This is a genomic window from Sphingobium sp. KKT206 (assembly GCF_055640555.1).
On the sequence record NZ_CM145764.1, the window covers coordinates 2,263,751 to 2,319,670 of the forward strand.

50 protein-coding genes, 1 tRNA gene and 1 other annotated feature (2 of these 52 only partly in view) are annotated in these 55,920 nt (G+C 64.0%); of the genes, 22 read left to right on the top strand and 29 right to left on the bottom strand.

Annotation, left to right across the window (positions count from 1 at the left end):
• Both ACZ2HM_RS10835 and ACZ2HM_RS10840 read left to right on the top strand, forming a co-directional pair.
• A protein-coding gene (locus ACZ2HM_RS10835; protein WP_470425210.1) for a TonB-dependent receptor crosses the window boundary here: on the top strand, nucleotides 1-243 show its 3' portion. 2,220 nt of this gene lie to the left of the window's left edge; 243 of the gene's 2,463 nt are visible here — the last part of the coding sequence; its start codon lies beyond the left edge, outside the window; it ends in the stop codon at nucleotides 241-243.
• A 415-nt stretch (nucleotides 244-658) separates the two neighbouring features.
• On the top strand, nucleotides 659-1,594 hold the full coding sequence (locus ACZ2HM_RS10840) for an IS110 family RNA-guided transposase (RefSeq protein ID WP_470425211.1): 936 nt from the start codon (nucleotides 659-661) through the stop codon (nucleotides 1,592-1,594).
• A gap of 96 nt (nucleotides 1,595-1,690) precedes the next feature.
• Here ACZ2HM_RS10840 and ACZ2HM_RS10845 read toward each other — a convergent pair whose 3' ends face one another.
• The 7 genes from ACZ2HM_RS10845 to ACZ2HM_RS10875 form a co-directional block, all read right to left on the bottom strand.
• Nucleotides 1,691-2,302, bottom strand: a complete 612-nt coding sequence (locus ACZ2HM_RS10845; protein WP_470425212.1) for a hypothetical protein — start codon at nucleotides 2,300-2,302, stop codon at nucleotides 1,691-1,693.
• Entirely contained in the window at nucleotides 2,299-3,033 is a 735-nt protein-coding gene (locus ACZ2HM_RS10850; protein WP_037476657.1) for a HupE/UreJ family protein, read from the bottom strand. Before ACZ2HM_RS10850 ends, ACZ2HM_RS10845 begins: the two co-directional genes overlap by 4 nt.
• A 9-nt stretch (nucleotides 3,034-3,042) precedes the next feature.
• Nucleotides 3,043-3,423 (bottom strand): hypothetical protein, encoded by a 381-nt coding sequence (locus tag ACZ2HM_RS10855; protein WP_037476658.1) that lies wholly within the window; start codon nucleotides 3,421-3,423, stop codon nucleotides 3,043-3,045.
• Nucleotides 3,424-3,467: 44 nt separating this feature from the next.
• Nucleotides 3,468-4,211: a DUF4198 domain-containing protein gene (locus ACZ2HM_RS10860; RefSeq protein ID WP_037476659.1), complete on the bottom strand. Its 744-nt coding sequence runs from the start codon at nucleotides 4,209-4,211 to the stop codon at nucleotides 3,468-3,470.
• 185 nt (nucleotides 4,212-4,396) lie between these two features.
• Nucleotides 4,397-4,660 carry a hypothetical protein gene (locus ACZ2HM_RS10865; protein WP_037476660.1) on the bottom strand — a complete coding sequence of 88 codons (264 nt, stop codon included), beginning with the start codon at nucleotides 4,658-4,660 and terminating at the stop codon, nucleotides 4,397-4,399.
• A 5-nt stretch (nucleotides 4,661-4,665) separates the two neighbouring features.
• On the bottom strand, nucleotides 4,666-4,941 hold the full coding sequence (locus ACZ2HM_RS10870) for an HU family DNA-binding protein (RefSeq protein WP_037476661.1): 276 nt from the start codon (nucleotides 4,939-4,941) through the stop codon (nucleotides 4,666-4,668).
• A 169-nt stretch (nucleotides 4,942-5,110) separates the two neighbouring features.
• Nucleotides 5,111-5,704, bottom strand: a complete 594-nt coding sequence (locus ACZ2HM_RS10875) for a nitroreductase family protein (RefSeq protein WP_037476662.1) — start codon at nucleotides 5,702-5,704, stop codon at nucleotides 5,111-5,113.
• Between the two features lie 134 nt (nucleotides 5,705-5,838).
• On the opposite strand from ACZ2HM_RS10875, the gene ACZ2HM_RS10880 reads away from it, so the two are divergent.
• Nucleotides 5,839-7,023: a cation:proton antiporter gene (locus ACZ2HM_RS10880; RefSeq protein WP_470425213.1), complete on the top strand. Its 1,185-nt coding sequence runs from the start codon at nucleotides 5,839-5,841 to the stop codon at nucleotides 7,021-7,023.
• 175 nt (nucleotides 7,024-7,198) lie between these two features.
• Here ACZ2HM_RS10880 and ACZ2HM_RS10885 read toward each other — a convergent pair whose 3' ends face one another.
• The 3 genes from ACZ2HM_RS10885 to ACZ2HM_RS10895 all read right to left on the bottom strand — a co-directional run bounded on the left by ACZ2HM_RS10885 (nucleotide 7,199) and on the right by ACZ2HM_RS10895 (nucleotide 10,523).
• Nucleotides 7,199-8,140 (bottom strand): IS110 family RNA-guided transposase, encoded by a 942-nt coding sequence (locus ACZ2HM_RS10885; RefSeq protein ID WP_006966739.1) that lies wholly within the window; start codon nucleotides 8,138-8,140, stop codon nucleotides 7,199-7,201.
• 380 nt (nucleotides 8,141-8,520) lie between these two features.
• The gene (locus ACZ2HM_RS10890; RefSeq protein ID WP_470425214.1) at nucleotides 8,521-9,378 is read right to left on the bottom strand and encodes an SMP-30/gluconolactonase/LRE family protein; all 858 of its coding nucleotides are present in this window, start codon (nucleotides 9,376-9,378) and stop codon (nucleotides 8,521-8,523) included.
• Complete coding sequence (locus ACZ2HM_RS10895; RefSeq protein ID WP_470425215.1) at nucleotides 9,378-10,523, bottom strand: aldose epimerase family protein; 1,146 nt, start codon at nucleotides 10,521-10,523, stop codon at nucleotides 9,378-9,380. The genes ACZ2HM_RS10890 and ACZ2HM_RS10895 overlap by 1 nt, the downstream gene beginning before the upstream one ends.
• A gap of 123 nt (nucleotides 10,524-10,646) precedes the next feature.
• Between ACZ2HM_RS10895 and ACZ2HM_RS10900 the strand changes: the two genes are divergently transcribed.
• Nucleotides 10,647-11,957, top strand: coding sequence for a sugar MFS transporter (locus ACZ2HM_RS10900; RefSeq protein WP_470425216.1), 1,311 nt, complete (start codon nucleotides 10,647-10,649; stop codon nucleotides 11,955-11,957).
• A gap of 153 nt (nucleotides 11,958-12,110) precedes the next feature.
• On the opposite strand, the gene ACZ2HM_RS10905 is transcribed toward ACZ2HM_RS10900, so the two are convergent.
• On the bottom strand, nucleotides 12,111-12,875 hold the full coding sequence (locus ACZ2HM_RS10905) for a FadR/GntR family transcriptional regulator (protein WP_470425217.1): 765 nt from the start codon (nucleotides 12,873-12,875) through the stop codon (nucleotides 12,111-12,113).
• A 192-nt stretch (nucleotides 12,876-13,067) separates the two neighbouring features.
• Here ACZ2HM_RS10905 and araD1 point away from each other — a divergent pair, with 192 nt between their 5' ends.
• From araD1 to rpoN, 8 genes are all read left to right on the top strand, one after another.
• A complete protein-coding gene (gene araD1, locus ACZ2HM_RS10910; RefSeq protein WP_470425218.1) occupies nucleotides 13,068-14,060 on the top strand; it encodes an AraD1 family protein in 993 nt (330 codons plus the stop codon).
• A gap of 4 nt (nucleotides 14,061-14,064) precedes the next feature.
• The gene (locus ACZ2HM_RS10915; RefSeq protein ID WP_470425219.1) at nucleotides 14,065-14,991 is read left to right on the top strand and encodes a Gfo/Idh/MocA family protein; all 927 of its coding nucleotides are present in this window, start codon (nucleotides 14,065-14,067) and stop codon (nucleotides 14,989-14,991) included.
• A gap of 22 nt (nucleotides 14,992-15,013) precedes the next feature.
• Nucleotides 15,014-16,579, top strand: coding sequence for an alpha-N-arabinofuranosidase (locus ACZ2HM_RS10920; protein ID WP_470425220.1), 1,566 nt, complete (start codon nucleotides 15,014-15,016; stop codon nucleotides 16,577-16,579).
• A gap of 90 nt (nucleotides 16,580-16,669) precedes the next feature.
• A complete protein-coding gene (locus tag ACZ2HM_RS10925) occupies nucleotides 16,670-17,710 on the top strand; it encodes an arabinan endo-1,5-alpha-L-arabinosidase (RefSeq protein WP_470425221.1) in 1,041 nt (346 codons plus the stop codon).
• A gap of 12 nt (nucleotides 17,711-17,722) precedes the next feature.
• Nucleotides 17,723-19,150, top strand: coding sequence for a family 43 glycosylhydrolase (locus tag ACZ2HM_RS10930; protein WP_470425222.1), 1,428 nt, complete (start codon nucleotides 17,723-17,725; stop codon nucleotides 19,148-19,150).
• A gap of 247 nt (nucleotides 19,151-19,397) precedes the next feature.
• Nucleotides 19,398-22,202: a TonB-dependent receptor gene (locus ACZ2HM_RS10935; RefSeq protein ID WP_470425223.1), complete on the top strand. Its 2,805-nt coding sequence runs from the start codon at nucleotides 19,398-19,400 to the stop codon at nucleotides 22,200-22,202.
• A 214-nt stretch (nucleotides 22,203-22,416) separates the two neighbouring features.
• Complete coding sequence (lptB, locus tag ACZ2HM_RS10940; protein ID WP_043154571.1) at nucleotides 22,417-23,202, top strand: LPS export ABC transporter ATP-binding protein; 786 nt, start codon at nucleotides 22,417-22,419, stop codon at nucleotides 23,200-23,202.
• A gap of 137 nt (nucleotides 23,203-23,339) precedes the next feature.
• Nucleotides 23,340-24,860 (top strand): RNA polymerase factor sigma-54, encoded by a 1,521-nt coding sequence (rpoN, locus tag ACZ2HM_RS10945; RefSeq protein WP_470426843.1) that lies wholly within the window; start codon nucleotides 23,340-23,342, stop codon nucleotides 24,858-24,860.
• Nucleotides 24,861-24,893: 33 nt separating this feature from the next.
• On the opposite strand, the gene ACZ2HM_RS10950 is transcribed toward rpoN, so the two are convergent.
• The 7 genes from ACZ2HM_RS10950 to ACZ2HM_RS10980 form a co-directional block, all read right to left on the bottom strand.
• Nucleotides 24,894-25,745, bottom strand: a complete 852-nt coding sequence (locus ACZ2HM_RS10950) for a universal stress protein (RefSeq protein WP_470425224.1) — start codon at nucleotides 25,743-25,745, stop codon at nucleotides 24,894-24,896.
• 11 nt (nucleotides 25,746-25,756) lie between these two features.
• The gene (locus ACZ2HM_RS10955) at nucleotides 25,757-27,241 is read right to left on the bottom strand and encodes a SulP family inorganic anion transporter (RefSeq protein ID WP_470425225.1); all 1,485 of its coding nucleotides are present in this window, start codon (nucleotides 27,239-27,241) and stop codon (nucleotides 25,757-25,759) included.
• A gap of 88 nt (nucleotides 27,242-27,329) precedes the next feature.
• Nucleotides 27,330-27,383: a sequence feature (sul1 is cis-regulatory element that is thought to sense ions involved in sulfur or methionine metabolism; They are found in Alphaproteobacteria), on the bottom strand.
• Nucleotides 27,384-27,446: 63 nt separating this feature from the next.
• Nucleotides 27,447-28,208, bottom strand: coding sequence for an arsenical resistance protein ArsH (arsH, locus tag ACZ2HM_RS10960; protein ID WP_470425226.1), 762 nt, complete (start codon nucleotides 28,206-28,208; stop codon nucleotides 27,447-27,449).
• Nucleotides 28,205-29,287 carry an ACR3 family arsenite efflux transporter gene (gene arsB, locus ACZ2HM_RS10965; protein ID WP_037477436.1) on the bottom strand — a complete coding sequence of 361 codons (1,083 nt, stop codon included), beginning with the start codon at nucleotides 29,285-29,287 and terminating at the stop codon, nucleotides 28,205-28,207. Before arsB ends, arsH begins: the two co-directional genes overlap by 4 nt.
• The gene (gene arsC, locus ACZ2HM_RS10970) at nucleotides 29,284-29,709 is read right to left on the bottom strand and encodes an arsenate reductase (glutaredoxin) (RefSeq protein WP_470425227.1); all 426 of its coding nucleotides are present in this window, start codon (nucleotides 29,707-29,709) and stop codon (nucleotides 29,284-29,286) included. The genes arsB and arsC overlap by 4 nt, the downstream gene beginning before the upstream one ends.
• Complete coding sequence (locus tag ACZ2HM_RS10975; RefSeq protein WP_470425228.1) at nucleotides 29,706-30,227, bottom strand: arsenate reductase ArsC; 522 nt, start codon at nucleotides 30,225-30,227, stop codon at nucleotides 29,706-29,708. The genes arsC and ACZ2HM_RS10975 overlap by 4 nt, the downstream gene beginning before the upstream one ends.
• Entirely contained in the window at nucleotides 30,224-30,577 is a 354-nt protein-coding gene (locus tag ACZ2HM_RS10980; RefSeq protein WP_037477442.1) for an ArsR/SmtB family transcription factor, read from the bottom strand. Before ACZ2HM_RS10980 ends, ACZ2HM_RS10975 begins: the two co-directional genes overlap by 4 nt.
• Before the next feature lie 143 nt (nucleotides 30,578-30,720).
• Between ACZ2HM_RS10980 and ACZ2HM_RS10985 the strand changes: the two genes are divergently transcribed.
• The 3 genes from ACZ2HM_RS10985 (at nucleotide 30,721) to ACZ2HM_RS10995 (ending at nucleotide 34,879) form a co-directional block, all read left to right on the top strand.
• A complete protein-coding gene (locus ACZ2HM_RS10985) occupies nucleotides 30,721-32,217 on the top strand; it encodes an alkaline phosphatase (protein WP_037477444.1) in 1,497 nt (498 codons plus the stop codon).
• Between the two features lie 62 nt (nucleotides 32,218-32,279).
• Entirely contained in the window at nucleotides 32,280-33,350 is a 1,071-nt protein-coding gene (locus tag ACZ2HM_RS10990; protein ID WP_052027744.1) for an AI-2E family transporter, read from the top strand.
• Between the two features lie 164 nt (nucleotides 33,351-33,514).
• Nucleotides 33,515-34,879 (top strand): glycoside hydrolase family 27 protein, encoded by a 1,365-nt coding sequence (locus ACZ2HM_RS10995; RefSeq protein WP_470425229.1) that lies wholly within the window; start codon nucleotides 33,515-33,517, stop codon nucleotides 34,877-34,879.
• Nucleotides 34,880-35,073: 194 nt separating this feature from the next.
• On the opposite strand, the gene ACZ2HM_RS11000 is transcribed toward ACZ2HM_RS10995, so the two are convergent.
• Both ACZ2HM_RS11000 and recJ read right to left on the bottom strand, forming a co-directional pair.
• Nucleotides 35,074-35,148, bottom strand: a tRNA-Glu gene (locus ACZ2HM_RS11000).
• Between the two features lie 101 nt (nucleotides 35,149-35,249).
• Complete coding sequence (gene recJ, locus ACZ2HM_RS11005) at nucleotides 35,250-37,016, bottom strand: single-stranded-DNA-specific exonuclease RecJ (protein WP_037477447.1); 1,767 nt, start codon at nucleotides 37,014-37,016, stop codon at nucleotides 35,250-35,252.
• A gap of 147 nt (nucleotides 37,017-37,163) precedes the next feature.
• Between recJ and ACZ2HM_RS11010 the strand changes: the two genes are divergently transcribed.
• Entirely contained in the window at nucleotides 37,164-39,281 is a 2,118-nt protein-coding gene (locus tag ACZ2HM_RS11010; RefSeq protein ID WP_037479204.1) for an autotransporter assembly complex protein TamA, read from the top strand.
• Nucleotides 39,281-43,489, top strand: coding sequence for a translocation/assembly module TamB domain-containing protein (locus tag ACZ2HM_RS11015; protein WP_470425230.1), 4,209 nt, complete (start codon nucleotides 39,281-39,283; stop codon nucleotides 43,487-43,489). Before ACZ2HM_RS11010 ends, ACZ2HM_RS11015 begins: the two co-directional genes overlap by 1 nt.
• Before the next feature lie 7 nt (nucleotides 43,490-43,496).
• Here the strand turns inward: ACZ2HM_RS11015 and ACZ2HM_RS11020 are convergent, their stop codons facing one another.
• The 7 genes from ACZ2HM_RS11020 to ygfZ all read right to left on the bottom strand — a co-directional run bounded on the left by ACZ2HM_RS11020 (nucleotide 43,497) and on the right by ygfZ (nucleotide 50,121).
• A complete protein-coding gene (locus ACZ2HM_RS11020) occupies nucleotides 43,497-45,665 on the bottom strand; it encodes a prolyl oligopeptidase family serine peptidase (RefSeq protein WP_037477451.1) in 2,169 nt (722 codons plus the stop codon).
• A 122-nt stretch (nucleotides 45,666-45,787) separates the two neighbouring features.
• The gene (gene rplQ / locus ACZ2HM_RS11025) at nucleotides 45,788-46,213 is read right to left on the bottom strand and encodes a 50S ribosomal protein L17 (protein WP_037477453.1); all 426 of its coding nucleotides are present in this window, start codon (nucleotides 46,211-46,213) and stop codon (nucleotides 45,788-45,790) included.
• 177 nt (nucleotides 46,214-46,390) lie between these two features.
• Nucleotides 46,391-47,455, bottom strand: a complete 1,065-nt coding sequence (locus ACZ2HM_RS11030) for a DNA-directed RNA polymerase subunit alpha (RefSeq protein WP_037477455.1) — start codon at nucleotides 47,453-47,455, stop codon at nucleotides 46,391-46,393.
• Between the two features lie 119 nt (nucleotides 47,456-47,574).
• Nucleotides 47,575-47,964, bottom strand: a complete 390-nt coding sequence (gene rpsK / locus ACZ2HM_RS11035) for a 30S ribosomal protein S11 (RefSeq protein WP_004208752.1) — start codon at nucleotides 47,962-47,964, stop codon at nucleotides 47,575-47,577.
• A gap of 78 nt (nucleotides 47,965-48,042) precedes the next feature.
• Nucleotides 48,043-48,411, bottom strand: a complete 369-nt coding sequence (rpsM, locus tag ACZ2HM_RS11040; RefSeq protein WP_037477457.1) for a 30S ribosomal protein S13 — start codon at nucleotides 48,409-48,411, stop codon at nucleotides 48,043-48,045.
• A gap of 208 nt (nucleotides 48,412-48,619) precedes the next feature.
• Nucleotides 48,620-49,372 carry a glutaminyl-peptide cyclotransferase gene (locus tag ACZ2HM_RS11045; protein WP_037479207.1) on the bottom strand — a complete coding sequence of 251 codons (753 nt, stop codon included), beginning with the start codon at nucleotides 49,370-49,372 and terminating at the stop codon, nucleotides 48,620-48,622.
• A gap of 11 nt (nucleotides 49,373-49,383) precedes the next feature.
• Nucleotides 49,384-50,121, bottom strand: coding sequence for a CAF17-like 4Fe-4S cluster assembly/insertion protein YgfZ (gene ygfZ / locus ACZ2HM_RS11050; protein ID WP_470426844.1), 738 nt, complete (start codon nucleotides 50,119-50,121; stop codon nucleotides 49,384-49,386).
• A 76-nt stretch (nucleotides 50,122-50,197) separates the two neighbouring features.
• Here ygfZ and ACZ2HM_RS11055 point away from each other — a divergent pair, with 76 nt between their 5' ends.
• Nucleotides 50,198-51,529: a dihydroorotase gene (locus ACZ2HM_RS11055; protein ID WP_037480197.1), complete on the top strand. Its 1,332-nt coding sequence runs from the start codon at nucleotides 50,198-50,200 to the stop codon at nucleotides 51,527-51,529.
• Here the strand turns inward: ACZ2HM_RS11055 and rarD are convergent.
• Both rarD and ACZ2HM_RS11065 read right to left on the bottom strand, forming a co-directional pair.
• Nucleotides 51,526-52,383 (bottom strand): EamA family transporter RarD, encoded by an 858-nt coding sequence (gene rarD / locus ACZ2HM_RS11060; protein WP_037480713.1) that lies wholly within the window; start codon nucleotides 52,381-52,383, stop codon nucleotides 51,526-51,528. The two genes, ACZ2HM_RS11055 and rarD, sit on opposite strands and share 4 nt — an antisense overlap.
• Before the next feature lie 41 nt (nucleotides 52,384-52,424).
• Nucleotides 52,425-52,646, bottom strand: a complete 222-nt coding sequence (locus ACZ2HM_RS11065; protein WP_037480199.1) for a hypothetical protein — start codon at nucleotides 52,644-52,646, stop codon at nucleotides 52,425-52,427.
• Nucleotides 52,647-52,805: 159 nt separating this feature from the next.
• Here ACZ2HM_RS11065 and ACZ2HM_RS11070 point away from each other — a divergent pair, with 159 nt between their 5' ends.
• From ACZ2HM_RS11070 to ACZ2HM_RS11085, 4 genes are all read left to right on the top strand, one after another.
• Entirely contained in the window at nucleotides 52,806-53,549 is a 744-nt protein-coding gene (locus ACZ2HM_RS11070) for a hypothetical protein (RefSeq protein WP_037480200.1), read from the top strand.
• 89 nt (nucleotides 53,550-53,638) lie between these two features.
• Nucleotides 53,639-54,025 (top strand): fluoride efflux transporter CrcB, encoded by a 387-nt coding sequence (gene crcB / locus ACZ2HM_RS11075; protein ID WP_037480202.1) that lies wholly within the window; start codon nucleotides 53,639-53,641, stop codon nucleotides 54,023-54,025.
• On the top strand, nucleotides 54,022-55,476 hold the full coding sequence (locus tag ACZ2HM_RS11080) for an RluA family pseudouridine synthase (RefSeq protein ID WP_470425231.1): 1,455 nt from the start codon (nucleotides 54,022-54,024) through the stop codon (nucleotides 55,474-55,476). Before crcB ends, ACZ2HM_RS11080 begins: the two co-directional genes overlap by 4 nt.
• A protein-coding gene (locus ACZ2HM_RS11085; RefSeq protein WP_037474392.1) for an FMN-binding negative transcriptional regulator crosses the window boundary here: on the top strand, nucleotides 55,473-55,920 show its 5' portion. The gene runs 155 nt beyond the window's last position; 448 of the gene's 603 nt are visible here — the first part of the coding sequence; it begins with the start codon at nucleotides 55,473-55,475; its stop codon lies off the right edge, out of view. The genes ACZ2HM_RS11080 and ACZ2HM_RS11085 overlap by 4 nt, the downstream gene beginning before the upstream one ends.

Genomic DNA, 55,920 nt, shown 5'->3' on the forward strand with positions numbered 1-55,920 from the left:
CGCAGCAACATCTATTTCACCGAGTTCAAGCGGCTGGTGGAAGGCACGCGCGCTTACACGATGTTCGATGCGTCGCTGCGCTGGGTGGACAAGACCGATACGGTGACGGCGTCTTTGTGGGTCAAGAATATCGGCGATACGCTGCGCGAAAGCAGCACCTTCGCCATCTCCACCGGGCGGATCATCGGTGTGACCTACCTGCCGCCGCGCACCTATGGCGCGACGGTCGGCTATCGCTTCTAAGCTGAAAGGCCTGCGCCGGGGCGGGATGCTCCGGCGCAGGTTGCGTTTTTAGAGCATGATGACTTTGAGTCGCATCACTCCGTTCGCCCTGAGTAGGGGCTGAGCTTGTCGAAGACCCGTATCGAAGGGTCGGCTGCGCTGTATATCCTTCGATACGCCATTTGCCCTTCGGTCGTCTGCGACTCCGACTTCGCTCAATGCCTGTCCTTGCATATTGGGGTTGGCATTTATTTCAGCCTTGGTTGAATTGGTGCCGACCTGTCTGGGGTCATGACCCCGGACAGGTCGGAGCGGATAGGCTGTGCCTGTCCTTGGGCATAAAGCTCGCGATCCTCAGCAAAGCCGTCCGCTCCATCCATGATCGTCTCGAACGGTTGCCTGAGCCTTGAGCTCGTATGCAAGGTGGAGAAACATGATGTCGAACCAATATGTTGCCGTCGATGTATCTAAGGCGGCACTCGATATTGCCTTACCGGGGGCTAACGGGGTTTGGCGCCGTACCAATTCGGTGGCGGGGATCGCGGCTTTAAGAAGGCGGCTCGCGACCCTTGAACATCCCCATATCGTCTGCGAGGCAACGGGCCGCTATGGCCGGTTGCTCGCTCGCCAGATGGGAGCGGCGGGGATCGCCATGAGCATCGTCAATCCCAGGCAAGTGCGGGATTTTGCTAGAGCGAGCGGTCAACTCGCCAAAACCGATGCGCTTGACGCTGGCATCATCCTACGCTTCGCTGACGCCATGCAGCCCGCCAGAACACCGCCAACACCTGAAAATCAGGCTCGCCTTGCCGAGCAAGTGCGCAGAAGGCGGCAACTGGTCGGTATGCTGGCTACCGAAAAGCAGCGTCTGTCCGGCCTCGATGACGCCGAAACGCTGGCTTCGATCCGCGAGCATATTGCCTTCCTGCAAGGACAAATCGGCCAGTGCGATGCGCGCATAACGGCTGAAATCGAGGCTGATGCCACGCTCGCGCGCAAAGCTATGCTGCTGGAGTCTATTCCAGGCATCGGCGCCACGACAGCGGCAGTGCTGATCGCCGAACTCCCCGAACTTGGTATCGCTGACAAAAAGCAGATCGCAGCCCTTGCCGGCATCGCTCCCATGAACCGTGACAGCGGCCAGTGGCGCGGTCAGGCGCATATTACCGGCGGCCGACTCTCGGTCAGATGCGCGCTCTACATGGCAACATTACCCGCCATCCGCTTCAATCCAACCATCCGCGACTTCTACCAGCACCTCCGCGCGGGAGGCAAAGCGCCCAAAGTCGCCATCACCGCCGCCATGCGAAAACTCCTCATTATCGCAAACGCCATCGTCCAGCAGGATAAACCATGGGCCAATCTCGCTTGACACCCAATACGGTTGCTGAGCGCCTGCCGCAGGCGGGCAGTCGAAGGGGCTACTCAGGACGAACGGTTCTGAGTAAAGTCATCACGCTCTAGGGGATTATGCGCCCGCGGGCTGGAACAGATCCTTGTAGAATCCGGTCGTCTTGACCGTGACGGTGACGGGCGTGTCGCCCTTGTTGCGCCAATACCAGCCATGGGTGCCGGCATAGGGCGCGGTGAAGCTGCCCCTGGCGCTGGTCTGTTCGCGCTCTTCCCAATAGCTGGTGAATGCGCCGTCGGTCGCATCGGGGGCTTCGCCATGCATGTCGACCTTGACCGGGCCGCCGGTCGATTGCCATTCGAAGACGAAACTGTCGCCCTGCTGCATATGCGCCTTCACTTCCTGCCCGCTGTGCGGCGCGAGGGTAATGGTCATGCTGTCCTGCCGCCAGGGGGCGGTGCGGGCGATATTGTCCTTGGTCGGCAGGGTCGGTGCCGTGCTGGCTACGGGCGGGGCGGCTGCTGGCGCAGACGCACTTGGTTCGGCCACCATGGCGGTGAGGCCGAGCGCGCTGCCTACCCCGGTCGGATCGATGCCATATTCGGCAGGCAGGACGAACAGAGTCAGGATGGCGACCGCGCCGATCGCGGCGGCGCCGGTGGCCTTGGCGAGCGTGGCGGGCGGGGTTGTGATGCGCGTGGGTGGCGCGGGTTGGTGGCTGCTGGTCATGTCAGGCCCCTTTCGATCAGATAGCCGGTCAACTGAAAGCCGACGAGGACGAAGCCCGCGGTCATCAGCGCCGCATTGGCGAGGACCGCGCTGCGGCGGAAAGTGTCGGTCCTGCGCCAGAAGGTCATGGCGAGCAGGATGAAGGTGAGCGCGATGAACTGGCCGATTTCGACGCCGATGTTGAAGGCGAGGAGGTTGGGGATCATCCCGTCGCTCGACAGGGTGAGATCCTGCAGCTTGGTCGCCAGGCCAAAGCCGTGGAAGAAGCCGAAGATCAGCACCGCCGCCTTGGGATTGGGCGATATGCCGAACCAGGTGCGGAAACCGTCGAGATTGTCGATCGCCTTATAGACCACAGACAGGCCGATGATCGCGTCGATCAGGAAAGGATTGGCGCGCAGGTCGAGGATGACGCCCAGCAACAAGGTGGTGCTGTGGCCGATCGCGAACAGGGTGACGTAGGTGCCGACCTGCTTCAACCGATAGAGGAAGAAGATGACCCCGGCGAGGAAGAGCAGATGATCATAGCCGGTCACCATATGTTTGGCGCCCAGATACATATAGGGGATGATGTTGACCCCCGATGCGCCTTCGATGAAGGCGCGGTCATTCTCGTTTACGCCATGGGCCAAGAGCGCCTGACCGATGCAGGCCAGCATGAGCCCCAGCAGCAGCAGCGCGACCCGCCGCATACCGAGGGGGATGGGCAAGTGGCGGATCGCGCTGCGCATGATCGCCGCTTACTTGGTCTGGAAGGTGGTGAAGACCTTGGCACCGCTCTTGTCGACCAGCGCGACGACGATCTTGGCGCCCTTGGCGGCCTTGAAGCCGGGGGCGGATAATTTATTGCCACCGGCGGGCTTGAGCGCGGCCTGGCTTTTCTGGCCCGACGCGGTCTGCGTCAGCGTGGCGGTGTAGGCCGATGCGGGCAGCGGCTCATCCTCTTCGCTGATATAGACATCGACGCCCTTGGGACTGGCGACCAGTTCCACCATGGTTTCGCCCGACATCTGAACGAGGCCGCCATGCTGGGGCTTCATGCTGCCATGGGCGAAGGCGGCGGTTGGGGTCAGGGCGAGGGCAGCGACCGCGAGGCCGAGCTTCATCAGGTCGAGTTTCATGGGTGTCTCCTTACAGGGTAGCGACAAAAGGTGGCGGTGCGGCCTTATTCGGGCAGATGCGGCAGCACGAAGGACAGCGACGAGCGATATTCGACATGGTCGACCTTCGCCTTGTCATCGGCTGGACCGACATAGATGCCCATCAGCACGTTCAGCCCCTGGTTGCGCAGCGTGATGGTGGCGGTGCCGTCCGCGCCGGTCTTGACCGCGACTTCGTCGGGATCGTTGACATAGTCGGACATGATGGTCGCGCCCGCGATCGGCTTGCCTTCATAATAAGCCCGCACTTTCATCGGTTCGCCCATCTTCTGCGGGATGGCGGGATCGACGGGGACGATCTGGAGCTTATGCCCTTCGAACAGGGGCACGGGGCTGGTCGGCACCTTGGTCAGATGGACGGCATATTTCCAATTATGTTCGGCAAGGCTGGCGGTGGGCACTTCGTCGCGGCCCTTATTATGCCATTTGCCGTCGGGGGTCTTGCTCCACAGGCCATAGTCCATGATCGCCGCGACCGCCGCGATCGGCTCTTCGCTGTCCACGACGGGGATCGGCCCGGCGGTGCGCAGGCTGGTGGTGACGGGTGCCCAGTCAGCATCATAGCCGGTGACGGTCTTTATGAGCGGCAGGCGCTTGACCGCGTCGAGATCGTCAGCGCCGACGCCATAGATGAGGGCGATCTGCGTCGCGCGCTGGGCGAACCAGATGCCGTGCGCGCTCAAGGGGGCGGCCAGGGCCAGAAGCGCTGATCCGGCAACGGTGACAGTAAGGATGCGTGGCAGTTTCATCGATCATCTCCCGTGGCCCCGATGGCCCTGGCACACAGGCTATGTCAGCGACGGCCCGCCGGATGCCGTTTTTCAGGCGTGCGCAGGCAGCATGTGCCGGAAAAAGGCACGCGCACAGTGGATGATCGCCCGATGGCGGAAAAGGGGGATGTGGATCGTTGGAGACTTGAATGGCCCGAAGGGGCCTAATCGAGCGGTGGATCGCCCTGAGCGAGATCCATGAAATTGCGGGCGGCGTCGCGATCGGCCGCGTCCTTGAAGGCGATGTCGAGATCGGGGGCGTCGCCCATCAGGAAGAGCAGGCACCACAACGCAAAACGTCGACCCCGGTCCTTTTCCAGACCAAGGTCGACGCGCATGCGCTCGACGCCCGCTGCGATCGCTTCGGCGGGCACGGCGTCAATGTCCGTGCGGCCGAAATAGCGACGCAACTGGTCGTCAAATTGCATTTGGATCAGCCGTTCAGCTTGTCCTTGACCGCCTTGGCAGCGGTGAAGCCCAGCTTCTTGGACGCGGCGATCTGGATCGTCTCGCCGGTGGCGGGGTTGCGGCCCTCGCGCGCGGCGCTTTCCTTGACCTTGAACTTGCCGAAACCGTTGAGCGAGATTTCTTCGCCCTTGGCCGCCGCGTCGACGATCGCCGAGATCACGCCGTCGATGATCTTCTTGGCGTCCGCCTTCGAAAGGTCGTGGGCGGTGGCGACGGTGTCGATCAGGTCACTGTTATTCATAGGACGTCCTCTTCAAGTGTGATGGCACCCGCCCTAGCCCGTTCGCATCCGCCGGTCCATCGCCTAAGGGCGAATTTCGGCGCATTTCCGGTGACATATTGCCGAAAACACGCGGTTTCGGCGTGGTCGATCGGTTTGGTGGCTTGGGGCAGGTGGTTGGAGTGAAGTTTCAGGCGACGAAATTGCCGGCAAAGGCGAAGCTGTCGATCGGATTGCGGCCGCTGGGGGCTTCGCGCGCCTGCAGGGCTTCAGGCAATATCGCCTTGTCGCCCATGCGCCCGATGGCGACGGCAGCTTCGATGCGGAAACGGTCCGGCACCGCGAGTTCGTGGCGGGCGGCGTCGAAATCGACGCCCGTCATGGCGTGGGTGTGATAGCCCATCCGCGTTGCCTGCAGCGCGAGCAGCGCCCAAGCGGCGCCTGCGTCGAAACTGTGGCTGTGCGAGGGCTTGGTTTCCTGCGAGCCGGGGGCCGACGAGAGGCTGTCGGACAGGATGAAGGTCAGGACCGAGGCATGTTGCACCCAGCTTTGGTTGAACGGCAGCAGCAGACCAAGGAAGCGCGCCCAGTCGGCGCTGTCGCGATGGGCATAGAGGAAGCGCCAGGGCTGATAGTTGAAAGCCGACGGTGCCCAGCGGGCTGCGTCGAGCAGGGTATCGATATCCGCCTGCGGCAAAGCCGATCCATCGAAGGCGCGGGGCGACCAGCGGTCGAGGAACAGGGGGTCGATGGGCCGGGTGACGGCGCGAGGGTCAGTGTCCATAAAATCTCCCTAAAAGGCTTGGGCCCATATAGGATGTTTTTTGCGGCTGCGAAGGGCCAGGGATTTTGGGGCAAGGCGCTGGCGCAGGCCGCGCCGCGCCGCTAATCCTGCCTGCCGACAAGGGGGAGCGGGGCATGACGATCACGGAGACTTTTCTGCTCGCGCTGGCGCTTGTCATGGGGCTGCCCTGGCTGGTGTGGCGATTGCTACGCACCGACAATTGGATGCCGCTGGTGGTGGTGCAGATCGTTGCGGGGGTGCTGCTTGGCCCCGGCGTGCTGGGCGTCGCGCTGCCGCAAGTGCATGATTTCCTGTTTCCGCCCGGCGTCATCGCCGCGCTCAACGGCATCGCCTGGTGGGCGGTGATGATCTTCGTCTGGCTGGCGGGCATCGAACTGGACCTGCACCAGGCCTGGGTCGCGCGGCGCGAGACATGGACGACGGCGGGGCTGGCGTTGGTGACGCCGCTGGCGCTGGGGGCGCTGGCCGCCGCGCTGATCCTGACGCAGCCGGGCTGGATCGGCACGAAGGGGCAGCATTGGCAGGCGTTGCTGGGGATGGGGATGGCGTGCGCGGTGACCGCCCTGCCCATATTGGTTTTGCTGATGGATCGGCTCACCATCCTGCGCCAGCCGCTGGGCCAACGGGTGCTGCGCTATGCCAGCCTGGACGATATCGCCATCTGGGGCGTGCTGGCGTTGATCCTGCTCGATTGGGCGCGGGTCGAGCGGCAGGCGGGATTCCTGCTGCTGTTCCCGTTCGTCGCCTGGGGGTTGCGCGCGGTGATGCGGCGAATCGGCGGGCGCGACCGGCTCTATCTGGGGATGCTGTCGCTCGCGCTATTGGGCTTTGCGGCGGATTGGGCGGGGCTGCATTTCATGGTCGGCGCCTTCCTGGCGGGCGCGATTTTGGACAAGCAATGGTTCGACGAAGCGCAGATGGATATGCTGCGCGATCATATGCTGTTGACGGTGATGCCGGTCTTTTTCCTGAGCACAGGGTTGCGCACCCAATGGGATATGGGCGGGTTCGAGGTGATCGGCGGGGCATTGCTGCTGCTGGCCGCCGCCGTCGTCGGCAAGCTGGCCGGGGTGGCGCTGGCCGGGCGAATCCTGGGCTGGCCCAAGGGCGAGGCCGGGGTGATCGGCTGGCTGCTACAGACCAAGGCACTGATCATGATCATCTTCGCCAACATCCTGCTCGATCGGCAAATTATCACCGGGACCAGCTTTACCGCGCTGTTGCTGATGGCGATCGGCAGCACGATGCTGACCATGCCCATGGCGCGCCGGGGCCTGGCGAAATTGACGCAGCGATAAGGGAAAAGTCGTCCCGGACGACCCATGGCGCGTGCAGTTCGCCGTAGCGGGCCGTCCGGGATTGCAGCGCTGCCTCACTTTGGAGAGGTATGACAACGCTGTCTCGCGCCATAAAACAGATTCTTCGGCGCGCCGCAAGCCCCTTTGCGCGCGCTCTTTAGAGTATCCGTGATGGTCAAGCGCATGCTGTGGTCCAGAGACGATCTGCCCTGAGTAGCGCATTTGCGGTGACGATGAGCTTTCGCATGATGGCTGTGATGGCGATTTTGGCGGGTTTTCCGGCAGCGATGAGCTGCTGGTATTTGGCCTTGAGGTTTGGATTGAATCGGGCGGCGACCAGAGCAGGCATGTAGAGAGCCTGTCGGACATTGGCCCTACCGCCGCGGATGAAGCTTTTGCCTTTCCATTGGCCGGACTGGCGCGCGACCGGGGCAAGTCCGGCGAGCGAGGCAGCCTGCTTGTTATCGAGCGATCCGAGTTCGGGCATGGTGGCGATGATCTGGTTGGCGGTGAGTGTGCCGAGGCCAGCGATGCTGGTGAGAATGTGGTGGCGCCGGACGAGCTTTTCATCTGCGGCAATGACGGCCGCGATTTCAGCGTCGAGCGCAGCGATGTGGCGAGCGATCTGTTCGAGCCGTTGGCTGCACTGGCGCTTAAGCAGCGTGACGGTGAGGTTCTTTTCGCGGTTTTTGAGCGCGGTGCGATCACGCACCAGACCATCGCGGGCGTTGACGAGTTCGGCCAGTTGGTTCTGCTGCGGGCTTCGGGCGGGCCTGACCGGGGGTTTCAGCGTCACCGCCATCCGTGCGAGCAGCCTGGCGTCGATGCGATCGGTCTTGGCGAGCGTGCCTGTCGCCTGAGCGAAGCGCCTTGCCCGTTCCGGGTTGAGCTTGACGCAGGGCATATGGCCGAGCGCGACCTCCAGCGCGCGGTGGTAGATGCCGGTAGCCTCATAGGCGATCCGCTCGACCTCCCATTGCCCGGCCCATGCGATCAGGGTCTTGTGGCCCTTGGTGGTGTTGGGGAACTGGCGCTCGATCCCGATGGGATGGACATAGCAGTCCAACGTCGCTTTGGAGATGTCGATGCCGATGGTTTGTGGTAGAGAGTTGCTCATCTTTTTCGCTGTCCCATGCTTGTCATCCGGGCCTTAAAAGCCCCGGTATCCGTTCGGGCCTGATGAAAAAGAAAGGGGCGATCCTACTCTAACCCGGTCCCTTCACGACCAGCGGTTTTGCGATCCGTCCCCTTCCGTCCGGTCCGGGGTGGCCACCCCGGACCGGACATCGCATCCTGACCCGAACGGACCACAAAGTCATAAGACAAGCGTGATAACTTTACTCAGAACCGTTCGTCCTGAGTAGCCATTGAGCGAAGTCGAAATGGCGTATCGAAGGATATAAGCGCAGCCGACCCTTCGATACGGGTCTTCGACAAGCTCAGCCCCTACTCAGGGCGAACGGAGTGATGCGACTTAAAATCATCATGCTCTAGGCGTCAGCCTGCATATTGGTGGGTCGGCAGGCCGCGCACGCCGCAATCGACTTCGAAGAAGCCGCCGTCGTGCGGCGTGGCATTGTCCAGCCCGATGGTCGCCGAACTGACGAACATGCGGTCGAGATCGGCCCCGCCAAAGCAGATATTGGTCACCTGCCGCGCGGGCAGCGCGATTGATCGGTCCAGCACGCCGTCGGGGGTGAAACGGCTCACCCGCCCGCCACCCCAATGGGCAACCCAGATATGGCCGTCGGCATCTACGGTCATGCCGTCGGGATAGCCATATTCCTCGGCAAAACGGATAAAGGGCTGGCGATCGGTCGCGCCCTCCGCCGTTCGGGCGAAGCGATACATTTGCCGCTTGGCGGTGTCGCTATGATAGAGCCAGCGGCCGCAGGGCGAGAAGGCGGGACCATTGGGGACGCGATAGTCGGCGTCGATCACGCTCCAGCTGCGGTCGGGTGCGAGCCGGTAGAGCGAACCGCGATCATGCTCCTCGACCATGTCCATCGTGCCGCACCAGATATGCCCCTGCGCATCCGCCTTGCCATCGTTCATGCGATTGCCAGGAAAATGCGGTTCGGGGTCGCCGAAGGGCGTGATCGTCAGCGGATCGAGGCGGATGTCGGCAAAGCCGCTCTGGAAGCCGCCGACAAAGCCGCCCCTTTCGCGTTCCACCACCCAGCCGAGCGGTTCGGGCATGGCCCAGCGCTCGACCGTGCCGTCCGCAAGGGACAGCCGGTTGAGCGCCGGGGCCAATATGTCGACCCAATAGACCGCATTATCGCGCGCCGACCAGAGCGTGCCTTCGCCCAGCGTGTCGGCAACGTCGCGTTCGATCAGACGCCAGGCCGTCATCAGCGCTTGACCGACAGCCGATAGACCATCGCATGACGATAGGGCTTGCCGGGATCGACCTGCGCCGACAGGAAAGCGGGCTTGTTGGGCGCATCGGGGAATTTTTGCGGCTCCAGCGCGATGCCATCGCCCATGCGGTAGAGATGACCGCCCTTGCCGACCAATGTGCCGTCGAGGAAATTGCCGGCATAGAATTGCACGCCGGGTTCGGTGGTCAGCACTTCGAGCACCCGACCCGACACCGGATCTTCCAGCCGCGCGGCCAGTTCGGGTGCCTTGGTCGCGCCCTTGTCGAGCGCCCAATTATGGTCATAGCCGCGGCCATAGACGATTTGCTGGTCACGCCCGTCGCGAATACCATCGGCGACGCGGCGGGGCGCGCGGAAATCGAACACGCCGCCGTCCACCGGCTTCAATTCGCCGGTCGGGATCAGCTTTTCATCCACCGGCGTATAGGCCTTGGCCGGAATCGTCAGCATATGGCCGAGCGCGCCATCGGGCGATCCTTCACCGGCGAGGTTGAAGATCGCGTGGTTGGTCATGTTGACGATGGTGGGCTTGTCGGTCTTGGCGGCGAAGACGATGCCCAGATTGCCCGCTTCGTCGAGCGTGTAAGTGACGGTCGTGTCGAGCTTGCCGGGATAGCCCGAATCGCCATCGGCGCTGACGAGGGACAGGACCACGGTGGCGGTCGGGCCGCTCTTTACCGACACGACCTTCCAGGGCAGCTTGTCGAAGCCCTTGTCGCCGCCGTGCAGCGAATTGGTCTTGTCGTTGAGCGGGAGTTGATAGCTGGTGTCGCCCAGCTTGAAGGTGCCGCCCGCGATGCGATTGGCATAGCGGCCCACGGTCACACCGAAATAATTGGGATGGTCGACATAGCCCTTGAGGTCATCATAGCCGAGCAGCACGTCGGCGATCTTGCCATCCTTGTCCGGCCCCGACAGCGACTGGAGCGTCGCGCCATAGGTCAGGATCTTGGCCGATACGCCCGCACCGTTGGTCAGCGTGATCGTTTCCACCGCCGTACCGTCCGCCAGCGTGCCTGCGGGCGCGCGGCTGGCGTCGGCGGCCAGCGCCGCCGTGCTTGTCAGCGCCATGGCCAATGCGTATGACAGCGCTGTTTTGATGATGACCTTTTGCATGGACTTCCTCCCGATACCGACCGCCCATTGACGCGCGGTTTCGGGGAATATACTCCGACAAAATAAGCGGGCGCAACCCCTATCCGGGTCGCCCGTCCCCGGAAATGCAGTGGAGAAGGATGGATGGCAGGACCCGTAACATCAGGCGCGGGCGTCACCGCGACGCATAATCCCGCAACGCGCTATGGCCCGGCGCTGGGCCTGCTCGCCAGCCTCTTCTTCATGTGGGGCTTCATTACTGTCATCAACAACACGCTGCTGCCGCATCTGCGCAGCGTGTTTGATTTGAGCTACACCCAGACGACGTTGATCGAATCGGTGTGGTTCATCGCCTATTTCGTCGCGTCGATCCCGTCGGCCAAGCTGATCGAGCGGGTCGGTTATCAGAAATCGCTGGTGGTGGGTCTGCTCGTCATGGCGGCCGGTGCGCTGGGCATGACGCTGGCGGCATCGATCCCCTCCTACGGCGTCACGCTGCTGATGCTGTTCGTGATCGCGAGCGGCATCACCCTGCTGCAGGTTGCAGCCAACCCCTATGTCGCAGTCGTCGGCAAGCCCGAAACCGCCTCCTCGCGCCTTAATCTGGTGCAGGCGATGAACTCGGCGGGCACGATGCTCGCGCCGCTGTTCGGGGCCTATCTGATCCTGGGCCGGTCCAAGGGTGGCACGGCCGAAACCGGCACGGTGCTGACGCAGGCCGAACGGCTGGCCGATGCGCAGTCGGTGATCCTGCCCTATATCATCGTCGCCGTCATATTGGTGGTGCTGGCGGTGATCATCGCCCGCTTCCCCCTGCCCGCCATGGGCAATGCGACGTCACGCCACAGCAAGGAAGAGCGCAAGAAACATTCGCTCTGGAACCACCGCAATCTGGTGTGGGGCGTGCCCGCGATCTTCATCTATCTGATCGCGGAAATCGGTGTCGCCAACCTGTTCATCAATTTCGTCAGCCAGCCTGATATCGCCAACCTGACCTATGAACAGGCCGGGCGCTATCTGACCTTCCTATGGGCGGGCATGATGATCGGCCGCTTCCTGGGCGCTGCGATCATGCAGAAATTCGATGCGGGCCATGTGCTGGCGGCCTTCTCGATCGGCGCGTTCATCGTCATGCTGATCACGGTGTTCACCACGGGGCCGGTCGCGATGTGGGCACTGATCCTGGTCGGCCTGTTTCATTCGATCATGTTCCCGACGATCTTCACGCTCGGCATCAAGGGCCTGGGGCCGTTGACCGAAGAAGGTTCGGGCCTGCTGATCATGGCGATCGCCGGTGGCGCGCTGGTGGTGGTGCAGGGCTGGCTGGCGGACGAATATGGCCTGCAATGGTCGTTCCTGCTGACCGCCGCGTGCGAGCTATATATCCTGTTCTACGCGCTGTGGGGGTCGAAGGTGACGAACGCCCTGCCCGATCAACAGGCCGTGGCGGAATAAGGCCAGGGTTGCACATGAGGCGCTGAAAAGGCCGGAGCGGGATGTCCGCTCCGGCCTTTTTCATGTGGTTCATGCTCCTGCGAAAGCAGGAGCCCAGGGCGGCAGGGCATGACGTTCGACACTGGGCTCCTGCTTTCGCAGGAGCACTTGATTTTAGCCGCCCATCGCGCTGGCGGTGTCTTCCAGTGCGAGGTCGACCAGCACCCCCATCGCCTCGGCCGCAGCCGCCGTGTCGCCGGCGGCGATCGCGTCATAGACGCGGACATGGTCGGGGATGGGGTTGCGCGGCAGGGCGCGGGCGCGTTGCTTATATTGCGTGGTCCAGTTGACCGCCGCGCCGATGCTGGCGGACAGCACCTGCAGCGCGTCGTTGCGGGTCGCGTTCAGGATGGCGTTATGGAAATCGCGGTCGGCCGCGCGGCCGAGTTCAGTGGCCAGCGTGTGGCGGCGCATCGCGGCAAGCGCGTCCTTCATGATCCGCAGATCTTCCTTGTCGCGCCGCTGTGCCGCGAGCCTGGCCGCCGCCGGTTCGACGATGGCGCGCAGTTCGAACAGGTCGCGCACGAACTGAATATCCGGTTCTCCGGCGAACGCCCAGGCGAGGACTTCGGGATCGAGCAGGTTCCAGCGGGTGCGCGGCAGGACGCGCGTTCCGGCCTTGGGGCGGCTTTCCACCAGCCCCTTGGCGGTCAGCACCTGGATCGCTTCGCGATAGGCGCTGCGCGAGACTTCCAGTTCCTCGGCAAAGGCGACTTCGCCCGACAGGACGTCACCGGGGGCATATTGGCCGGACAAGATGGCCGTGCCGAGTTTGTGCGCGATCGCGCCGTGCAACCGCCTGCCGGGGCCACGCGCAATCTTCGCCGATGCGCCCGTCTCCGCCTCATCCCCGTGCAAAGACGGATCTTCCTTCGCCATTCCTGCTCCTCTCGCCCCCCAACTATCAGGCACAACTCCGTCTATAATACAAGCATTGCCATTACCATCTTCCTGTAATATGTCGGAGTAATTCGGAGATTCACTGCCGCCCCGGCTTTGGTCGAGGTGGACGATGGCGTGTCTTCGGCAAGCGTTCAGCGCCGTCAGTGGCGCGCGGGAGGAGAGATTTTCATGACATTGCGCCTGTTGCAGCACCGTGCCCAAAGCGGCGAACGGGGCGTTATCGCCGCGCAAGGCGACAGCGCGGCCTTCGTGGTCGGCTTCACCTCGATCCGCGCTTTGGCGCTGCATGCCATCGCGCAGGGCATCAGCCTGACCGCCGCCGTGGCCGCCGCGCCCAAGGGCGACGCGGTGGACATCGCCGCCGAATTCGAAGCGGGCCGCCTGCTCGCGCCGATCGACCATGACGATGACGCGCATGTCCTGCTAACCGGCACCGGCCTGACCCATCTTGGTTCCGCCGAAGGGCGCGACAAGATGCACCGCGAGGCGGCGGCTGTCGAAAAGCAGACCGATTCGATGCGGATGTTCCTGGAAGGCCTGGAAGGCGGCAAGCCTGCCCCCGGCGAGACGGGACAGCAGCCCGAATGGTTCTACAAGGGCGACGGGTCGCAACTGGTCGGCCCGACCGATCCGCTGACCATGCCCGCCTTTGCCAAGGATGGCGGCGAGGAACCCGAATTGGCCGGCATCTACATCATCGGCGAGGATGGCACGCCCTATCGCCTCGGCCTCGCGCTCGCCAACGAGTTTTCCGACCATGTGACCGAGCGGCACAATTATCTGTGGCTGGCCCACTCCAAGCTGCGCCAGGCCGCGCTTGGCCCCGAACTGCTGGTCGGCGAACCGCCGGAGCATATCGAGGGTTCGAGCCGCATCCTGCGCGACGGCGCGACGATCTGGGAAAAGCCGTTCCTGTCGGGCGAAGGGAATATGTCGCACAGCTTCGCGAACCTGGAACATCATCATTTCAAATATGATCTGTTCCGTCGCGCGGGCGACGTCCATGTCCATTTCTTTGGCACCGCGACCCTGTCGTTCAGCGACGGCATCGCAGCCCAAGAAGGCGATGTGTTCGAAATCCTCGCCGCGCCCTTCACCCTGCCGGTGCGCAATGTGCTGACGCGCGCCGCGCCGCAGGAAGTGGCCGTCAAGGCGCTCTGAAGCGATGGACCCGATCCGTATCGCGATCATCGGCATCGGCAAGATCGCGCGTGACCAGCATGTCCCGGCGATCCGGGGCAATAGCGCGTTCAGCCTGGCCGCCACCGTCAGTCCGCATGATGCCGGGCTGACGGGGGTGCCGCATCTGGCCAGCCTCGACGCGCTGCTGGCCGAGGGTCCGGCGGTCGACGCGGTGGCGCTCTGCACCCCGCCGCAGGTTCGCTATGATCTGGCGGCGCAGGCCCTGGCCAAGGGCATCCACGTCTTTCTGGAAAAGCCCCCCGGCGCGACGCTGGCGGAGGTCGAGGCGCTGAAAGTGCAGGCGGACAAGGTCGATGCGACCCTGTTCGCCGCCTGGCACAGTCGGTTCGCGGCGGGGGTCGCCCCGGCCCGCGCCTGGCTGTCCGAGCGGAAAATCGAGAAAGTGTCGATCGTCTGGCGCGAGGATGTGCGCGTATGGCATCCGGGTCAGGCGTGGATCTGGCAGCCGGGCGGGCTTGGCGTGTTCGATCCGGGGATCAATGCGCTTTCGATCGTCACCCATATCCTGCCGCGCCCCTTCTTCCTGAAGGAAGCGACATTGGTGCTGCCGGAAAATCGCGCTGCGCCGATCGCGGCCGACCTGCATTTCCGCGATACCGGCGGCGCGCCGATCCACATGGACCTCGACTGGCGGCAGACCGGCCCGCAAAGCTGGGACATCATCATCGACACCGATGCGGGTACGCTGAAACTGGCGCATGGCGGCGCGGTGCTGACGCTGCCCAGCGGCACCGAACATGGCGAGGATGTCGAATATCCAGGGCTCTACAGCCGTTTTGCCACGCTGATCCGGGGTGGGCGCAGCGATGTCGATACCAGCCCATTGCGGCTGGTCGCCGACGCCTTCCTGCGCGGCCGCCGCGAACCGACCGACGCTTTTCACGACTGATTTCCACATGGGAGAGGACGACATGATAAAAACCCTGCGCCGTACCACCGCCGCACTGCTGCTTTGCGCCAGTGCCCTGACGACCAGTGCGCTGGCCGACACCAACGGCAAGCCGACCACCGCGACGATCAATGCCGCAACGCCCGGCCCGGTCTATGACAAGCGTATCTTCACCCAATTTGCCGAACATCTGGGCAATGGCATTTATGGCGGGCTGTGGGTCGGCAACGACAAGTCGATCCCCAACACCAACGGCTTTCGCAACGATGTGATCTCCGCGCTCAAGAACCTGTCGGTGCCCGTCGTGCGCTGGCCGGGCGGTTGCTTTGCCGATGAATATCATTGGCGGGAAGGCATTGGCGGGAAGGCCAAGCGCCCGGTCAAGATCAACACCCATTGGGGCGGCGTGACCGAACCCAATACGGTCGGCACCCATGAATTTTTCGAACTGATCCGCCAGATCGGCGCGGAGGCCTATGTCGCGGGCAATGTCGGCAATGGCAGCCCGCAGGAAATGGGCGAGTGGGTCGAATATATGACCTCGCCCGCCGGCACCTTGGCCGACGAGCGCGCCAAGAACGGGCATAAGGAACCCTGGGCGGTTCCCTATTTCGGCATCGGCAACGAGCTGTGGGGCTGTGGCGGCAATATGCGCGCCGAATATGCCGCCGACGTGACGCGCCGCTATGCCACCTTCATCAAGGCGCCTGCCGGCACCAAGATCCTCAAGATCGCGGCGGGTGCCAATGTCGATGATTATAACTGGACCGAGGTGATGATGCGGGAGGCGGGCGATCAGCTCGACGCCGTTTCGCTCCATTATTACACCCTGCCCCAGGGTGGCTGGCCACCCAAGGCGGACCCGGTGAATTTCGACGAGACTTTGTGGGCCGACACGCTGGCCAAGGCCGTCCATATGGATGAGCTGATCACCAAGCATACCGCCATCATGGACAAATATGATCCCAAGAAGCGCGTCTTCCTGGCGGTGGACGAATGGGGCACCTGGTATGCGCAAGACCCCGGCACGCATCCCGGCTTCCTGCGTCAGCAGAATACGCTGCGCGATGCGCTGGTCGCATCCATCCATCTCGACATCTTCGCCAAACATGCCGACCGGGTGAAGATGAGCGCCATCGCCCAGATGGTGAACGTGCTGCAGGCGATGATCCTGACCGACGGCAAGAAGATGGTGCTGACCCCCACCTATCATGTGTTCGAAATGTACAAGCCCTGGCAGGATGCGACGGTCCTGCCGATCAGCATCGACACGCCCTGGTATAATAAGGACCAGTTCGTGATGCCCGCGGTCAGCGGGTCTGCGGTGCGGGGCAAGGATGGCAAGGTCCATGTCGGCCTGTCCAACCTCGATCCCACCCAGCCCAACACGGTGACCGTCAAGCTCGACGGCCTGACCGCCGGAACGGTATCGGGCCGCGTCCTGACCGCTGGCGTGATGAACGCGCACAACACGTTCGACGCGCCCGAAACCGTCAAGCCCGCCGCCTTCACCGGCGCGCAGGTGAATGGCGGGACGCTGACCGTCACCTTGCCGCCGATGTCGGTGGTGGTGCTGGACCTGCAATAACTAAGCTGTTCCCCGGCGCAGGCCGGGGTCCAGATCAACCGTTGGAACTGGACCCCGGCCTGCGCCGGGGAACATTTCAGGAGAAGATGCATGGTTTTGCGACATATCGCGACACTGGCGAGCGCAACCCTGCTCAGCCTTGCCGGCCCGGCCGTCGCCCAGCCCGCCGCTACCTCGCCGAGCGCGCCTACGCTCAACAGCCGCCTGACCGGCGACCTCGCCCCTACCCATGATCCGGTGATCATCCGGCAGGGCGATGTCTATCATGTGTTCGGCACTGGCCATGGCCAGCGGCTGATCGAAACGCGCACTTCACCCGACCTTGTGCGCTGGACGGCCGGGCCGCCGGTGTTCACTGCACTGCCCGACTGGGCGAAGCAGGCGATCCCTGGCAGCGATGGCATGTGGGCGCCCGACATCAGCTTCGTGGATGGCCGCTACCGGCTCTATTACTCCGTCTCGACCTTTGGATCGAACCGCTCGGCGATCGGCCTGGCCACCAGTCCGACGCTCGACCCCAAGTCGCCCGATTTCAAATGGCGCGACGAAGGCATGGTCGTCATGTCCACCAAGGACGATGATTATAACGCCATCGATCCCAATTTCATCATCGACCGCGAAGGCCGCCACTGGCTCTCGCTCGGCAGCTTTTGGACCGGCCTCAAATTGTTCGAGCTGGACCCCAAGAGCGGCAAGCCCAAGGATGCGAAGGCCAAGCCCGTGTCGATCGCACGCCGCGCGGCCCCGGCTGGCGGTCCTGCTCCTGTCGAAGCGCCCTTCATCGTCGATCATGGCGGCTATTATTGGCTGATGGCGTCCTACGACTATTGCTGCAAGGGCGTGAACAGCACCTATTATACCGTGATAGGCCGGTCCAAGGACATCACCGGGCCGTATCTCGGCAAGGATGGCAGTGCGATGATGGAGGGTGGCGGCACCATCTTCCTGCGCGCGGATTTGCAGGAGCAGCAGCGTTTCCGCGGCCCAGGCCACGCCGGATGGCTGCACGATAAGGACGGCAAAGATTATGTCGTCTACCACGCCTATGACAAGCAGGCCGACGGTGCCCCCACCCTGCGCATCGCGCCGGTGCGCTGGGGCGCGGACGGCTGGCCCGTCGCAGATTATTGAGGAAACGACTCTATGAACCACATCAACCGCCGTCTCTTCCTGGCCGGTGCCGCGATACTGCCGGCCGCCTGCGGCAAGCTGGGTGCCATACCCGTTGCACCGACCGCTGACGGCCCCGTGCCGGTCAACCCGCTGATCAAGCAGCGCGCCGACGCGCAGATCTTCCGCCATGACGATGGCTATTATTATATGACCGGGTCGGTTCCCGAGTATGACCGGCTGGTGCTGCGTCGGTCGAAGACGATCGCGGGCCTGGCCACCGCGACCGAAGTGGTGCTGTGGCGGCATGAAAAGAGCGGCCCGATGTCGGGCTTCCTGTGGGCGCCCGAACTGCATATGGTGGACGGCAAGTGGATCGTCTATTTCGCCGCTGGTCCGAGCGGCGGCGGCGAGGATGTGTTCCGCATCCGCACCTATGCGGTGGTGTGCGACGGCCCCGACCCGATGACAGGCAAATGGAGCGTGCTGGGCGAATTGCAGACGCCCTGGGACAGTTTCAACCTCGATTCGACCATCTTCACGCATAAGGGCACGCGCTACATGGCGTGGGCGCAGCGCGAGCCGGGCATCGAAACGAACAGCAACCTGTACATCGCCAAGCTGGAATCGGCGCTCAAGCTGGGCAAGGCGACGCGGATCGCCGTGCCGACTCTGGATTGGGAAATCCGTGGCTACAAGGTCGCCGAAGCGCCTGCCATCCTGCATCGCAATGGTCGCCTGTTCATGACCTATTCGGCGAGCGCGACCGATGCGCGCTATTGCCTGGGGCTGTTGACGGCAGACGAGAATGCCGACCTGCTGGACGCCAAGAGCTGGGTCAAATCGCCGCAGCCGGTGTTCGTCACCAACGCGGCGACGAGCGTCTATGGGCCGGGCCACAACAGCTTCACCGTGGACGAGCAGGGCCGGGACATCCTGGTCTATCATGGGCGCGACTATGAGACGATCCAGGGCGATCCGCTGCTCAACCCCGACCGCCATACCCGCGTCCAGCGGCTCTATTATACCGCTGATGGCACGCCCGATTTCGGCGTGCCGGTGGGCAATGGCCCGCTGCCCGAACGCTTCATCGCGGCGGCCGACCCCAAGCGGCTGATGGCGCATGACGGCACCCGCCTGGTCGCGGGCAACCCGGCCCTGCCCCAGACGCAGTTCCGCCAGTCGCCCGGCCGTGCCGGGGCCAAGAGCATCATGCTGTCCCCCATATTGATGCCCGATCATTATCTGGTCGCGGCCAAGGATGGGTCGATCAGCCTGGAGAAGGACAGCAAGAGCGCCGATTTCGCGCTGCGCAGCCAGTTCGTGCGGTTCGAGGAGAAGGGCAGCGACGCGCTGCGCTTCGTCGCCATCTCCGCGCCGGGCCAGGCGATCGGCACCGTGGGCGATCAGCTGCGGCTGGTGCCAAGCCGTGACGCTACGGCCTATTGGCGCGCGGACTGACATTTTGTAATATGTCTGACAAATAGACGGTGCCAGGGGCCGGTTTCCAGCAGGAGACTGGCCCCTTCGCTTATTCGGGTATCCGATCGGCCCCCGATAGCTCGCGGCCTGTGGCAATAATGTAACTAGCGCCGGACATTCGTGTCGCGACGCCCTCATTTTCCGCTTGCGATTCATTTGTCGGAGCAATAATTAGTCCGAGTAATTCACGCATGGCCAAGGGCCAGCTCCAGGGAGGATATCTGACATGGCCCTCAAGCCGATCGTAATGGGTTCCGCATCGCTCTTCGCGCTGATGCTGGCGGGCGCTGCCCAGGCCCAAACCGCCCCCGCAACGCCGCAGGCTGCGCCCGAAGACGATGTCGCCGACATCGTCGTGACCGGCGTCCGCGCCTCGATCGTCGGCGCGCTCAACGTGCGCCGGGAATCGACCCAGATTGTCGATTCGATCGTGTCGGAAGATGTCGGCAAATTGCCCGACAATAATGTCATCGAAGCGCTGCAGCGCGTGACCGGCGTGCAGGTCACCAACCGCACCGGCGGCGAAGCGGCTGGCATTTCGATCCGTGGCCTGCCCGACGCATTGACCACGCTCAACGGCCGCAACATCTTCACTTCGACCGGTCAGTCCTTTTCGTTGCAGGATATTTCGGCCAACCTCGTCAACCGCGTCGATATCTACAAGACCCGCTCGGCGGACCAGATCGAAACCGGTCTGGCTGGTCAGGTCGACGTCCAGACGCGACGCCCGTTCGACTTTGACGGCTTCGCCATTTCGGGCCTCGCGCGCGGTATTTATAACGAGCAGGCCGACACCTATAATCCAAACGTCGCGCTGCTGGTCAGCGATCGCTGGGAAACCGGTATCGGCGACATCGGCATCTTGGTGAACGGCAGCTACACCCGCACCAAATTCCGCGACCAAACCGTCACGGCGGGCGCGCTTGTACCGTTTGCAACGGAAACGCCGGCGGCTGGTTCCGGCTTGGCTCCGCTACAGCGCATCTTCCCCGGCCCTGACAACGTCAACTGGACACCTGGCCTTGACCGTGGCTTGGCTACCGCATCAGGTTCTACGCTGAACATCAACGGTGTAGATACGCCTTATTATCTGTCGCGGGATGCGGCGTTCAGCTCTGATCTTTACGGCAAGCGCGAGCGTCCCTCTTTTAATGTCGCGCTGCAGTGGGCTCCCAATAGCAGTTCAGTATATACCGCCGAAGTATTCTACGCTGGCTTCCGTGGTGAGACCTTCAACAGCCTGCAGTTCAGCTTCGTTGACTGCTGCGGCAGCCCCGGCACGGTGGAATTGTATGACGGCACAAACATCGTCAAATCCCGTACTGGAGTTGGCAATGTGTTCGGCTTCAACAGTGGCGACTTCACCAAGAGCAAGACCGACAGCTTCGTATATGCCCTCAACGGCAAGTGGGATCTAGGTGATCGCGGTAAGATCATCGGCGACATCGCATATCAGACTAGCAAGGTAAAAACATCTTTCATCGCCATGCGTACGACCCGTTTGGCCAATTCGATTGACGTGGATTTTAACGCCGGTGGTGGCATTCCGTCCTATCATTTCGATGACGACAGCCTGCTGAACGATACAAGCAAATGGAATGTCGCGGAGTTCTATGACAACGCCAACCGCGACAAGGGCAGCGCCATCACCGGCACGCTCGATGGCTATTACACCTGGGACGAAGGCTTCATCCGCCAGATCAAGGGCGGTATCCGCATCGACCAGCGCCGGGCCTCCACCGCTCTGCGGACTCAGGACCGGGTTGGCCCGCTCACAGCTACTACGCTTGCGGGCCTGGGCGAAGATGCGGCTTTTACTAATAAGGACTTCTACCAGGGTCGCGCCGACGTGCCGACCAGCTGGACGCTGGCCAACGGCTATTGGCTGAACGCCAATGCCGATACGGTGCGCGGTCTTTATGGACTGCCCACATCCGACCAGTTGTCGTTGCAGAAGACCTTCGACATCGATGAAAGCACCATCGCCATGTATCTGCAGGCCGATGGCGAGATTTCGATCTTTGGCCGCCCGCTGAAATTGCAAGCTGGTGCGCGTTATGTGACCGTCGACACCGATTATAATTTCTTCGACCGCTATAATGCGGGAGCGCAGACCAGCGTCTCGTCCGGGTCGGATCGCTGGCTGCCGAGCTTCACTGCACGCTATGAGATTTTCGACAATCTGCGCCTGCGCTTCAACTATGGCGAAACCCTGCGTCGCCCCAATTTTGGTGACATCAACCCCAATTATAATTTGACTGGCGATCTGACAAACCTGGGTTACGGCAGCGGCACCGCAGGCACAGCCGACCTGGCCCCCACCCATTCGAAGAATTTCGACGTGGCGGTAGAATGGTATTTCGATCGCAACAGCGCAATCACCGCGACGGCCTTCCGCCGCGAAATCCAGGGTCTGGTGGTGCCGCTGACGATCCAGGAGTTCATTCCCAACAACGGCATCGAAGCGGGTGCGACCAACAACTTCGCCATCACCCGGCCGGTCAACGCATCGGACGGCGTGCTCAAGGGCGTGGAGCTGGGTCTGACCTACTTCCCTACCTATCTGCCCGGTCCGCTCAACGGTCTTGGCTTTGTGGGCAGCGTGACGATCCTCGACTCCAAGCAGAATATTCCGCTTTCGGACTCGGCGGGCAACATTACCGGTCAGGCGACATCGGCCTTCTTCGGCGTGTCGGACCTCAGCTACAATGCGACGCTCGCCTATGACAACGGCCCGATCGGCGCTCGCCTGTCCTATATCTGGCGCAAGGAGTTCCTGGCGAACAATGAAGCGCGCCTGTTCGCCAACCCGATCGGCGTATGGCGCAACCCGGAAAAGAGCCTGGATCTCCAGCTGACCTGGAACGTCAACGATCGCCTGGGCGTCACCTTCGACGCGGTGAACCTCACCAAGTCCAAGCAGCAAACCTATTATAAGTTCGAAGATGTCGGCGGGCCGGAACAGTTCAACCTCGGCACCACCCTGCTCTCGCGCACCTTCGCGCTGGGTGTCCGCTACACCTTCAAGTGAGTGCCCATGGAGCGCAGCGTCTCCTCGCTGCGCTCCATGATATGGCGGTCGTTCCGGGTTCCTCTCCAACCCCGGAACGACCGCCATTTTTGTTTGGAGCGAGGGTGGAGGGTGCGACCATCGCGCCATTTTCCCCTTGCCCCGGCGGCGATCCCATGCACAAAGGATGCCAACTGGTGCGGGCGGTTCGCCGTCCGGCCGCAAGGATGGACCCATGCACGACGTCACCACCCAGGAACGGCCCGCCGCCCCTCGCCCTCCCGTCCCGCACGAGCTGGGCGATGGCCTGTCGGTCATCTCGATCGCCAAAAGCTACGACAATCGCGTGGTGTTGTCGGACGTGTCGCTGACCGTCGGCAAGGGCGAAGTCGTCGGACTGCTTGGCCCCAATGGCGCGGGCAAGACGACCTGTTTCTATTCGGTCATGGGCCTCGTCCGGCCCGATCGCGGCCGCGTGCTGCTAGACGGGCAGGATATCACCAGCCTGCCCATGTATCGCCGCGCGATTTTGGGCCTTGGCTATCTGCCGCAGGAAACCTCGATCTTTCGTGGCTTGACCGTCGCGCAGAATATCAGCGCGGTGCTGGAAATGGCGGAGCCCGACAAGGCATCGCGCGCCGCGCGGCTGGAACAATTGCTCGACGAATTCGGCCTGACCCGGTTGCGCGACTCGGCAGCGATGGCCCTGTCGGGGGGCGAGCGTCGCCGATGCGAGATTGCCCGCGCGCTGGCTGCCAATCCGTCCATCGTGCTGCTGGACGAACCGTTTGCGGGCATTGATCCGCTATCGATTGCCGACATTCGCGACCTGGTGAAGCAGTTGAAGACGCGCGGCATTGGCGTGCTGATCACTGACCATAATGTCCGCGAGACGCTGGAAATCGTCGATCGCGCCTGCATCATCTATGACGGGCAAGTGCTGTTCACCGGCAGCCCGACCGAACTGGTCGCCAATGCCGACGTCCGCCGCCTGTATCTCGGCGAGAATTTCTCGTTGTGATGTAAGATGAAGCGGGGGCATTTTCTTTCTGAGCCGCACCGGCCCGCACCCCCACCCGGCCTCCCACAGTATAGGCTGGCTGGGCGTCCGGGTGGGAGCGCGAGCCGGTGGTGCGCCAGCACAAGGCGCGCTGCCTGATGGCGCTCGGCCCACGCCTCGACATTCGGCAGAGCCAGTCGCTTGTCATGACGCCGCAGTTGCAGCAGGCGATCAAGCTGCTGGCGCTGTCCAATCTGGAGATCGAAGCGTTCGTCGCGGGCGAGCTGGAGAAGAATCCGCTGCTCGAATCGGGTGGCGGCGATGATGCCCCCCCGCCTGCCGACGGCATCGACCGCGAGCTTGAGCGCCCGACGCTGGCCGCCGAAACCGGGGCGAGCGACGATCTGATCGCGCAGGGGCTGGGCGGCGCGGACAGCCCGCTCGACGTCGATCATGGCGCGGATACGTTCATCGACGATGGCCCCGGCGACCGGATGGCGAGCGCACTCGGCGCCGGTGGCGGCGGCATGGACGCGATGACGGGCGGCTATGGCGACGAAGCGCCGGACTTCGACAGTTTCGCTGCGCCCGGTGCCAGCCTGCAGGAACATTTGATGGATCAGGCGCGCGCCGCGCTGTCGGGCGTGGACCTGATCGTCGCGGCACAACTGATCGGCCAGATCAGCGAGGCCGGCTATCTGGAGGCGGACCTGTTGCAGACCGCCCATGCGATGGGCCTGCCGCTGGTCGAGGTCGAACGGGTGCTGGGCGTCATCCACAGCTTCGACCCGACCGGCATCGGCGCGCGGTCGCTGGCAGAATGCCTGGCGCTGCAGGCCAAGGAAGCCGACCGCTACGACCCCTGCATCGCGCGCCTGATCGACAATCTCGACCTGCTGGCCAAGGGCGCGCTGCCCCAGTTGCGCCGCATCTGCGGGGTGGATGAGGAGGATATGGCCGACATGATCGCCGAATTGCGCGGCTATGACCCCAAGCCAGGCCTTAAATTTTCGAGCGACCGCGCTGCGCCGGTCACGCCCGACCTGTTCGTGCGCCCTACCGCCGAAGGATGGAGCATCGAGGTCAACAGCGCCACCCTGCCCCGCGTGCTGGTCAACCGCAGCTATTATGTCGAACTGGCGACCGGCAAGCAGGACAAGAATGCCAAGGCGTGGCTCGCCGATTGCCTGGCCAGCGCCAATTGGCTGGTCAAGGCGCTCGACCAGCGGCAGAAGACCATCATCAAGGTCGCGAGCGAGATCGTCCGCTGCCAGGAGGATTTTTTCCGCAAGGGCGTCGCGCATTTGAAGCCGCTGACGCTGCGCACCGTCGCCGACACGATCAAAATGCATGAATCGACGGTCAGCCGGGTGACGTCGAACAAATATCTGTCCTGCCCGCGCGGCCAGTATGAACTCAAATATTTCTTCACCAGCGGCGTGTCGAACGCGGAAGGCGACGGCGCCGTCTCGGCCGAAGCGGTCAAGAGCCATATCAAGACGCTGATCATGGCCGAAGAGCCCCAGGCGATCCTGTCCGACGACACGCTGGTCGAGCTGCTGCGCGCGCGCGGCATGGACATAGCCCGCCGCACCGTCGCCAAATATCGCGAGGCGATGGGGATCGGATCGTCGGTGCAGAGGCGGCGGCAGAAGGCACTGAAGGGCAAGGCGGCCTGATCCCGTGAGGGTGAGATCAGGCCGAAGGGCAGTTTATCGCACCAGCAGCACGGGCGCGTGGACGGTGCGGATAAGGGTGGTGGTGGTACTGCCGACAATCAGGGTGCGGAGCGGCAAGTGGCCGTAGGCGCCTATGACCAGCAGTGCTTGTGGCATTGCTGCCATCCGTTCGGCGATGGCATCTTCCGGTTTGCCTGGCAGGATCGCCAAGGTGACGGAGGCGCTGGCTGACAAAGCGGTGCGCGCCTTGTCGAGCAACGCGCGATGCTTGTCGTCGTCGGGGCCGACCGTCACGACCTGGACCGGCATCCCGGCGAACAGGGGCGAGTTGGCGACCCGTTCCAGCGCGCGGTCGGCGGGCTTGCTGCCGTCATAGGCGAGAACGACGGATTGAGGCACCTGGACCGTGCGCGAGGCGATCAGCACCGGTTTGGCGCTGGCGCGCACGACGCGCTCGATCTTCGATCCGATATGGTCGGTCGCAAATTCATGGCTCGCGCCGCGCTTGCCGATGACAATGACGCGAGCATCCTCTTCCCGCTCGATGATCGTTTCGACGATGCCGCCATGGCGGTGGAGCGGCGCGATGGCGGTGGTCCCGTCGGCGCGCAGCCGATTGGCCATCGTGGCGAGCAGCATGCGGCCACGTTCGATCTGGAGCCGGGAGTCGGCTTCCTCCAGCCGGGTCAATTCCTCCAGCAATTCGCTCTTGGCTCCCAGGCCGATCGCGCCGCTGAGGTCATGGCGCTGCGCCACGGCATCGCGGCGCTGGACGACATGGAGCAGTTCGACCGGCAGGGCGAGGCGCTTGGACGCCCAGGCGGCGAGGTCTACGACGCTGGCCGCATAGGCCGACGCGTCGATACAGGCGAGTATCTTGGTCATGGCGTCTCTCCTCAATGCGCGCCGAGTTGCGCGTCCGCACCCGGCTTGTCGTGCATGGCATAGCGTTCGACCATCGCGGCGCTGGCGTCATTGAGGCCGATCACCTCGACCACGGTGCCTTCGCGGCGGAATTTCAGGATCGCCTTGTCGAGCGTGCCGATCGCCGAAATGTCCCAAAAATGGGCGTCGCTGACATCGATCACGACGCGGTCCAGAACTTCCTTATAATCGAAGGCGGCGGTGAAGCTGTCCGACGAGGCGAAGAAGACCTGGCCCGCGACGCGATAGGTGCGCGCCTTGCCATCGGCAGAGAGCGCAGACGTGACCGTGAACAGGCGTTTGACCTTGCTCGCGAAGAACAGTCCCGACAGGATGACGCCCGCCAGCACGCCCTGCGCCAGGTCATGCGTCCACACGACGATGACGACGGTGGCGATCATGACGACCGAGGATTGCCACGGATTGGTGCGCAAATCCTTGATCGAGCGCCAGCTGAACGTGCCGATCGACACCATGATCATTACCGCGACCAATGCAGGCATCGGAATCTGGGCCACCAGAGGACCAAGCACGACGATCAGGAACAGCAGGAAGGTGCCCGCGACGAGGGTCGACAAGCGGGTCGATCCGCCCGACTTCACGTTGATGACAGACTGGCCGATCATCGCGCAACCGCCCATGCCGCCGAGGAAGCCAGTGGCGAAATTGGCGATGCCCTGCCCCTTCATCTCGCGGCGCTTGTCCGAACCGGTGTCGGTCAGGTCATCGACGATCTGCGCCGTCATCATCGATTCCAGCAGGCCGACGGCCGCCATGGTCAGCGAATAGGGCAGGATGATCTGGAGCGTTTCCAGCGTCAGCGGGACGTTGGGGATGAGGAAGGCCGGGAGCGTCGAGGGCAGTTCGCCCATATCGCCCACCGTGTTGACATTCAGCCCGCCATAGATGGACAGGATCGTCAGGATGACGATCGCGACCAGCGGCGAGGGCACGGCCCTGGTGAGGCGCGGGAAGAGGTAGATGATGGCAAGGCCACCGGCGACCATCGCATAGGTGACCCAGGTCACGCCCACAAGCTGCGGCAATTGCGCGATGAAGATGAGGATCGCGAGCGCATTGACGAAGCCAGTGATGACCGAGCGCGAGACATATTGCATCAGCATGTCGAGCCGCAGGAAACCTGCGACGACCTGAATGATGCCCATCAATATGGTGGCCGCAAATAGGAAATCGATGCCATGGTCGCGCACGAGCGGCACCACCAGCACCGCGACGGCGGCGGTGGCGGCGGAGATCATGCCGGGGCGGCCGCCGACGAAGGCGATGATGAAGGCGATGGAGAAGGAGGCATAGAGGCCGACGCGCGGATCGACGCCGGCGATGATGGAAAAGCCGATGGCTTCGGGGATCAGCGCCAGGGCGACGACGATCCCGGCGAGGATGTCGGCGCGCGGATTGGCGAGCCATTCGCGTTGCAGCGAGGCGATGGACAGCATTCAAAAAAACCTAGATTGGCTAGCGGGGCATCGCGTGTGTGCGCGGAAACGCTCAAAACTCGGAAAAGCGAAGCCCAAATTCGCTAATGGTTATCCCGGGGATAGGCGCCGGGCCGAGCCACCCGACAATGCCGGGTCCAATGGATGCGGTCGCCTTATCCAAGATGCCGGATCGGCGCAAGCGCGATAGGGCGCAGACGACGAGTCAGTCGGATGTCGCCAGCCCGGCCTTTTCGACATGGGTCGCCACCGGCTCGTTGCGCTCCTTGCGCTCCGAATAGCGGTCCAACAGTTGCTCGGCATGGGGCCGCAGCAGGACGGTGAAGCGGACCAGTTCCTCCACCACATCGACGATGCGGTCATAATAGGCGGAGGGCTTCATCCGTCCGGCCTCGTCGAACTCTTCATAGGCCTTGGCGACGGAGGACTGGTTGGGAATGGTGAACATCCGCATCCAGCGGCCAAGGACGCGGAGCGTGTTGATACTGTTGAAGGATTGCGATCCGGCTGACACCTGCATCACCGCCAGGGTGCGCCCCTGTGTCGGGCGCAGCCCCTTATAGGCCAGCGGCAGATGGTCGACCTGCGTCTTCATGATGCCGGTAATCTGGCCATGGCGTTCGGGGCTGCACCAGATCTGCCCTTCCGACCACAGCGAATGGGCGCGCAGTTCATGGACGGCGGGATGATCGTCGCCCGCGACCTGATCGGGCAGCGGCAGGTCGCGCGGGTCGAAGATGCGGGTTTCGCAGCCGAAAAACTGGAGCAGGCGCGCGGCTTCCTCGACCACCAGGCGCGAATAGGAGCGTTCGCGCAGCGATCCGTAGAGCAGCAGGATGCGCGGCGGCGGGTCGAGATCGCCTAAGCCCAGCGCGGGTTGGCGATGCGCATAGTCCGGGTGCAGCGCGGGCAGATGGTCGGCATCGGCCAGCGGGCGGAGATAATGGAACGGCAGGGTGTCGCTCATGCCTCAGCCTCCTCCGCAAAGCGCGACCGGGTGCGGTTGGCGAAGGCGACCAGCGAGAGCATCACCGGCACTTCGACCAGCACGCCGACGACGGTCGCCAACGCCGCGCCGCTCGACAGGCCGAACAGCCCGATCGCGACCGCGACCGCCAGCTCGAAGAAGTTGGACGTGCCGATCAGCGCGCACGGGGCCGCGATCCGGTGCGGCACCTTCCAGGCGAAGGCCCAGGCATAGGCCAGCGCGAAAATGCCATAGGATTGGAGGATGATCGGCACCGCGATCAGCGCGATCAGCAGTGGTTGCCCGACGATGGTTTCGGCCTGGAAGGCGAAGAGCAACACCACCGTCGCCAACAGGCCGATGATCGACCAGGGCTTGAGCCGGGAAGTGAAGGCATCGACCGCCGCCACGTTGCCGCCATGCGCGGCGATCACCCGATGCCGGGTCAAAGCCCCCGCCGCGAGCGGGATCACGACATAGAGCATAGTGGAAAGCAGCAGCGTTTCCCACGGCACCACGATGTCGGTGACGCCGAGCAGCAGCGCGACGATGGGCGCGAAGGCGACGATCATCACAAGGTCGTTCACCGACACCTGCACCAGCGTATAGGCCGGGTCGCCGCGCGTCATCTGCGACCAGACGAACACCATGGCCGTGCAGGGCGCTGCGCCCAGCAGGATCAGCCCGGCAATATATTGGTCGGCATCGTTGCGGGGGATGAGGTCGCTATAGAGATAGTCGAAGAACAGGACGGCAAGCGCCGCCATGGTGAAGGGCTTGACCAGCCAGTTGATGACGATGGTGATGATGAGGCCGCGCGGCTTGCGGCCGATGTCGCGGATGCTGCCGAAATCGACGCCGACCATCATCGGATAGATCATCGCCCAGATCAGCACCGCGACGATCAGGTTGACCGAGGCTATTTCCAACCCGGCGAGCATTGCGAAGGCACCGGGCGCGGCATTGCCCGCCACGATCCCGACTGCGATCGCGAGCGCGACCCACAGCGAAAGCCATCGTTCGAACAGGCCAAGCGGCGAGGCGGATGCGCCTTTGGCATCGGATGCGGTCAGGGTCATGCGCGCTGGCCCGTTGCGTCGACCACCTGCTCGCCATCTTCCTTGGCGAACGCGCCTTGCTGCGCCGCCGGGAGAATATCCAGCACCGCTTCGGACGGGCGGCAGAGTTTGACGCCCAGCGGCGAGACCACCAGCGGGCGGTTGATGAGGATGGGATGCGCCATCATCGCGTCGATCAGTGCGGCGTCGGACAGGCTGTCATCGTCCAGCCCCAATTCGGCAAAGGGCGTGCCCTTTTCGCGCAGCAGGGCGCGCGGCGTCATCCCGGCGCGGGCAATCAGGCTTTCGAGCAGCGCGCGCGACGGCGGGGTTTTCAGATATTCGATCACATGCGGTTCGATGCCCGCATTGCGGATCATCGCCAGCGTGTTGCGCGACGTCCCGCATTCTGGGTTATGATAGATGATGATGTCGTGGGTCATGCGTTGGCTCCTGCCTGGGCGCTGGCACCCTCGCCTTGGCCGATTTCCTTGAGCCTGCGCTGCGTCGCCATGGCATCCAGCGCGTCGAGCGGCAGTTCGAGGAAGAGCGTGATGCGGTTGCGCAGATAGCGCAGCGCGGTCAGGAAGGCGTCACGCTGCCCCTCCCCTTCGACAGCAGCCGAGTCTTCGATGCCCCAATGGGCGGTCATGGGGTGGCCGATCCACACCGGGCAGGCCTCGCCCGCCGCATTGTCGCAGACGGTGAAGATGAAATCGAACTGCGGCGCACCGGGCGCGGCGAACTCGTCCCAGCTTTTCGAGCGCATGCCCTCCGTGTCGAACCCCAACCCCGACAGGACGGACAGGGCCATGGGATGAACCGCGCCCTTGGGCTGGCTGCCGGCGCTCCAGGCGCGAAAGCGGCCCGCGCCGAGTTTGTTCATCAGCGCTTCGCCCAGGATCGAGCGGGCCGAATTGCCGGTACATAGGAACAGGACATTATAGACTTTGTCGGTCATGCTGGGGCTCCTTCGGAAACGGCGTCGCACGAAATGGAAGAAAGAAGGCCGGCGCACAGCGTCGGGTCGCCCTGGCAGCAATCGGCCATCAGAAAGCCAAGCAAGCCCTGCATTCCGGCATAGTCGGCGGCATAGTGGATGAGGCGGCTGGTGCGCCAGGAGGTGGCGAGGCCTGCCTGTTCCAGCTTCGTCAGATGATGCGACATGGTGGAGGGCGGCACGTCCATCGCTTCCGCCAAGGCACCCGCAATCATGCCATCGGGACCGGCCTTTACCAACAGGCGGAAGACCGAAAGGCGGGTGTCCTGTGCCAGCGCGGCCAGCGCCGCGACGGCCTTGTCCTGATCCATGGCGAGTCCTTACTTCGATGATCGTCGAAATATGGCGCGGGACCGGACCCGTCAATGATATTTCGATAGATGTGAAAATATAGGCGTTCTGTAGCACCTCTGTCATGATTGGATGGAAGGGGGTGCGGCAAAGGAGTATCTTCATGGTCGCTGCCCGCCGTCTTGCCCGTTCGTCCGCCCTGGCCTTGCTGATCGCCGCCAGCCCGGCGTTGGCGCAACATGCCAGCACCACCGACGCCTATCGCGCGCAGGCGATGGCCGAGCTGGAACGGCTCAAGGCAGACGCGCCGGTCGTCGGCAAGGCGCGCAACATCATCCTGTTCATCGGCGATGGCATGGGGGTCAGCACGCTGACGGCAGCGCGCATCCATCAGGGCCAGCGGCAGGGTGTGGACGGCGAATCCTTCGTGCCGACCATGGATCGGCTGTCCAGCACAGCGCTGGTCAAAACCTATTCGCATGACGGGCAGGTGTCGGATTCCGCGCCGACCGCCACGGCGATCCTGACCGGGGTCAAGACCCGCAACGGCGTCATCGGCGTCGGCCCGGAAGTGCCGGAAAATGACTGCGCGGCCAGCAAGGCACATCGCCTGCCCTCGCTGTTCGGCTTTGCGCAAGGTCAGGGCATGGCGACCGGGGTGATTTCGACCGCGCGCATCACCCATGCGACGCCCGCTGCCACCTATGCTCACACCGCCCAGCGCGATTGGGAGGCCGATGGCGACCTGACGGCCGACGCCCGCGCGCAGGGCTGTATCGACATTGCGCGACAGATGGTGGAGGGCGACGTGGGTGCCCGGCTCGACCTGATCCTGGGCGGGGGGCGCGCCAATTTCCTGCCGACCACCGCGCGCGATCCTGAATATGCCACCATTATGGGCAAGCGCACCGACCGCAAGGATCTGACCAAAGTCTGGCAGCGGCGCAATCCGCGCGGGGCTTATGTGTGGAATAGCGCGGATTTCGCCAAGGTCGACCTGACGCGCACGCCCCGCCTGCTCGGCCTGTTCGAGCCGGACCATATGCAATATGAGGCCGACCGCGCCAAGGACACAGGCGGCGAACCGTCGCTGGCGGACATGACCCGTTCGGCGATCACGATGTTGGGCAGCCGCGACAAGGGCTATGTGCTGCTGGTGGAAGCGGGCCGGATCGACCATGCCCATCATGCCGGGAACGCTCGCCGCGCGCTGGAAGACACGATCGCGCTGGACGAAGCTGTGAAGGTCGCGATGGACATGACCGATCGCGCGGATACGCTGGTGCTGGTCACGGCCGACCATAGCCACACGTTCGCGATCAGCGGCTATCCCGGCCGGGGCAACCCGATCCTGGGCGCGGTGACCAATGGTGGCCAGGCGCTCAAGGCCAAGGATGGCAAGGGCTATACGACATTGGGCTATGCCAATGGGCCGGGCGCGACGATCGATACCCCGCGCGCCGACCCGCTCCAGACCGACACCACCGCACTCGATTATCGCCAGCAGGCGCTGGTGCCACTAGGCTCGGAAACCCATGGTGGCGACGATGTCCTCGCCCGTGCTTCAGGGCCGATGGCGCATCTGGTCAAGGGCACGATCGAGCAGCACAGCCTCTATTATATCATGCGCGAGGCGTTGGCCGGGCCGACCGCCAAATAGCCCGTGGCGCATTCGTGCCAGCAACAGGTTGCACGATGGATCATGCACGATAGAAGGCGTGCATGACCCTTGATCATGACGACGCCGCCACGGCGCAATCACAGCCGGCACCGGCGTCTTCCGCAACAGCCTACAGCCCCGGCCGGGTTGCCAATGCCGCATTGGTGGTCGTCGGTATCATCGGCCTGGCATGGATCATGGTCGAACTGACCCGCTTCCTGATGCTGGTGTTCGCGGCGATCGTGATCGGTGCGGTGTTCGACACGATCGCCAACTGGCTGTGCCGCATCACCGGCATGAAGCGGTCGATGGCGCTCGCTTTGTCGGTCATCGGCATGATCACCCTGTTCGTGGGCGCCTTCGCGCTGTTCGGGTCGCAACTGGCGCAGGAATTCGACACGATCCGTGAAACCGTCCCCCGCGCGCTGCAAAGCGTGGAGGGGCTGCTCAACCGCTATGGTCTGGGCGAAAGGGCGCGGCAATTGGTCGAGGGTGGCGGCAAGGATGTGTCGCAACTGGTCTCGCAGGCGGGCGGCTATGCGCTGGCGGCGGGCAGCGGCCTTGCCGATTTCGTGCTGGTCCTGGTCGGTGCGATCTTCCTGGCGGGCGATCCCGCCACCTATCGCCGGGGTCTGCTGCTGCTCATCCCGAAGAGCGCCGAGGAAAAGGTAGCGCTGGCGCTGGACGATGCGTCGGGCGGCCTGCGCGGATGGATGGTGGGGCAGGCAGTGTCCTCGCTGGTCGTCGCTGCGTTCACCTGGGCAGGGCTTGCGCTGCTGGGCGTACCTGCTGCGGGCGGCCTGGGCGTGATCGCTGGCCTGCTCGACATCATTCCGATGATCGGACCAGTGATTTCGGGCGTGCCCGCCGTGCTGCTGGCCTTCACCGTGTCGCCGATGACCGCGCTGTGGACCCTGTTGCTCTTCCTCGTGATCCAGCAATTGCAGGGCAATTTCCTGCAGCCGATGATCCAGAAACATGCGGTCGACGTGCCACCGGCGGTGCTGCTGTTCGCCGTGTTCGCCGCCGGCCTGCTGTTCGGCTTCCTCGGCGTCCTGCTCGCCGCGCCCCTTACGGTGGTCGTGTTCGTCGCGGTGCAGCGCCTCTATGTGCAATCGATGCTGGGCAAATAGATCAAGGTCGCCGGGAGGGACTAAGCCATTATCGACGCTGCGCTTGTCCATTTTCAGCTCTAGGTCTGCGGTGTTGATCCAAGACCTTGTCCTCCCAAGTTGCGCCGCCGGATATTGTCTGACAAATAAGGTCTGATTTCTGCTGGCAGAGGACAGGCCTACTCATGGATATATCCCGTCGAACCGCTATATTCGCTACGGCTGCGGCTTCTCTTGCAGGCGTTGCACAACGGGCCGACGCGGAGACGCCGATGTCCCCCTCGCACTCAGGCTCGCAAGGGGCTGTACTGGCCCCGCGCCCGCCCATGGGTTGGAACAGCTGGAACAGTTTTGCCGGCACCATCACCGAGGATCAGGCGCTGGAGACCGCAGCGATCATGCGGGACGCCTTGCTGCCATCGGGCTATAACGTCTTCACGATCGACATTCAGTGGTATGAGCCGGAAGCGAGCAGCTATACCTATAATGCCAACCCGGTCCCGGCGCTGGACGCCCATGGGCGGCTGGTGCCCGCGCCCAATCGCTTTCCGTCGGCCAAGGGTGGTGCGGGCTTCGCGCCGATTGCCGCGAAGGTCCATGCGATGGGGCTGCAATTTGGCATTCATGTCATGCGCGGCATCTCTCGCCATGCGGTGAAGCTGAACTTGCCGATTCTGGGTACGAATGTCCGCGCGCAAGACATTGCCGACACCACATCTATCTGTGCGTGGAACCCCGATATGTTCGGCGTCGACATGACGAAGCCCGGCGCGCAGGCCTATTATGACGGGCTGTTCAAACTCTACGCTTCATGGGGTGTCGATTTCATCAAGATGGACGATATGAGCCGTCCCTACGACGCCCGTGCACCGGAAATAGAAGCAGCGGCGACAGCCATTACCCGCTGCGGGCGGCCGATGATCCTGAGCCTGTCCCCTGGCGAGACACCGGTGCTGCGCGGCGACCATGTCCGCCGCCACGCGCAGATGTGGCGCATTTCCGATGATTTCTGGGACGAATGGGCGCAATTGGAAGCGCAGTTCACGCGGCTGGAGAATTGGATCCCGTTTCGTGGTCCCGGCGCTTGGCCCGATGCGGACATGCTGCCGCTCGGCCGCATCGCCTTGGGCGAGCGGGTGTCGCGGTTCACGCCCGACGAACAGCAGACATTGATGATTTTATGGTCGATCACCCGATCGCCGTTGATAATGGGCGGCGACCTGCGCCACCTTGATGGGGCCACGCTGGCGCTGCTGACCAACCCCGAAGTGCTGGCGGTCAACCAGGCGAGCCAGGACAACCGCCCGCACTTTTTGGAAGACGGATTGCGGGTCTGGTCGGCGGTGTCCGAGGACGGGAAGGCGCGCTATCTTGCGCTGTTCAACCTTGGGACCAAGACGCGGGACGTTTCGGTGCCGCTGGCGAATGTCGGTGTCGACGGTTCTGCAGCGGCGCGCGATCTGTGGAAGCGACGCGATATCGGCCCGGTCACGGGCCATGTAGTCACGCGCCTTGCGCCGCATGCCAGCGCGTTGTTTCGCCTGAGTTAGGGGAGGGAACAACCCTGCATGCCTTGGATGTTCCGGCCGGATCAGAAGCCAGGAAACCGGTCATATCGGCACCCATCATCAGCGCCCTGTAGTCATATGACGACGACGAGCGCTTTGGTATGGAACGTTTTGCGTAAATGACATTGAGGGAAATGCCATTCAGGCGCTTTCCGGCATCTTCGCTGTAGAGAAACTGGTGATCCCAACGGGATTCGAACCCGTATCGCTGCCGTGAAAGGGCAGTGTCCTAACCGTTAGACGATGGGACCACATACAACCACCGGCGAAGCGCCGCTGCGAAGTGAGGGGGGCATTAGGAGGAGACGGCGCGGCGGTCAACCCCTTTTGCGGGCAAAAACGCGCCTGCCACTCAGTCGGCCCAGGCGGCGTCGTCCAGATGGAGTTCGGCGGCGGGACGGCTGCCCCAATCGTCGATCTTCGCCCGTCCAGCGACCCACAGCCGCCGGTCGTAGGGCGCGCCCAATATCGCCTGGCCCATGTCGCTTTCGGCCTGGCGAAAGGCGATGGTCTTGATCGACCGGCCGTCCGCGCCCGCCATGATTGCGCGCAGGTGGCCGTTGCCGACCACATCGGCCTTGACCACGCGCATCGGGCCAGCGGCGATCCGGGGGGCGGGCCAGCCTGCGCCATAGGGTCCACCCTGCTCGATCGCAGCGACGAATTCCGGGTTCACGCCAGCCGGGGCCAGCACCGCGTCGATCAGCAGCGCCCAGTCGTCGCGCGCGCGCGCCACAGCGCTTGCCAGTCGGTCGTCCAGAAAATCGGCAAGCGCATCGACCTTGTCTGCCGCGACGGTCAGCCCGGCCGCCATGGCATGGCCGCCGCCCGCGACCAGCAGACCGCTATCCTTGGCCGCCATCACCGCCGCGCCCAGATCCACGCCGGAGATCGACCGGCCCGATCCCTTGCCCACGCCATCCTCGTCCAGCGCGATGACGATGGCGGGTCGCCCAGCCTTTTCCTTGATCCGTCCCGCGACGATGCCGATGACGCCCGGATGCCAGCCCAGCCCGGCAATCACCGCGACGGCGCGATTGCCCTGCGCGTCGAGCAGCGCTTCGGCCTGTTCCTGCACCGTCGATTCGATCGCGCGGCGTTCCTCATTATAATGGTCGAGCTGCCCTGCGATCCGCGCCGCCTCGGCCGGGTCCAGCGTCGTAAGCAACCGCACGCCAAGATCCGCCTGCCCCACGCGCCCGCCCGCATTGATGCGCGGCCCCAGCGCAAAGCCCAGATCATGGCACAGCGGCGCGCGGGTCAGGCGACTGGCGTCGATCAGCGCGGCGAGGCCGATATTGCGCCGCTTGGCCATTACCTTCAGCCCCTGCGCCACGAAGGCCCGGTTGAGGCCGCGCAGTTGCGCCACATCCGCCACCGTGCCGAGCGCGACGATATCGAGCAATTCCATCAGTGCCGGTTCCGCCCGCGTCGCGAACCAGCCGCGCCCGCGCAACAGCCGCACCAGCGCCGCGCCCAGTAGGAATGCGACACCGACAGCGGCGAGATGGCCATGCGTCGCCGCTTCCTCCCCCTCGTCCAACCGATTGGGGTTCACTAGCGCCAGGGCTTCGGGCAACGCCGCGCTGCATTTATGATGATCGACCACCACGACATCGACCCCGGCTGCCTTCGCCATCGCCAGCGCCTCGAACGCCTGTGCGCCGCAATCGACAGTAACGATCAGGGTCGCCCCCTCGCCCGCCAGGCGCACCAGCGCCTCACCGGACGGGCCATAGCCCTCCATCAGCCGATCGGGGATATAGGGTTTGGCCTCCAGCCCCAGATCGCGCAGCAATCGGATCAGCAGCGCCGCGCTGGTCGCGCCGTCCACATCATAATCGCCGAAGATGCGCACATCCTCGCCGCGCTGCACCGCATCGGCCAGCCGCTCGGCCGCCGCGTCCATGTCGCGGAACAGGCTGGGATCGGGCATGAAGGCGCGGATTGTCGGGTTACGATGCGCCTCCAGCGCCTCGCGCGGGCAACCGCGCGCCATCAGCAATTGCGTGACCAGATCGTCGGGCAGATAGCCGGGGTCGCGCGCGTCCGCCCCTTCTCCGCGCCAACGCCAGGGCTGGCCCATCAGGGATCGCGAAATATTGAGCGCAAATGTCATGCGCTTGCTCTAGACGGGCCTTGGGCCGGTGGGAAGCGCCCCCGTCGCGGCTAATCGTCGCCTGATCGGAACCGGCGCAACCCCTTGAGCGTATTGAAAGTTCGTCGGCCAATCATAGGGCTGGCGATGAAGGGGCATCGCATTTTCATGATCAGACGGCAGGCACATCATGTCCGGCGCATGTTGGGCCTTATCCTCGTCACCGCGTCGCCCCTGCCTCTCATGGCGCAGACGACCAATGACCCTGTGCCTGCGCTCCCCTATGACGCGACAGCGAGCGAAGAACCGATCCTGCCCGACGATCAGTTTGAAGCGCGCCTGCCGCAGGTCGAAAATACCGACCCAGCAGCCCCTCTTCCATCCATCGACAGCTGGATCGACCAGCAGATGCCGCAACAGGCCGACGCGCCAACGCAGTTGCCGCCTGCGACCGAGCCCGCGCAGGAGGTCGAACTCGCCCAGCCCTTGGCCCCGCTCGACAGCGTGACCGTGCCCGCCAATGCCGCGTCCGACGATGATCCCAATGCCAAGCAGCCCGACATCCGCTATGCGAGCAGCATCGAAGGGTTCGGCAAGACTGGGCTGGAGGATGCGTTCAAGGATGCATCGACCCTGATCGATGGCGATGGCAAGGCGGAAACCGCAGCCATGGTGCAGGCGCGGGCGCAGGAGGATGAGAAACTCGCCGTGCGGCTGCTCTATTCCGAAGGCTATTATGACGCGACCGCGCTGGCCAGCCTCGATCAGACCGGCGACGGTACGCTCAAGGCGGTCGTTTCGGTGACACCTGGCAAACGCTACAAGCTCGGCGATATCGTCATCACCGCCGAGCCGACCGTACCGGCCGGACTGGTGCGGGACAGCCTGCCGCTCAAGACCGGCGACTATATCGTCGCCACCACGATCGAGGGTGCGGAGGCGAATGTCGCGCTGAAGCTGCCGGAAAATGGCTATGCCTTTGCCAAGGTTGGCGAACGCGACATCCTGCTCGATCCGGCGACCATAACGGGCGACTATACCCTGCCCGTCGACACCGGCCCGCGCGGCACATTCCGCAAGATTACCACGAGCGGCGACAAGCAGGCCTTTGGTGCCGACCATATGGAAGTCATCCGCCGCTACAAACCCGGCCAACTTTATGACAGCCGCAAGGTCGATGACCTGCGCAAGGCACTGGTGGCGACGGGCCTGTTCGCCAGCGTCGGCGTCGATCCGGTGCGCACCGGCGAAGCCGGACCCGATGGCACCGAATATGTCGATCTGCATGTCGAACAGGAGGCGGGTCCGCCGCGCACGCTGGCCGGCGAAGCAGGCTATGGCACCGGCCAGGGCTTTCGCGCGGAAGGCACCTGGACCCACCGTAATCTCTTTCCGGCCGAAGGCGCGCTGATCGCCAGCGTGGTTGCGGGCACGCAGGAACAGGGCGTGGCAGGCACATTCCGCCGCTCGAACGCGGGCAAGCGGGACCGCACGTTTCAGGCAGGCGCGCTACTCAACCATCAGAAATATGACGCCTATGAGGCCTTTACCGCTGGCCTCAACATCACTTGGGCGCGCCAGTCGACGCCGATCTTCCAGAAGCGCTGGACCTATAGCTATGGCGCGGAAATCCTGCTGTCGAACGAACAGACGACGATCGACGCTGCCACGGGTGAGAATAACCGCCTGACCTATTTCATTGGCGCGCTGCCGGTGCAGGTCGGCTATGACCGTTCCAACGACCTGCTCAACCCCACAAGGGGCTTCCGCGCCAATCTGCGCGTGTCACCCGAAGCCTCGCTGCAGGGCAATGTTTCGCCCTATGTGCGCAGCACGTTCGACTTGAGCGGCTATTTCCCGGTATCGGACAGCCTGGTCATCGCCGCGCGCACGCGCCTTGGCACCATCAACGGCGTGGCCCGCGATGATGTCGCGCCATCGCGGCGCATATATGCCGGTGGCGGTGGATCGGTGCGCGGCTTCGGGTTCCAGGAATTGGGACCGAAGGACGTGAACGCCGATCCGATCGGCGGCCGATCCGTCAATGAATTTGCGGTCGAGGGCCGCTATCGTTTCGGCAATTATGGCGTGGTCGCCTTTGTCGATGCGGGGCAGGTGTATGAAAGCCAGATCCCGGAATTTTCCAACATGCGCTACGGCGTGGGTCTGGGCGGTCGCTTCTATACCAATTTCGGTCCCTTCCGCGCCGACATCGCCATGCCGATCAACCGGCAACCGGGCGAATCCAAATTCGCCGTCTATATCGGGATCGGGCAGGCTTTCTGATGACGCAGGACGACACCCTCACCCCCGACCGGATCGACACGGTGCGCCAGGGTCGCCCCTTATGGCAGAAGATCGCGATCGGCGTTGTCGGCTTTATCGTCGCGATCGTCGTGCTGACGGGCGTGTTGCTGCTTGGCCTCAACACCCAGCCGGGCAAGAAATTCCTGATCCAGCAGATCGCCGCGTTCCAGATGGAATCGGGGATGGCGATCGAGGTCGGGCGGATCGATGGGTCCATTTATAGCGACATGGTCATCCACGACCTGATCCTGCGCGATCCCAAGGGTGTGTTCGCGGTCAGCCCGCGCGTGCATGTGGTGTGGAAGCCATTCCGCTACATCAACAACCATATCTCTGTCAGCCTGCTCGAAACGCCGTTGGTTGTGCTGGCGCGCAGTCCGCAGTTCAACGTCACGCCAACCGATCCCAACGCGCCGATCCTGCCCGACCTCGATATCGACGTCGATCGGATGAAGATCGGCAAGTTCATCCTCGCCCGGCCCGTCATCGGCCAGAAGCGCGAGATCGCCATCGATGGCGTCACGCATATTGCCGATGGCCGCGCGATCCTGTCCGCCGATGCCATCGTCGATAGCGGCGATCGGTTGCAGGCGAAGCTGGACGCCGTGCCGTCGCAGAACCGCCTGGCCATGAGCGGCACGTTGGCCGCGCCCAAGGGCGGCGTCATCGCCGCCATGTCGGGCCTGACGGACGGCATGACCGCAACCCTGGATGGCAAGGGCACCTGGCAGGCGTGGGACGGGCGCATCGTCGCCACCAGCCCCAAGGGCGAGCTTGCCAACGTCGCCATCGCCGCGCGCGATGGCAATTTCACCGCCAAAGGTCCGGTGCGTCCGGGCCTGGTGATGGCGGGCACCGTCGATCGCCTGACCGCACCGCAACTGGATGTCGATCTGTTCGCGGGTCTCAACGAACGGCGCGTGAACCTCAAAGGCACATTGCGTTCGCCTGCGCTGTCCGCCGATGCACAAGGCGTCATCGACCTGGCCGCCAGCCGTTTCAGCGCGCTGCGGATCAACGCCGCGCTGCTCACGCCCGGCGCGATCATGGAGAAGGTGCGGGGCCGCGATGTGCGCGCGTCGATCATTCTCGATGGGCCAATGGCGACGCCGTTCATCGACTATGACATCACCGCCAGAAATCTGGCATTCGACGCAACCGGTATCGAAAATCTGAAGGCCTCTGGCCGCGCGGTGATCGACACCGACCGCATCCGCATTCCCGTGAACGCCACGGCGAGCCGCGTGACCGGCCTGAATGCTGCGGCAGGCGGTCTGATGAACAATCTGCGCGTCAGGGGCGACTTCGCCTATGCGGGCGGCAAGCTGATCAGCGACAATCTCAAGATCGACAGCGACCGGATCGATGCCACCGCGATCATCCTCGCCGATCTCGACAACGCCCTCTATCGCGGGGCGCTTAAAGGCAGGGTCAACGATTATAAGATCGATGGCGTCGGCATCGTCAATCTCAATACCGATGTCGAACTGGTCCCCGGTCCCAAGGGCGGCTTTGGCCTGTCCGGCCGCTTCGGCGTGCGCACCGCGCGCTGGGAGAACGCCTCCGTCCGCGATTTCCTGGGCGGCAATGCCGTGGCCAGCGGCCGCATCGGCATGACACCGGAGGGCAAGTTCACGCTCGCAGGCCTCAAGGGCGCGGCGCCCAATTTCACGATTCAATCGGGGTCGGGCAGCTATGATACGGATGGCGCGATCGCCTTCGACGCGACTGCTTCCTCGCGCCAATATGGCCCGCTTGCGCTGACCGTGCGCGGGACAATGGAGCGGCCGCAAGCCGTGCTGCGCGCAGCGCGGCCCAATGTCGGCGTGCAATTGTCCGACGTCGTTGCGAAACTGAATGGCGAAGCGGCGGGCTATCGGCTGGAAGCCACCGGTGGGTCGCCCTATGGGCCATTCTTTGCCAATGTGCTGATCCGCACCGCCACGGGGCCGCTCACGATCGACGTCACCCGCGCGCGTTTCGCCGGTGTGGACATGAACGGCCGCATCCAGCAGAGCGCTGCCGGCCCCTTTACCGGCCAGCTGGCGATGAACGGCTCCGGCATCACCGGCGCGATCCGGCTCGCCGCGGTTGGCAAGGCGCAGGGCGTGAACGTCAATGCGACCGCCAGCAACGCCAAATTGCCGGGCGATGCGGAGATATTGATCGGCCGCGCGATCGTCACCGCCTCCATGGTACTGACCGACCAACCGCGCATCATCGCCGACGCCCAGATCGCCAACGCCGCCTATGGCGACTATATCGTGCGCAAGGCGCGGGCGAAGCTCGATTATCAGGGCGGGCGCGGCAAGGCCCAGCTAGTTGCGGACGGCTCCAGCGGCGTGCCCTTCTCGATCGCCGCCAACGCCGCGCTACGCCCCAATCTCTACGCCGTGGCGTTGCAGGGCAAGGCGGGCAACATCCCGTTCCGCCTAGCCCAGCCCGCGATCATCCGCACCGAGCCGAGCGGCTATCGCCTTGACCCAGCGACACTGGTCCTGCCGCAGGGCAAGGTCGATCTGGCCGGGCGCTTCGGCGGCACGACGGCAGTGCAGGCGCGCTTCAAGGATTTCGATCTCGCCATCGTCAACATGGCTGCCCCCGGCATGGGCATTGGCGGTCGCATGACGGGCGCGCTCGACTATGTGCAGGAGGGCAATGCCTTCCCGACCGCGACCACGCGCCTTGCCATCGCCGATTTCCGCCGGTCGAGCCTGTCGGCCGTATCCGATCCCGTTTCGATGACGATGGAGGGCAAACTGTCCGCCGCAGGCGGCGACATGCGCGGGCTGATCCGGCGCGGCAGCGCGACGCTCGGCCGCTTCGTCGCGACGCTCGCCCCGCCCGGCCCCGGCGCAAGCTGGAGCGAACAGCTCCAGTCAGCCCCGCTCGGTGGTGGCATCCGCTATTCCGGCCCGGCCGATGTCCTCTTCTCCTTCGCAGGCCTGGCCGACCAGCAGCTGACCGGCGGCCTCGCCGTTGCTGCGGACTTTAGCGGGCGGCTGACGGCCCCGCGCGTCAACGGCATCGCCCGCGCCAATGCGCTGACCTATGAGAATGAGACGTTCGGCACTCGCGTCACGCAGATGAAGCTCGACGGGCGCTTCACCAACGACCGGCTCGACATCCGCGACTTTTCAGGGCGCGCTGGCGACGGAACGGTGCAGGCGTCCGGCACGGTAGGGCTGGCGGCGGATAGCGGATTTCCGATGAACATCGCGGTCAGGCTCGACCGCGCACGCTTGGCGCGCAGCGAAGCGATTACCAGCGTGGTGAGCGGATCACTGGCCATCACCAACAGCGCGGCCAATGGCGGCCTAATCAAGGGTGATCTCAGTCTGCCCGAAACCCGTTACAAGGTGGCCTGGCAGGGTGGCACGGAAATTCGTCAGCTCCAGGGCGTCCGTCGCAAGGGCGAAGGCACCGACATACTCGACCAGCGTATGGCCGCGCGCAAGACCGCGGCGCAGCCCGCCGACTGGAAGCTCGACATCCGCGTGCGGGCCGACAATGAAATTTATGTGACCGGCATGGGGTTGGATTCCGAATGGAAGACGGACATGCGCGTCACCGGCACCACCGCCAATCCGCGCGTCGTCGGCAAGCTGGAAGTGCTGCGGGGCCGCTACAGCTTCTCCGGCAAGCAATTCGACCTGGAGCAGGGCATCATCACTTTCAACGGGCCGATGATGAACCCCACGCTGGCGATCAAGGCGGAGACGCGGATCGATACGGTCACGGCGGGGCTGCAAGTCACCGGCAGCGCGCAGCAGCCCGACATCGCCTTCATCTCGACGCCCAGCCTGCCGCAGGATGAAATCCTCTCCCGCATCCTGTTCGGCGATAATGTCGCCAACCTGTCGGCGACGCAGGCGATCCAGTTGGCAGCGGCGCTGAACGGCCTGCGCGGCGGCAGCGGGGGACTCAATCCGATGGGCAAGCTGCAGGGCGCGACCGGCATCGACCGGATCGGCATCGTCGGCGGCGACGAGCAGACCGGGCGCGGGACATCGCTCGCAGTCGGCCAGCGCATCTCCAACGATATTTATGTGGAGATCATCACCGACTCGCGCGGCTTCACGGCGACCCAGTTGGAAATCGCCCTGTCGAAGACGCTCAGCCTGCTGTCCAAGACTGGCACCAACGCCGGGTCGTCAGCCAACCTGCGCTATTCGAAGGATTATTGAGGGCGCGTCATTCGGGCGTTCGCTGGATCGTCAGTCCGGTGAAATGCGCCAGGAAGGCATAGCTGTCGGCATATTCGTCGATCAGCTTGTCGATCGGTTTGCCCGCGCCATGGCCCGCACGATTTTCCACCCGCAATAGCCGGGGCCGATCCCCGACCGCTGCCGCCTGGAGGGCCGCCGCATATTTGAAGCTGTGCGCAGGCACGACCCGGTCGTCGGTGTCGGCCGTGGTCACCAGGATGGCGGGATAGTCCTTGCCGCCCAATATATTGTGGTAGGGCGAGTAGCTGTAGAGCAACGGAAAATCCTTGGCCCGGCCCGGCGAGCCATAATCATCGACCCAATAGCGCCCGGCGGTAAAACGGTCGAAACGCAGCATGTCCATGACCCCCACGGCAGGTAGGGCAGCGGCGAAAAGGTCGGGCCGCTGGTTGACCACGGCGCCCACCAGCAACCCGCCATTGGAGCGCCCCTCGATCGCCAGGCCATCCTTGGGCGTATAGCCATTGCTCTTGAGCCATTCGCCCGCCGCAATGAAATCGTCGAACACATTCTGCTTGTTCGCCCCGCGCCCGGCCTCATGCCACGCCTTGCCGAACTCGCCGCCACCGCGCAGATTGGCGATGGCATAGACCCCGCCCTGCTCCAGCCAGGCAAGCCGCGTCGCCGAATAGCCGGGCGTCAGGCTGATGTTGAAACCGCCATAACCATAGAGGATGGTCGGCGCGGCAATCGCTCGGTCCGCCAGCACCTTTTTGCGGATGATGGTGATCGGGATCGGCGTGCCGTCCTTGGACGGGTAGAGCCGCTGCTCGATGCCGAAATCATCGGGGTTGAAGGGCAGGTCGGGCTGCGCGAACACGCTGCTTTCCATGGTTGCGGTGTCGAACCGATAGATGCTGGACGGCGTTACGAAGCCGGAGAAGCTGAAGAATGTCTCCGGATCGCCGTCACGCCCGCCAAAGCCCGCCGCCGTGCCCATGCCCGGCAGGGGGACATCCGCCACCTTGCGCCCGTCCAACTCGACCAGTTCGGCAATCGTCTCCGCCTCGCTGACATAAGCCAGGACCAGCCGGTTGCCGACGAGCGACCCGCCCGCCAGCGTCTCGGCCCGCTCCGCCACCACTTCCCTCGCTCCCCGGCGCGGCCGCGCGGCGTCCAGAGTCACCAGCCGCGATCGGGCGGCGGATTTGTTGGTGATGAAGTAGAGCGTCGTTCCCCGGCTGCCGACCAGCCGCCAGTCATGCGTTGGTCCCTTGACCAGCAGGCGCGGCTTGACCGGGCCTCCGTCCAGCACGGCGACATGGACTTCACGCCGGCTGTCGATGCCTTCGAAACTGTTGATGACCAGCCAGCCGCCATCGCTCGTCACCTGCGCCTGATGGCTGAGCTTGGGCCGGTCGGGCGTTTCGTAGACAAGTTGGTCCTGCGCCTGTTCCGTGCCGATCCGATGGTAGAAAAGCTGCTGCCCCTCATTGGCGGAGCGAAACGTCTCGCCGTCCGCTGGGGGGGCATAGCGGGAATAGAAGAATCCCTCGCCCCGCCCGTCCCAGGCGATCTGCGAGAATTTCACCCATTCGACCCGTTCGTCCAGCGTTCGGCCGCTGTCCACGTCCAGCACGCGCAGGGTGCGCCAGTCGCTCCCCGCCTCCTGCATCGCATAAGCGAGGTAGCGGCCATCGGGGGACGGTGCCCATTCGGCGAGCGCGCTCGCGCCGTCCTTGGCCCAATCATTGGGATCGAGCAGCAAGCGTTGCGCACCCGCCAGCCCGTCGCGCACATAAAGCGGGGTCTGGTTTTGTAGACCCTTATTATAGCCGTAAAAATAGCGGCCTCCTGCCTTGCGCGGCACGGTGTAGCGGCCGTGCGACAACAAAGCCTGCATCCGCGCCTTGAGCGCATCGCGGCCCGGTAGCCCGTCGATATAGCGGCGGGTCAGGGCGTTTTCCTGAGCCACCCAGTCGCGCACGGCCGGATCGGCGCGCAGGTCGTTTTCGAGCCAGCGATAGGGGTCGGCGACCTTCACGCCGAAATGATCCTCGACCAGATCGAGCCGTCGTGCCGCGGGGTAGCGCAGGCTGCCATCCTGCGCGCCCGCATCGATGATAGCCGCGTTCGGCCCGGCCAGCGCAGGCGTCGCCGCCAGCAGCAGCGGCAGCAGGGTCAGGCGAAACACGCGCGCATCCTCTCACAGTCTTCTTTAACGCCAACAGGCCGCAGCTCTCTTGAGAGCCACGGCCTGTTGGTAAAGCAATATGGTCCGACTGTCAGGTCATGCCGACAGTCGCAACTGACGGATCAGGCTGCTTCCAGCTCATCCTCGTCTTCATTCTGCAGCGGGCCGGAATCCTGACCCTTGGCGCTGACGTCGCGATCGACCAATTCGATGATCGCCATCGGCGCAGCGTCCGACGCGCGGAAGCCAGCCTTGATCACGCGGGTATAGCCGCCGTTGCGATCCTTATAGCGTTCGGCCAGCGTCTCGAACAGCTTGATCAGCTGCGTGTCGTCCTGCAGCCGCGCATGGGCGAGACGACGGTTGGACAGGCCACCCTTCTTCGCCAGCGTGATCAGCTTTTCGACATAGGGACGCAGCGCCTTCGCCTTGACCGTGCCGGTCATGATCTGCTCATGCTTGATGAGCGAGGCGGCGAGGTTGCGCAGCAGCGCGTTACGATGGCCGGTAGCGCGTTGCAGCTTACGCTGACCCATTTTATGACGCATAATCTCTTCCTTCGTTCGTTAAGGGGCCGTTTGAGGTACCCCAGACCTGGCGGTGATAAGGGCCACCGCCGACAACCCTTGCCCAAAAAAGCGGCAAAGTTCACACCGTCACAGGAGCGAAATTCGCCTGCCCGGTCATCGCCCCTTCCCGCACGAATACGGAAAGGAGCGAGAGGATCAGCCCAGCAGCTCTTGTTCGAGCTTCTTGGCCATTTCCTCGATATTCTCAGGCGGCCAGCCGGGGATGTCCATGCCAAGGCGCAGGCCCATGGACGACAGCACTTCCTTGATTTCGTTCAGCGACTTGCGGCCGAAATTGGGGGTGCGCAGCATCTCGGCTTCGGTCTTCTGGACCAGATCGCCGATATAGATAATGTTGTCGTTCTTGAGGCAGTTGGCCGAGCGGACCGACAGTTCCAGTTCGTCCACCTTCTTGAGAAGATAGCGGTTGATCTGGTTGGTGTCGCCTTCGCTGTCCGACGTCGATGCGACGGCATGTCCGCCCTGCGACGGCGCTGCGGTCGGCAGTGCGTCTTCGAAGTGGACGAACAGCTGGAGCTGGTCCTGCAGGATACGGGCGGCGAAGGCCACAGCATCTTCCGGCGTGACGGTGCCGTCGGTTTCGACGGTCAGCGACAGCTTGTCATAGTCCAGTTCCTGGCCGACGCGGGTGTTATCCACCTTGTAGGCGACCTGACGGACCGGCGAGTAGAGCGCGTCGATCGGGATGAGGCCGATCGGCGCGTCGGCCGGGCGGTTGGCAACGGCGGGGACATAGCCCTTGCCGATGTCAGCCGTCAGTTCCATGTTGAGCGTCGCACCCTGGTCGAGATGGCAGATGACCAGATCGGGGTTCATCACCTCGATATCGCCGACGACGCTGATGTCGCCTGCCTTGACCACGGCCGGGCCGGTGGCGGAAAGCTGCAGGCGCTTTGGCCCGTCGCCTTCCATCCGCAGCGCAACCTGCTTGATGTTGAGGACGATATCGGTCACGTCCTCACGCACGCCAGCGAGCGACGAAAATTCGTGCAGGACGTTCTCGATCTTGATCGAGGTGACCGCCGCGCCCTGGAGCGAGGAAAGAAGAACCCGGCGTAGCGCGTTGCCAAGCGTCAGGCCGAAACCGCGCTCTAGTGGCTCGGCGACAAAGGTCGCCTTACGCTTGCCGTCGCTGGTTGGCTTGATTTCCAGCGCGTTGGGCTTCTTCAATTCCTGCCAGTTCTTCATGTTGACAGTCATGTAATTCCCCTGGGGATGTGGCCGAAACGCTTATGATCCTGGACCCGACAGGACGTTGCGGCCGATGCAGACGGGTAACGGGCGGCGCGTCCGCCGCCCGCCATATCGCTCAGCCGTGGTTAGACGCGGCGGCGCTTGGACGGACGCACGCCATTGTGCGGGATCGGCGTCACGTCGCGAATCGAAGTGATGTGGAAGCCGACGGCCTGCAGCGCGCGCAGAGCCGATTCACGACCCGAACCGGGGCCCTTGACTTCGACTTCCAGGGTACGGACGCCATGTTCGGCGGCCTTGCGGCCCGCGTCTTCGGCGCACACCTGGGCGGCGTACGGGGTCGACTTGCGGCTGCCCTTGAACCCCATCATGCCGGCCGAGGACCAGGAAATCGCATTGCCCTGGGCGTCGGTGATGGTCACCATGGTGTTGTTGAAGCTGGCGTTGACGTGCGCGACGCCGGCCGAGATATTCTTGCGCTCACGGCGCTTAATGCGCTGGGGTTCGCGTGCCATTTTGCTCTATCCTACTGAAATCGTTTAAAAGGAGAAGTCGCCGGAGGGTCAGGCCAAAAGGCCTGCGACCCTCAACGATTACTTCTTCTTACCGGCAATCGCCTTTGCCTTGCCCTTGCGGGTGCGCGCATTGGTGTGCGTGCGCTGGCCACGAACCGGCAGCCCCTTACGATGACGCAGGCCGCGATAGCAGGCCAGATCCATCAGGCGCTTGATGTTCATCGCGGTGTTGCGACGCAGATCGCCCTCGACCGTCAGGTCGGCGTCGATGGTTTCACGGATCTGGAGCACTTCGGCGTCCGAAAGATCCTGAATACGACGGCTCTGGTCGATGCCGAGCTTGGTGGCGATATCAACGGCGGTCTTGCGACCAATGCCGTGAATGTAGGTGAGCGCGATGATTACGCGCTTGTTGGTCGGGATGTTAACACCCGCAATACGTGCCATGGTACTTAAATCTCCTGCTCCACGGGGCGATTGGCGTCACCCCATCTCAAAGCGTCAAAGGCCGGTTTTCCTGGCGGAAAAGCGCGATCCATACTATCCTCCGAGACGCAAAAAAGACGGTCAGTGCGCAAAGCACTGCCGGTCACCTGCGTGTCGGGATCGGTCGCCACTAGCGATTCGGCCGCTTCCTGTCAACCGCGTGGCTGGTCTATTCGGCCGCGCGGGCAACCTTTATCTCGAACAGCTTGGGCCAGTTCTTGCCGGTCACGAACAGGCGATCCCTTTTACTGTCCCAGGCGATGCCATTGGCCACCGCTTCGCTGTCCGTCACCCCCGCCGCCTTGCGCAACGCGGCGATGTCGACCCAGTCGATCACGGCGCCATTGCGGGGGTCGATCCGGGCAATCTTCGTATCATACCAGATATTGGCCCAGATTTCGCCGCGCACATATTCCAGTTCGTTCAGTCGATCGACCGCCCGGCCGTTCCAGCTCACGGTGATGCGGCGCTGTTCGGTCAGCGTGTCAGGATCGAGGAAACGAAGTTGCGCGGTGCCATCGCTCATGATCAGGCTCTTGCCATCCTGGGTCAGGCCCCAGCCTTCGCCCTCATAGCGAAAGTCGGCGATCGGCGCGAAATCATCGAGCTGCCAGACGAAGCCGCGCCGGTGCCGCCAGGTCAGGCTGACGATCCGGTCGTTCCAATTGACCATGCCCTCCCCGAAATAGGGCCGCTCGATCGTGCGGCGGGCCAGTATCTTGCCCGTGCGCAGCGCCACTTTGCGAATGTCCGACCGGCCTTCCAGCCCCGTGCTTTCATAGAGCGCGCCGTCGTGGAAGAAGAGACCCTGGGTGAAAGCCGTCTCGTCATGCGGGTAGGTTTTGACCAGCGTCCAGGGCGTGTCGGCCAGGGCTGGCGTGGCGATGAGGGCGAGTAGGGCGAGAAGGAGCATCCGCCCCATGCGTCGGCAGGTCATTCCGCCACCTGCGCCGCTATGGCTTGCGCCAGCCAGTCCGGCAGTAGCGCGGGGTCCAGATCCTCCACCCGCCGCAATTCGATCGACAGGCCGAGGTCGGGCAAGGCGGCGCGCTGGCGCTTCTCCTCGGCCTGCGCCAGCGGCACAGCGACCAGCCGCCGGTTCACCTTGGCGCGATAATGCATCCGCGCGGTATTTTCCTGCCCGACATAGCAGCCCTTGTCATAATCGACGCCATGCAACTCCCCGGCATTGGTTTCGAGCCAGAGCGTCTGATCCTGCCCCAACTCGCCCACCCCTTCGAACACGCCGATCGCCAGCCGATGCGCGCGGAAGGCAGCAGAGGCATCCCCCTCCCCCGCTGGCGCGATCCAGCGATGGCCAAGCGCCGGCAGACGCGGGTCAAGCGGCTTGTCCTGCGCGTCGGGCGCCCAATGCACCGCCAACGCATCGTCCCGCGCGATCACGACCTTGCGGCGCAGGCGATAGAGGGTGAGGCGCTTCGCCAGCGCATCGGCTTGCGCCGCCTCACAGTCGATCAGCACATCCTCGCCGTCTCTCCATAGCAGGAAGTCGAACAGCGCCTTGCCCTGCGGCGTCAGCAGCCCGGTCCAGCGCGCCTCCCCCGGCTTGAGCGTCAGCACGTCGCGAGTCAGCAGCCCTTGCAGGAAGGGCTTGGCCTCCTCGCCCGAAATTCTGAGGAGCGCGCGGTCGGTGAGGGTGGTGCCGGTCATCGGCTTTAGGTAGGACAGTCGCGCTGAATAACCAACCCGTTCGGGCCGAACGGGTTTTGACAAGCGGAACCACGCCATGACCCAGACTTTCGACCTGATCCTCAAAAACGGCACCGTCCACACACCGGGCGGCGCGGAGCAGACGGACGTGGGCGTGCGCGCAGGCAAGATCGTGGCGATCGGTTCCGGCCTGGGTGATGGAGGCGAGGTGATCGACTGTACCGGGCTGGACGTACTGCCCGGCTGCATCGACAGCCAGGTGCATTTTCGCGAGCCGGGCCTGGAACATAAGGAAGACCTCGAATCGGGCAGCCGCGCGGCGGTGCTGGGCGGGGTGACCGCCGTGTTCGAAATGCCCAACACCAACCCCAACACCGACACGGCCGCGCGCGTCCATGACAAGCTGGTCCGCGCCCGGCATCGCATGTGGTGCGACCATGCCTTTTATGTCGGCGCGACGGCGGACAATGCCGAACAATTACGCGAACTGGAACGCATCCCCGGCACGGCGGGCGTCAAGATCTTCATGGGTGCCTCGACCGGCAGCCTGCTGGTCGATGACGATGATGCCCTGTCGCGCGTACTGGCCAGCGGCACCCGCCGCGTCGCCATCCATGCCGAGGATGAGGCGCGGATGAACGCGCGCAAGGATTATCGGGTGGAGGGCGATCCATCGTCGCATCCGGTCTGGCGCGACGATGAAAGCGCGATGATCGCGACCAAGCGGATCATCGCGCTCGCCCGCGCGGCGCGGCGGCGCATCCACATCCTGCACATCACGACGCCGGCGGAGCTGGAATATATCGGCCAGAACAAGGATATCGCGACCTGCGAAGTGACGCCGCAGCATCTGACGCTGGCGGGGGAGGATGCCTATCCGCGCCTTGGCAGCTATGCGCAAATGAACCCGCCGATCCGCAGCGCCGCGCATCGCGACGGGCTGTGGCAGTGGCTTAATCAGGGCGTGCCCGACGTGCTGGGCAGCGACCATGCGCCGCACACGATCGAGGAAAAGGCCAAGACCTACCCGGCCAGCCCCAGCGGCATGCCGGGCGTGCAGACGCTCGTGCCGTTGTTGCTCAATCATGTGGCGGAGGGGCGGCTGACGCTGCGCCGCTTCATCGAATTGACCTCGTCGGGGCCGCAGAGGGTGTTCGGGCTGGTCGGCAAGGGCCGGATCGCGCTTGGCTATGATGCAGACTTTACCGTGGTGGACCTCAAGAAGCGCTGGACCGTGGGCAAGGACTGGCTCGCCTCGCGCTGCGACTGGTCGCCATTCGAGGGGATGGACCTGACCGGCAAGGCGGTCGGCACCATCATCCGCGGCCATCGCGTGATGTGGGAAGATGCGCTGGCCGACGCCGCAGTGGGCGAACCGGTGCGGTTCGAGGCGACGGAATTTTCCTAAGCCGTCACGACCCGATTGCGGCGGGCGGCCTTCACGCTGTCCGTCGCAAACAGGATGAGGCCGACCCAGATCAGGCCGAAGCTCAGCATTTGCCCCAGGCTCAGCGTCTCGCCGAACAGCACGACACCGCAGACAAATTGCAGCGTGGGTGCGAGATATTGCAGCACGCCCAGCGTCGCCATCGGCAGGCTGCGCGCGGCCGTGGCGAACAGCACCAGCGGCACGGTGGTCACTAAGCCTGCGATGATGAGCAAGGCAGTGGTGGACATGTCCTGTCCAAAGCCGATGGGACCATGGCTCGCTTCCCAGAGCAAATAGGCGACCGCCAGCGGCGCGAGCAGCAGCGTCTCGACACCCAGGCCGGTCATCGGCGCCACCGGCGTCATCTTGCGGATGAGGCCATAGAAGGCGAAGCTGAAGGCGAGCGTCAGGCTGATCCACAGCGTCGTAATCGCAGACGCCGCCAAGATGGCAACTCCCACCGCCGCAAAGCCGATCGCCAGCATCTGCCCGCGCCGCAAGCGTTCCTTGAGTACCAATACGCCCAGCGCCACATTGACCAGCGGGTTGAGGAAATAACCAAGGCTAGTCGCCACGACATGGCCGTCATTGACTGCCCAGACATAGACCAGCCAGTTGATCGCGATCATAACTGCCGATCCAGCCAGCGCCAGCAGCAGACGACGATCGCGCAGCACAGCGATCATCGGACCGATGCCGTTGCGCAGCGCCAGCAGCGTCAGGATCAGCAGCAGCGACCAGAGGATGCGCTGGGTAACGATTTCGACCGGATCGACATGGTGCAGCAGCCGGAAGAAGATCGGCAGCAGCCCCCAAAGCCCATAAGCGCCCAGCGCCGCGAGCAATCCCCGGCGTGTACTGGCGTCCGCGTCGGTCAGATAAGCCCCCCGCCCATGAACAGCCGCAACGCGCCGAACGCCGCGACGATCAGGCAGAAATTGCGGCCACCATTTTTCGAGGAGAACATGCCGATAAAGGCGCCGAACAGCGCCATGGGCACGAAGATCCAGTTGAGCGCGCCCAGAAACGGAAAGACCGCCGGCATCATCATGATAAGGGTGACAAGGCCGATAAAGCCGGACAAGATATTGAGCATGATGGTCAGATGATCCTTTCGCCGCGCGCGAACAAGTCGGTCGACAGGGCCAATGCGCAGAAACTGGCCTTGCGATAGGGGAATTTTTCGCGATTCACCAAATGTCCTAACGAAAAATTAACCTCCGTTCTTCATGCCTTGTTTACGAAGGAGTGAAGAATGGCGTTTTTCCGGTCTGTTTCCCTGCTCACGCTTATGGTTGGCCTGGCCGCCTGCGGCAAGGGCGACAAGGACGCCAATCTCGCCGCGCTCGACGCGCAGCTCACCAACAATGCGGTCGATCCCGCGCTCAAGGGCGCGCTGGCCGACCCGATCGTGGTCGATCCGCAACTGGTGGGCCAGTCCAACCGCAACGCCGTGCGCCCCGCCGACCAGCCCGCCAATGGCGCAGTGCCGGTGCTGTCGGGCGATGCCGGTGCGGCCCAGGCGCAAGCGGTCAAGCAGGCGGGCGGCAAGCTGCTCTCTGCCCCTGCCGCCAGCGAAGGCACCGCCATGGCGTCGAGCGTCACGCTGGGTGCCGTCGCGCGCGAACAGGCGACGCGGCGCGGCGGCACGGCCAATTGCTCGAAGAAACTCGCTTATGGCATGGAATGGGCGCAGCGCCTGCCCGACCCCTTCGCCCTCTATCCCGGCGCGCAGCTGACCGAAGCGGCAGGCGCGGAGACCGACGGCTGCACCTTGCGCGCGGCCAGCTTCGTCACGCCCGCCCCGCGCCAGGGGGTGATGGACTATTATTATACCGTGGCCCGCCGTGCTGGTTATGACGGCGAGCATAAGATATTGGGCGGCGACCATGTGCTGGGCGGCACGCGCAAGGCCGATGGCAGCGCCTATTTCATCCTCTTCACCGATGCGCCCGGCGGCAAGACCGGCGTGGACATCATCGCCGACAACGGAAAGTAACAGGCGTCCGCTTCCTGCGCTTGAGGCGCGGAAAGACTGTTTCACCATCGACCTTTCCCCTTTGGCGGAATCGCTATAGGGCGATAGTCATGACCAATATCTTTCTTGTAATGGGCGGCGGCGCGATTGGCGCGGCGCTGCGCTACCAGCTTGGGCGCTTCGCCGGGCAGTTGACGCCTGGCGCGACCTGGCCCTGGGGCACGTTCGCCGCCAATCTGATCGGCGGCTTCGCCATGGGGCTGCTCGCCGGATGGCTGGCGCGCGGCAGCGCGGTGGCGGGCGAACCGATCCGGCTGCTGCTCGGCGTCGGCCTGCTCGGCGGCTTCACCACCTTTTCCGCCTTCAGCCTCGAAACACTGCTGATGTTCGAGCGCGGCCAGATGATCGTCGCCTTGGGCTATGCGCTGGCGTCGGTGATCGGCGCAGTCGTGGCGCTGGCGCTTGGCCTTACCGTGATGCGGAGTATCGTGGCATGAAGGGTCGTCCCCCACCCAAAAGCGACGCCCCGCGCGGTCGCAAGCCTGCCGCGCCTGGCAAATCCACTGGCGGCAAACCCGCTGGGAGCAAGTCAGGGTTCGGCAAGGCCGCTGATGGCAAGCCCGGCGGCGGTGCGAGATCCTTTGCCAAGCCATCGGGCGCGCCCGGTCGCGCCCGTGGCGGGGCCAAGGCGGCAACCGCACGCAAGGGCGAAGGCGGCAAGCCTGCCTTCAAGGCCCCCTTCAAATCGGGGCCAAAGCCAGCGGCCAAGCCAGCCCCCAAAGCTGCCGTGGCGAAAGTCGCTATCGTACCATCCACGCCTGCAAAGCCCAGCGTGGCCAAGGGCGTCTCGCTCGACGTGCGGCAATATCGGGTGCAGCCCGACGATGACGGCATCCGCCTCGACCGCTGGTTCCAGCGGCATTTGCCCGATGTCGGCTTCAACATCGTGTCGCGCTGGTCGCGGACCGGTCAGTTGCGCATCGACGGCGCGCGTGCCGCACCGGGCGACCGCGTTGCCGAAGGGCAGATGATCCGCGTACCCCCCGCCGAAGCCAAGGCACCTGCCGCCGAACGGCCCAAGCGCGCCCGCGTCATCGACCTGACCGAGGACGAGATCGCTTTCGTACAGGAGATGGTGATCCATCGCGACGCGCAGGCGATCGTCATCAACAAGCCGCCGGGCCTTTCGACGCAGGGCGGCACCAGGACCGACGAGCATGTCGACAAGCTGCTCGACGGCCTGATGTTCGATTCCGAATCGCGCCCCAAGCTGGTTCACCGGCTGGACAAGGACACGTCGGGCGCGCTGCTGATTGCCCGCACCAGCCGCGCCGCCGCCCATTTCGCCAAAGCCTTTTCCAGCCGCACCGCGCGCAAAGTCTATTGGGCGCTGGTGATCGGCGTGCCGTCCATCTCCGACGGGATGATCGAACTGCCGCTCGCCAAGCAGCCGGGCACCGGCGGCGAGAAGATGCATGTCGATGAGGAAGAAGGCCTGCCCGCCCGCACCCGCTATCGCATCATCGAGCGCGCGGGCAACCGCGCCTGCTGGGTCGAGCTGCAACCCTATACCGGCCGCACCCACCAGTTGCGCGTGCATCTGGCGGCGATCGGCCATCCGATCGTGGGCGACGGCAAATATGGCGGCAAGGACAGTTTCCTGACCGGATCGATCAGCCGCAAGATGCACCTCCACGCCCGCCGCATCCGCGTCGATCATCCCGATGGCGGCCGGGTCGACGTGATGGCCGAGCCGCCGACGCATTTCGCCGCCAGCCTCGCGGACATGGGCTTCGACCTCAGCCTTGGCGACATGCTGCTCGACGATGAGATCGACCGGACGCCGACCCGCGAGGATGAAAAGAAGTTCGCGCGCCAGCATGCCAAGCAGGTCCGCAAGGACCGCAAGGGCGAACGCCGGTCGCGCGGGGGTTCTCGCGACGAATGACGCCGGGCGCGCCCTATCGCTGGACCGATGAGGCCGCGATCCGTGATTTCGTGACGCAGACGGGCTTTGGCCTGCTCTGCGTCGCTGCGCCCGACCGGATGCATGTCGTCCATTTGCCGCTCATCTGGCTGGACGAGCGGCGGATCGGCCTGCACCTCCACCGCGCCAACCCGATCGTGCCGCATCTCGACGGGCAGGACGCGCTGATCGTCGTCACCGGCGATCAGGCCTATATCAGCCCCGACTGGTATGGGCTGCCCGACAAGGTGCCGACCTGGAACTATGTCGCGGCCGAACTGCGCGGGCCGATGGTGCGATTGGACAAGGCCGAAACCATCGCGCAGATCGACGCGCTGAGCCACGAGCAGGAGCGGCGGCTGGCACCCAAGCCATTATGGACGCGCGACAAGATGAGCGATGGCCTGTTCGACAAGACCATGACCG

What these genes read in the sequence shown, in the direction of transcription:
- ACZ2HM_RS11015 (WP_470425230.1), top strand. Translation starts at nt 39,281, where the DNA reads ATGACGCAGGACGACACCCTCACCCCCGACCGGATCGACACGGTGCGC.
- ACZ2HM_RS10860 (WP_037476659.1), bottom strand. Translation starts at nt 4,211, where the DNA reads ATGAAACTGCCACGCATCCTTACTGTCACCGTTGCCGGATCAGCGCTT.
- ACZ2HM_RS10920 (WP_470425220.1), top strand. Translation starts at nt 15,014, where the DNA reads ATGATAAAAACCCTGCGCCGTACCACCGCCGCACTGCTGCTTTGCGCC.
- ACZ2HM_RS10855 (WP_037476658.1), bottom strand. Translation starts at nt 3,423, where the DNA reads ATGAAACTCGACCTGATGAAGCTCGGCCTCGCGGTCGCTGCCCTCGCC.
- lptB (WP_043154571.1), top strand. Translation starts at nt 22,417, where the DNA reads ATGCACGACGTCACCACCCAGGAACGGCCCGCCGCCCCTCGCCCTCCC.
- ACZ2HM_RS10885 (WP_006966739.1), bottom strand. Translation starts at nt 8,140, where the DNA reads ATGAGCAACTCTCTACCACAAACCATCGGCATCGACATCTCCAAAGCG.
- ACZ2HM_RS11080 (WP_470425231.1), top strand. Translation starts at nt 54,022, where the DNA reads ATGAAGGGTCGTCCCCCACCCAAAAGCGACGCCCCGCGCGGTCGCAAG.
- ACZ2HM_RS10845 (WP_470425212.1), bottom strand. Translation starts at nt 2,302, where the DNA reads ATGACCAGCAGCCACCAACCCGCGCCACCCACGCGCATCACAACCCCG.
- crcB (WP_037480202.1), top strand. Translation starts at nt 53,639, where the DNA reads ATGACCAATATCTTTCTTGTAATGGGCGGCGGCGCGATTGGCGCGGCG.
- ACZ2HM_RS10895 (WP_470425215.1), bottom strand. Translation starts at nt 10,523, where the DNA reads ATGCAAAAGGTCATCATCAAAACAGCGCTGTCATACGCATTGGCCATG.
- ACZ2HM_RS10870 (WP_037476661.1), bottom strand. Translation starts at nt 4,941, where the DNA reads ATGAATAACAGTGACCTGATCGACACCGTCGCCACCGCCCACGACCTT.
- ACZ2HM_RS11010 (WP_037479204.1), top strand. Translation starts at nt 37,164, where the DNA reads ATGATCAGACGGCAGGCACATCATGTCCGGCGCATGTTGGGCCTTATC.
- ACZ2HM_RS10980 (WP_037477442.1), bottom strand. Translation starts at nt 30,577, where the DNA reads ATGGATCAGGACAAGGCCGTCGCGGCGCTGGCCGCGCTGGCACAGGAC.
- ACZ2HM_RS10880 (WP_470425213.1), top strand. Translation starts at nt 5,839, where the DNA reads ATGACGATCACGGAGACTTTTCTGCTCGCGCTGGCGCTTGTCATGGGG.
- rplQ (WP_037477453.1), bottom strand. Translation starts at nt 46,213, where the DNA reads ATGCGTCATAAAATGGGTCAGCGTAAGCTGCAACGCGCTACCGGCCAT.
- ACZ2HM_RS10930 (WP_470425222.1), top strand. Translation starts at nt 17,723, where the DNA reads ATGAACCACATCAACCGCCGTCTCTTCCTGGCCGGTGCCGCGATACTG.
- ACZ2HM_RS11045 (WP_037479207.1), bottom strand. Translation starts at nt 49,372, where the DNA reads ATGGGGCGGATGCTCCTTCTCGCCCTACTCGCCCTCATCGCCACGCCA.
- arsH (WP_470425226.1), bottom strand. Translation starts at nt 28,208, where the DNA reads ATGAGCGACACCCTGCCGTTCCATTATCTCCGCCCGCTGGCCGATGCC.
- rpsK (WP_004208752.1), bottom strand. Translation starts at nt 47,964, where the DNA reads ATGGCACGCGAACCCCAGCGCATTAAGCGCCGTGAGCGCAAGAATATC.
- ACZ2HM_RS11070 (WP_037480200.1), top strand. Translation starts at nt 52,806, where the DNA reads ATGGCGTTTTTCCGGTCTGTTTCCCTGCTCACGCTTATGGTTGGCCTG.
- ACZ2HM_RS11065 (WP_037480199.1), bottom strand. Translation starts at nt 52,646, where the DNA reads ATGCTCAATATCTTGTCCGGCTTTATCGGCCTTGTCACCCTTATCATG.
- ACZ2HM_RS10995 (WP_470425229.1), top strand. Translation starts at nt 33,515, where the DNA reads ATGGATATATCCCGTCGAACCGCTATATTCGCTACGGCTGCGGCTTCT.
- ACZ2HM_RS10985 (WP_037477444.1), top strand. Translation starts at nt 30,721, where the DNA reads ATGGTCGCTGCCCGCCGTCTTGCCCGTTCGTCCGCCCTGGCCTTGCTG.
- ACZ2HM_RS10850 (WP_037476657.1), bottom strand. Translation starts at nt 3,033, where the DNA reads ATGCGCAGCGCGATCCGCCACTTGCCCATCCCCCTCGGTATGCGGCGG.
- arsC (WP_470425227.1), bottom strand. Translation starts at nt 29,709, where the DNA reads ATGACCCACGACATCATCATCTATCATAACCCAGAATGCGGGACGTCG.
- ACZ2HM_RS10950 (WP_470425224.1), bottom strand. Translation starts at nt 25,745, where the DNA reads ATGACCAAGATACTCGCCTGTATCGACGCGTCGGCCTATGCGGCCAGC.
- ACZ2HM_RS11055 (WP_037480197.1), top strand. Translation starts at nt 50,198, where the DNA reads ATGACCCAGACTTTCGACCTGATCCTCAAAAACGGCACCGTCCACACA.
- araD1 (WP_470425218.1), top strand. Translation starts at nt 13,068, where the DNA reads ATGACATTGCGCCTGTTGCAGCACCGTGCCCAAAGCGGCGAACGGGGC.
- ACZ2HM_RS11030 (WP_037477455.1), bottom strand. Translation starts at nt 47,455, where the DNA reads ATGACTGTCAACATGAAGAACTGGCAGGAATTGAAGAAGCCCAACGCG.
- arsB (WP_037477436.1), bottom strand. Translation starts at nt 29,287, where the DNA reads ATGACCCTGACCGCATCCGATGCCAAAGGCGCATCCGCCTCGCCGCTT.
- ACZ2HM_RS10935 (WP_470425223.1), top strand. Translation starts at nt 19,398, where the DNA reads ATGGCCCTCAAGCCGATCGTAATGGGTTCCGCATCGCTCTTCGCGCTG.
- rpoN (WP_470426843.1), top strand. Translation starts at nt 23,340, where the DNA reads ATGGCGCTCGGCCCACGCCTCGACATTCGGCAGAGCCAGTCGCTTGTC.
- ACZ2HM_RS10975 (WP_470425228.1), bottom strand. Translation starts at nt 30,227, where the DNA reads ATGACCGACAAAGTCTATAATGTCCTGTTCCTATGTACCGGCAATTCG.
- ACZ2HM_RS10865 (WP_037476660.1), bottom strand. Translation starts at nt 4,660, where the DNA reads ATGCAATTTGACGACCAGTTGCGTCGCTATTTCGGCCGCACGGACATT.
- ACZ2HM_RS10925 (WP_470425221.1), top strand. Translation starts at nt 16,670, where the DNA reads ATGGTTTTGCGACATATCGCGACACTGGCGAGCGCAACCCTGCTCAGC.
- ACZ2HM_RS10900 (WP_470425216.1), top strand. Translation starts at nt 10,647, where the DNA reads ATGGCAGGACCCGTAACATCAGGCGCGGGCGTCACCGCGACGCATAAT.
- ACZ2HM_RS10990 (WP_052027744.1), top strand. Translation starts at nt 32,280, where the DNA reads ATGACCCTTGATCATGACGACGCCGCCACGGCGCAATCACAGCCGGCA.
- ACZ2HM_RS10840 (WP_470425211.1), top strand. Translation starts at nt 659, where the DNA reads ATGTCGAACCAATATGTTGCCGTCGATGTATCTAAGGCGGCACTCGAT.
- ACZ2HM_RS10905 (WP_470425217.1), bottom strand. Translation starts at nt 12,875, where the DNA reads ATGGCGAAGGAAGATCCGTCTTTGCACGGGGATGAGGCGGAGACGGGC.
- ygfZ (WP_470426844.1), bottom strand. Translation starts at nt 50,121, where the DNA reads ATGACCGGCACCACCCTCACCGACCGCGCGCTCCTCAGAATTTCGGGC.
- recJ (WP_037477447.1), bottom strand. Translation starts at nt 37,016, where the DNA reads ATGACATTTGCGCTCAATATTTCGCGATCCCTGATGGGCCAGCCCTGG.
- ACZ2HM_RS10890 (WP_470425214.1), bottom strand. Translation starts at nt 9,378, where the DNA reads ATGACGGCCTGGCGTCTGATCGAACGCGACGTTGCCGACACGCTGGGC.
- ACZ2HM_RS10915 (WP_470425219.1), top strand. Translation starts at nt 14,065, where the DNA reads ATGGACCCGATCCGTATCGCGATCATCGGCATCGGCAAGATCGCGCGT.
- rpsM (WP_037477457.1), bottom strand. Translation starts at nt 48,411, where the DNA reads ATGGCACGTATTGCGGGTGTTAACATCCCGACCAACAAGCGCGTAATC.
- ACZ2HM_RS10955 (WP_470425225.1), bottom strand. Translation starts at nt 27,241, where the DNA reads ATGCTGTCCATCGCCTCGCTGCAACGCGAATGGCTCGCCAATCCGCGC.
- ACZ2HM_RS10875 (WP_037476662.1), bottom strand. Translation starts at nt 5,704, where the DNA reads ATGGACACTGACCCTCGCGCCGTCACCCGGCCCATCGACCCCCTGTTC.